The organism is Pseudomonas sp. UBA6323, from assembly GCF_002439135.1.
Classification (GTDB): domain Bacteria; phylum Pseudomonadota; class Gammaproteobacteria; order Pseudomonadales; family Pseudomonadaceae; genus Aquipseudomonas.
In genome coordinates this window covers 1-55,959 of the sequence record NZ_DJSX01000058.1, presented here as the reverse complement: position 1 = coordinate 55,959, position 55,959 = coordinate 1, and the positions used below count along the sequence as shown (strand labels likewise).

Annotated in this window: 59 protein-coding genes and 1 pseudogene (1 of these 60 only partly in view); 14 read left to right on the top strand and 46 right to left on the bottom strand. The window is 62.5% G+C overall.

Translation table 11 applies throughout. The features are described from left to right. The 3 genes from B3P22_RS13500 to B3P22_RS13490 form a co-directional block, all read right to left on the bottom strand. Nucleotides 1-110, bottom strand: the start of a protein-coding gene (locus B3P22_RS13500) for a hypothetical protein (RefSeq protein ID WP_296271321.1). 196 nt of this gene lie to the left of the window's left edge; the window shows 110 of its 306 coding nt (coding positions 1-110); the start codon lies at nucleotides 108-110; its stop codon lies beyond the left edge, outside the window. A gap of 211 nt (nucleotides 111-321) precedes the next feature. Further along, nucleotides 322-951 (bottom strand): isochorismate family cysteine hydrolase YcaC, encoded by a 630-nt coding sequence (gene ycaC / locus B3P22_RS13495; protein WP_183892921.1) that lies wholly within the window; start codon nucleotides 949-951, stop codon nucleotides 322-324. A 316-nt stretch (nucleotides 952-1,267) separates the two neighbouring features. Further along, the gene (locus B3P22_RS13490) at nucleotides 1,268-2,167 is read right to left on the bottom strand and encodes a LysR family transcriptional regulator (RefSeq protein WP_296271320.1); all 900 of its coding nucleotides are present in this window, start codon (nucleotides 2,165-2,167) and stop codon (nucleotides 1,268-1,270) included. A gap of 149 nt (nucleotides 2,168-2,316) precedes the next feature. Here B3P22_RS13490 and B3P22_RS13485 point away from each other — a divergent pair, with 149 nt between their 5' ends. From B3P22_RS13485 to B3P22_RS13465, 5 genes are all read left to right on the top strand, one after another. Next, complete coding sequence (locus B3P22_RS13485; protein ID WP_296271319.1) at nucleotides 2,317-3,333, top strand: alpha/beta hydrolase; 1,017 nt, start codon at nucleotides 2,317-2,319, stop codon at nucleotides 3,331-3,333. Between the two features lie 234 nt (nucleotides 3,334-3,567). After that, nucleotides 3,568-4,113, top strand: a complete 546-nt coding sequence (locus tag B3P22_RS13480; protein WP_275544621.1) for a hypothetical protein — start codon at nucleotides 3,568-3,570, stop codon at nucleotides 4,111-4,113. Nucleotides 4,114-4,295: 182 nt separating this feature from the next. Further along, the gene (locus tag B3P22_RS13475; RefSeq protein ID WP_296271318.1) at nucleotides 4,296-4,670 is read left to right on the top strand and encodes an NUDIX hydrolase; all 375 of its coding nucleotides are present in this window, start codon (nucleotides 4,296-4,298) and stop codon (nucleotides 4,668-4,670) included. Between the two features lie 435 nt (nucleotides 4,671-5,105). Further along, nucleotides 5,106-6,089 (top strand): SDR family oxidoreductase, encoded by a 984-nt coding sequence (locus tag B3P22_RS13470; RefSeq protein WP_296271317.1) that lies wholly within the window; start codon nucleotides 5,106-5,108, stop codon nucleotides 6,087-6,089. 401 nt (nucleotides 6,090-6,490) lie between these two features. Further along, nucleotides 6,491-7,051 (top strand): type 1 glutamine amidotransferase domain-containing protein, encoded by a 561-nt coding sequence (locus tag B3P22_RS13465; RefSeq protein WP_197855896.1) that lies wholly within the window; start codon nucleotides 6,491-6,493, stop codon nucleotides 7,049-7,051. 12 nt (nucleotides 7,052-7,063) lie between these two features. Here the strand turns inward: B3P22_RS13465 and B3P22_RS23925 are convergent. Beyond that, a pseudogene (locus tag B3P22_RS23925) lies at nucleotides 7,064-7,263 on the bottom strand (sensor domain-containing diguanylate cyclase); the annotation flags it as partial. A gap of 332 nt (nucleotides 7,264-7,595) precedes the next feature. Between B3P22_RS23925 and B3P22_RS13455 the strand changes: the two are divergent. Next, a complete protein-coding gene (locus B3P22_RS13455; protein WP_296271316.1) occupies nucleotides 7,596-9,671 on the top strand; it encodes a TonB-dependent receptor in 2,076 nt (691 codons plus the stop codon). Nucleotides 9,672-9,760: 89 nt separating this feature from the next. Here the strand turns inward: B3P22_RS13455 and B3P22_RS13450 are convergent, their stop codons facing one another. After that, nucleotides 9,761-10,900, bottom strand: a complete 1,140-nt coding sequence (locus tag B3P22_RS13450) for a DUF1624 domain-containing protein (RefSeq protein WP_296271315.1) — start codon at nucleotides 10,898-10,900, stop codon at nucleotides 9,761-9,763. A gap of 170 nt (nucleotides 10,901-11,070) precedes the next feature. Between B3P22_RS13450 and B3P22_RS13445 the strand changes: the two genes are divergently transcribed. Then, a complete protein-coding gene (locus B3P22_RS13445; protein ID WP_296271347.1) occupies nucleotides 11,071-12,840 on the top strand; it encodes a S8/S53 family peptidase in 1,770 nt (589 codons plus the stop codon). Nucleotides 12,841-12,852: 12 nt separating this feature from the next. On the opposite strand, the gene B3P22_RS13440 is transcribed toward B3P22_RS13445, so the two are convergent. From B3P22_RS13440 to B3P22_RS13415, 6 genes are all read right to left on the bottom strand, one after another. Then, nucleotides 12,853-13,383: a GNAT family N-acetyltransferase gene (locus tag B3P22_RS13440; RefSeq protein WP_296271314.1), complete on the bottom strand. Its 531-nt coding sequence runs from the start codon at nucleotides 13,381-13,383 to the stop codon at nucleotides 12,853-12,855. A 58-nt stretch (nucleotides 13,384-13,441) separates the two neighbouring features. Then, nucleotides 13,442-14,011: a DUF1285 domain-containing protein gene (locus B3P22_RS13435; protein ID WP_296271313.1), complete on the bottom strand. Its 570-nt coding sequence runs from the start codon at nucleotides 14,009-14,011 to the stop codon at nucleotides 13,442-13,444. A 104-nt stretch (nucleotides 14,012-14,115) separates the two neighbouring features. Continuing rightward, complete coding sequence (locus B3P22_RS13430; RefSeq protein ID WP_296271312.1) at nucleotides 14,116-14,718, bottom strand: DUF4823 domain-containing protein; 603 nt, start codon at nucleotides 14,716-14,718, stop codon at nucleotides 14,116-14,118. Nucleotides 14,719-14,791: 73 nt separating this feature from the next. Beyond that, nucleotides 14,792-15,685, bottom strand: coding sequence for a radical SAM protein (locus B3P22_RS13425; RefSeq protein ID WP_296271311.1), 894 nt, complete (start codon nucleotides 15,683-15,685; stop codon nucleotides 14,792-14,794). 75 nt (nucleotides 15,686-15,760) lie between these two features. After that, complete coding sequence (locus B3P22_RS13420; protein ID WP_296271310.1) at nucleotides 15,761-16,729, bottom strand: GTP 3',8-cyclase MoaA; 969 nt, start codon at nucleotides 16,727-16,729, stop codon at nucleotides 15,761-15,763. A 132-nt stretch (nucleotides 16,730-16,861) separates the two neighbouring features. Next, nucleotides 16,862-17,482: a TetR/AcrR family transcriptional regulator gene (locus B3P22_RS13415; protein ID WP_197855904.1), complete on the bottom strand. Its 621-nt coding sequence runs from the start codon at nucleotides 17,480-17,482 to the stop codon at nucleotides 16,862-16,864. Nucleotides 17,483-17,557: 75 nt separating this feature from the next. On the opposite strand from B3P22_RS13415, the gene B3P22_RS13410 reads away from it, so the two are divergent. Then, nucleotides 17,558-18,691, top strand: coding sequence for an aminotransferase class V-fold PLP-dependent enzyme (locus B3P22_RS13410; protein ID WP_296271309.1), 1,134 nt, complete (start codon nucleotides 17,558-17,560; stop codon nucleotides 18,689-18,691). Between the two features lie 248 nt (nucleotides 18,692-18,939). On the opposite strand, the gene B3P22_RS13405 is transcribed toward B3P22_RS13410, so the two are convergent. The 13 genes from B3P22_RS13405 to B3P22_RS13345 form a co-directional block, all read right to left on the bottom strand. Continuing rightward, nucleotides 18,940-19,722 (bottom strand): TatD family hydrolase, encoded by a 783-nt coding sequence (locus tag B3P22_RS13405; RefSeq protein ID WP_296271308.1) that lies wholly within the window; start codon nucleotides 19,720-19,722, stop codon nucleotides 18,940-18,942. A 108-nt stretch (nucleotides 19,723-19,830) separates the two neighbouring features. Next, complete coding sequence (locus tag B3P22_RS13400; protein WP_003245164.1) at nucleotides 19,831-20,187, bottom strand: PilZ domain-containing protein; 357 nt, start codon at nucleotides 20,185-20,187, stop codon at nucleotides 19,831-19,833. Nucleotides 20,188-20,312: 125 nt separating this feature from the next. Then, nucleotides 20,313-21,305 carry a DNA polymerase III subunit delta' gene (locus B3P22_RS13395; RefSeq protein ID WP_296271307.1) on the bottom strand — a complete coding sequence of 331 codons (993 nt, stop codon included), beginning with the start codon at nucleotides 21,303-21,305 and terminating at the stop codon, nucleotides 20,313-20,315. Beyond that, nucleotides 21,298-21,930: a dTMP kinase gene (gene tmk / locus B3P22_RS13390; protein WP_296271306.1), complete on the bottom strand. Its 633-nt coding sequence runs from the start codon at nucleotides 21,928-21,930 to the stop codon at nucleotides 21,298-21,300. Before tmk ends, B3P22_RS13395 begins: the two co-directional genes overlap by 8 nt. A gap of 9 nt (nucleotides 21,931-21,939) precedes the next feature. Continuing rightward, nucleotides 21,940-22,995, bottom strand: a complete 1,056-nt coding sequence (mltG, locus tag B3P22_RS13385; RefSeq protein WP_296271305.1) for an endolytic transglycosylase MltG — start codon at nucleotides 22,993-22,995, stop codon at nucleotides 21,940-21,942. 3 nt (nucleotides 22,996-22,998) lie between these two features. After that, nucleotides 22,999-23,814, bottom strand: coding sequence for an aminodeoxychorismate lyase (gene pabC / locus B3P22_RS13380; RefSeq protein ID WP_296271304.1), 816 nt, complete (start codon nucleotides 23,812-23,814; stop codon nucleotides 22,999-23,001). After that, nucleotides 23,814-25,058 (bottom strand): beta-ketoacyl-ACP synthase II, encoded by a 1,245-nt coding sequence (gene fabF / locus B3P22_RS13375; protein WP_197855911.1) that lies wholly within the window; start codon nucleotides 25,056-25,058, stop codon nucleotides 23,814-23,816. The genes pabC and fabF overlap by 1 nt, the downstream gene beginning before the upstream one ends. Nucleotides 25,059-25,290: 232 nt before the next feature. Then, complete coding sequence (acpP, locus tag B3P22_RS13370) at nucleotides 25,291-25,527, bottom strand: acyl carrier protein (RefSeq protein WP_003245177.1); 237 nt, start codon at nucleotides 25,525-25,527, stop codon at nucleotides 25,291-25,293. Nucleotides 25,528-25,755: 228 nt separating this feature from the next. After that, entirely contained in the window at nucleotides 25,756-26,499 is a 744-nt protein-coding gene (gene fabG, locus B3P22_RS13365) for a 3-oxoacyl-ACP reductase FabG (RefSeq protein ID WP_013714817.1), read from the bottom strand. A 15-nt stretch (nucleotides 26,500-26,514) separates the two neighbouring features. After that, on the bottom strand, nucleotides 26,515-27,453 hold the full coding sequence (fabD, locus tag B3P22_RS13360) for an ACP S-malonyltransferase (protein WP_296271303.1): 939 nt from the start codon (nucleotides 27,451-27,453) through the stop codon (nucleotides 26,515-26,517). Nucleotides 27,454-27,579: 126 nt separating this feature from the next. Continuing rightward, nucleotides 27,580-28,590: a phosphate acyltransferase PlsX gene (plsX, locus tag B3P22_RS13355; RefSeq protein WP_296271302.1), complete on the bottom strand. Its 1,011-nt coding sequence runs from the start codon at nucleotides 28,588-28,590 to the stop codon at nucleotides 27,580-27,582. 3 nt (nucleotides 28,591-28,593) lie between these two features. Continuing rightward, a complete protein-coding gene (gene rpmF / locus B3P22_RS13350; protein WP_003245185.1) occupies nucleotides 28,594-28,776 on the bottom strand; it encodes a 50S ribosomal protein L32 in 183 nt (60 codons plus the stop codon). A 13-nt stretch (nucleotides 28,777-28,789) separates the two neighbouring features. Then, complete coding sequence (locus tag B3P22_RS13345) at nucleotides 28,790-29,317, bottom strand: YceD family protein (protein WP_003245186.1); 528 nt, start codon at nucleotides 29,315-29,317, stop codon at nucleotides 28,790-28,792. Between the two features lie 119 nt (nucleotides 29,318-29,436). Between B3P22_RS13345 and B3P22_RS13340 the strand changes: the two genes are divergently transcribed. Beyond that, nucleotides 29,437-30,018 carry a Maf family protein gene (locus B3P22_RS13340; protein ID WP_296271301.1) on the top strand — a complete coding sequence of 194 codons (582 nt, stop codon included), beginning with the start codon at nucleotides 29,437-29,439 and terminating at the stop codon, nucleotides 30,016-30,018. Nucleotides 30,019-30,069: 51 nt separating this feature from the next. On the opposite strand, the gene sppA is transcribed toward B3P22_RS13340, so the two are convergent. From sppA to rluC, 3 genes are read right to left on the bottom strand one after another with little or no spacing between them, the layout of a single operon-like run. Further along, nucleotides 30,070-31,047, bottom strand: coding sequence for a signal peptide peptidase SppA (gene sppA / locus B3P22_RS13335; protein ID WP_296271300.1), 978 nt, complete (start codon nucleotides 31,045-31,047; stop codon nucleotides 30,070-30,072). Continuing rightward, on the bottom strand, nucleotides 31,037-31,732 hold the full coding sequence (locus B3P22_RS13330) for an HAD-IA family hydrolase (RefSeq protein ID WP_296271299.1): 696 nt from the start codon (nucleotides 31,730-31,732) through the stop codon (nucleotides 31,037-31,039). The genes sppA and B3P22_RS13330 overlap by 11 nt, the downstream gene beginning before the upstream one ends. Further along, entirely contained in the window at nucleotides 31,725-32,678 is a 954-nt protein-coding gene (rluC, locus tag B3P22_RS13325) for a 23S rRNA pseudouridine(955/2504/2580) synthase RluC (RefSeq protein WP_024307573.1), read from the bottom strand. Before rluC ends, B3P22_RS13330 begins: the two co-directional genes overlap by 8 nt. Before the next feature lie 577 nt (nucleotides 32,679-33,255). Here rluC and rne point away from each other — a divergent pair. Further along, a complete protein-coding gene (gene rne, locus B3P22_RS13320; protein WP_296271298.1) occupies nucleotides 33,256-36,312 on the top strand; it encodes a ribonuclease E in 3,057 nt (1,018 codons plus the stop codon). A gap of 115 nt (nucleotides 36,313-36,427) precedes the next feature. On the opposite strand, the gene murB is transcribed toward rne, so the two are convergent. The 8 genes from murB to B3P22_RS13280 form a co-directional block, all read right to left on the bottom strand. Next, the gene (gene murB / locus B3P22_RS13315; RefSeq protein ID WP_296271297.1) at nucleotides 36,428-37,447 is read right to left on the bottom strand and encodes a UDP-N-acetylmuramate dehydrogenase; all 1,020 of its coding nucleotides are present in this window, start codon (nucleotides 37,445-37,447) and stop codon (nucleotides 36,428-36,430) included. After that, the gene (locus tag B3P22_RS13310) at nucleotides 37,444-37,908 is read right to left on the bottom strand and encodes a low molecular weight protein-tyrosine-phosphatase (protein WP_296271296.1); all 465 of its coding nucleotides are present in this window, start codon (nucleotides 37,906-37,908) and stop codon (nucleotides 37,444-37,446) included. The genes murB and B3P22_RS13310 overlap by 4 nt, the downstream gene beginning before the upstream one ends. Continuing rightward, complete coding sequence (gene kdsB, locus B3P22_RS13305; RefSeq protein WP_296271295.1) at nucleotides 37,908-38,672, bottom strand: 3-deoxy-manno-octulosonate cytidylyltransferase; 765 nt, start codon at nucleotides 38,670-38,672, stop codon at nucleotides 37,908-37,910. The genes B3P22_RS13310 and kdsB overlap by 1 nt, the downstream gene beginning before the upstream one ends. After that, on the bottom strand, nucleotides 38,673-38,858 hold the full coding sequence (locus B3P22_RS13300) for a Trm112 family protein (RefSeq protein ID WP_013714804.1): 186 nt from the start codon (nucleotides 38,856-38,858) through the stop codon (nucleotides 38,673-38,675). Nucleotides 38,859-38,880: 22 nt separating this feature from the next. After that, nucleotides 38,881-39,882, bottom strand: coding sequence for a tetraacyldisaccharide 4'-kinase (gene lpxK / locus B3P22_RS13295; protein ID WP_296271294.1), 1,002 nt, complete (start codon nucleotides 39,880-39,882; stop codon nucleotides 38,881-38,883). After that, nucleotides 39,883-40,311 (bottom strand): ExbD/TolR family protein, encoded by a 429-nt coding sequence (locus B3P22_RS13290; RefSeq protein ID WP_296271293.1) that lies wholly within the window; start codon nucleotides 40,309-40,311, stop codon nucleotides 39,883-39,885. Beyond that, nucleotides 40,308-40,940, bottom strand: coding sequence for a MotA/TolQ/ExbB proton channel family protein (locus B3P22_RS13285; RefSeq protein WP_013714801.1), 633 nt, complete (start codon nucleotides 40,938-40,940; stop codon nucleotides 40,308-40,310). The genes B3P22_RS13290 and B3P22_RS13285 overlap by 4 nt, the downstream gene beginning before the upstream one ends. Before the next feature lie 72 nt (nucleotides 40,941-41,012). Continuing rightward, nucleotides 41,013-43,226 carry a DNA internalization-related competence protein ComEC/Rec2 gene (locus B3P22_RS13280; protein WP_296271346.1) on the bottom strand — a complete coding sequence of 738 codons (2,214 nt, stop codon included), beginning with the start codon at nucleotides 43,224-43,226 and terminating at the stop codon, nucleotides 41,013-41,015. Nucleotides 43,227-43,364: 138 nt separating this feature from the next. On the opposite strand from B3P22_RS13280, the gene B3P22_RS13275 reads away from it, so the two are divergent. Continuing rightward, nucleotides 43,365-43,892, top strand: a complete 528-nt coding sequence (locus B3P22_RS13275; RefSeq protein ID WP_197855924.1) for a DUF2062 domain-containing protein — start codon at nucleotides 43,365-43,367, stop codon at nucleotides 43,890-43,892. Between the two features lie 37 nt (nucleotides 43,893-43,929). Here B3P22_RS13275 and B3P22_RS13270 read toward each other — a convergent pair whose 3' ends face one another. Genes B3P22_RS13270 through B3P22_RS13260 form a run of 3 tightly spaced genes read right to left on the bottom strand, consistent with a single transcriptional unit; the run spans nucleotide 43,930 to nucleotide 47,127 of the window. After that, nucleotides 43,930-45,174: a lipoprotein-releasing ABC transporter permease subunit gene (locus tag B3P22_RS13270; RefSeq protein WP_296271292.1), complete on the bottom strand. Its 1,245-nt coding sequence runs from the start codon at nucleotides 45,172-45,174 to the stop codon at nucleotides 43,930-43,932. Further along, entirely contained in the window at nucleotides 45,174-45,860 is a 687-nt protein-coding gene (gene lolD / locus B3P22_RS13265) for a lipoprotein-releasing ABC transporter ATP-binding protein LolD (protein WP_419096436.1), read from the bottom strand. The genes B3P22_RS13270 and lolD overlap by 1 nt, the downstream gene beginning before the upstream one ends. 19 nt (nucleotides 45,861-45,879) lie before the next feature. Next, nucleotides 45,880-47,127 carry a lipoprotein-releasing ABC transporter permease subunit gene (locus tag B3P22_RS13260; RefSeq protein WP_296271290.1) on the bottom strand — a complete coding sequence of 416 codons (1,248 nt, stop codon included), beginning with the start codon at nucleotides 47,125-47,127 and terminating at the stop codon, nucleotides 45,880-45,882. Nucleotides 47,128-47,419: 292 nt separating this feature from the next. Between B3P22_RS13260 and B3P22_RS13255 the strand changes: the two genes are divergently transcribed. Genes B3P22_RS13255 through B3P22_RS13245 form a run of 3 tightly spaced genes read left to right on the top strand, consistent with a single transcriptional unit; the run spans nucleotide 47,420 to nucleotide 49,030 of the window. Then, nucleotides 47,420-47,986 carry a PilZ domain-containing protein gene (locus tag B3P22_RS13255; RefSeq protein WP_296271289.1) on the top strand — a complete coding sequence of 189 codons (567 nt, stop codon included), beginning with the start codon at nucleotides 47,420-47,422 and terminating at the stop codon, nucleotides 47,984-47,986. 19 nt (nucleotides 47,987-48,005) lie between these two features. Beyond that, nucleotides 48,006-48,314 carry a phosphodiesterase gene (locus B3P22_RS13250; protein WP_296271288.1) on the top strand — a complete coding sequence of 103 codons (309 nt, stop codon included), beginning with the start codon at nucleotides 48,006-48,008 and terminating at the stop codon, nucleotides 48,312-48,314. After that, nucleotides 48,311-49,030 (top strand): glycerophosphodiester phosphodiesterase, encoded by a 720-nt coding sequence (locus B3P22_RS13245; RefSeq protein WP_296271287.1) that lies wholly within the window; start codon nucleotides 48,311-48,313, stop codon nucleotides 49,028-49,030. Before B3P22_RS13250 ends, B3P22_RS13245 begins: the two co-directional genes overlap by 4 nt. Nucleotides 49,031-49,767: 737 nt before the next feature. On the opposite strand, the gene sthA is transcribed toward B3P22_RS13245, so the two are convergent. The 8 genes from sthA to B3P22_RS13205 form a co-directional block, all read right to left on the bottom strand. Beyond that, nucleotides 49,768-51,162 carry a Si-specific NAD(P)(+) transhydrogenase gene (gene sthA / locus B3P22_RS13240; RefSeq protein ID WP_197855931.1) on the bottom strand — a complete coding sequence of 465 codons (1,395 nt, stop codon included), beginning with the start codon at nucleotides 51,160-51,162 and terminating at the stop codon, nucleotides 49,768-49,770. Between the two features lie 96 nt (nucleotides 51,163-51,258). Further along, on the bottom strand, nucleotides 51,259-51,489 hold the full coding sequence (gene nqrM, locus B3P22_RS13235) for a (Na+)-NQR maturation NqrM (protein ID WP_296271286.1): 231 nt from the start codon (nucleotides 51,487-51,489) through the stop codon (nucleotides 51,259-51,261). Continuing rightward, the gene (locus B3P22_RS13230) at nucleotides 51,486-52,409 is read right to left on the bottom strand and encodes an FAD:protein FMN transferase (protein WP_296271285.1); all 924 of its coding nucleotides are present in this window, start codon (nucleotides 52,407-52,409) and stop codon (nucleotides 51,486-51,488) included. The genes nqrM and B3P22_RS13230 overlap by 4 nt, the downstream gene beginning before the upstream one ends. Nucleotides 52,410-52,513: 104 nt before the next feature. Continuing rightward, complete coding sequence (nqrF, locus tag B3P22_RS13225; RefSeq protein WP_024307554.1) at nucleotides 52,514-53,737, bottom strand: NADH:ubiquinone reductase (Na(+)-transporting) subunit F; 1,224 nt, start codon at nucleotides 53,735-53,737, stop codon at nucleotides 52,514-52,516. 15 nt (nucleotides 53,738-53,752) lie between these two features. Next, nucleotides 53,753-54,361: an NADH:ubiquinone reductase (Na(+)-transporting) subunit E gene (gene nqrE / locus B3P22_RS13220; RefSeq protein WP_017677633.1), complete on the bottom strand. Its 609-nt coding sequence runs from the start codon at nucleotides 54,359-54,361 to the stop codon at nucleotides 53,753-53,755. Next, the gene (locus B3P22_RS13215; RefSeq protein WP_177323695.1) at nucleotides 54,361-55,035 is read right to left on the bottom strand and encodes an NADH:ubiquinone reductase (Na(+)-transporting) subunit D; all 675 of its coding nucleotides are present in this window, start codon (nucleotides 55,033-55,035) and stop codon (nucleotides 54,361-54,363) included. Before B3P22_RS13215 ends, nqrE begins: the two co-directional genes overlap by 1 nt. Next, a complete protein-coding gene (locus B3P22_RS13210; RefSeq protein ID WP_024307552.1) occupies nucleotides 55,032-55,820 on the bottom strand; it encodes a Na(+)-translocating NADH-quinone reductase subunit C in 789 nt (262 codons plus the stop codon). Before B3P22_RS13210 ends, B3P22_RS13215 begins: the two co-directional genes overlap by 4 nt. Continuing rightward, nucleotides 55,813-55,959 (bottom strand): RnfABCDGE type electron transport complex subunit D (locus B3P22_RS13205; protein WP_296271345.1); only part of this gene is annotated, 147 nt, incomplete at its 5' end. The genes B3P22_RS13205 and B3P22_RS13210, both read right to left, overlap by 8 nt.

Below are 55,959 nucleotides of genomic sequence, written 5' to 3'. Positions count from 1 at the left end.
CTTGGCGCCGAGCCTCGGCCAGCGTCGGGGCTTCCTGCCGGCGCCTGGGCCAGAGCGGTGGTGGCGAATAGTAAAGTTGCGGTGGCAATGATGCCGGACATGGATTTCATGGGTGCGCTCTCAAGTTGGTGCATGACTCCTGTTTGGGTCACGAAGCCCATGCGCAGGTTCGCCTCGCACGATCAACGGTAGCCAAACCGAGTCGGCGAGCCCTGGCGCCAGCGTTGCGCAGGCGGCGGAGCAAGCAGCGGATCACCGAGGAAAATCCGTACGCAGCAAAACCGGAGCCTTTGCGGGCTCCGGTTCGGTTTCAGGCGAGGATCACTTGCCAGCGGTCAGCGCGTTGTAGCTGGTCATCAGGTTGCGGTAGTCCGGGATGTGGTCGGTGCAGATCTTGGCCAGGCCTTCCACGTCGTTGCGCCAGTCGCGGTGCAGCTCGCAGGCCACGGCGAACCAGTTCATCAGTTGCGCGCCGGCCTGGGTCATACGCTGCCACGCCGAGTCACGGGTGATCTGGTTGAAGGTGCCGGAAGCATCGGTGACCACGAATACGTCGAAGCCTTCTTCGATGGCCGACAGGGCCGGGAACGCTACGCAGACTTCGGTGACCACGCCGGCGATGATCAGTTGCTTCTTACCGGTAGCCTTGATCGCCTTGACGAAGTCTTCGTTGTCCCAGGCGTTGATCTGGCCAGGGCGGGCGATGTACGGCGCATCCGGGAACATTTCCTTCAGCTCGGGAACCAGCGGGCCGTTGGGGCCGGTTTCGAAGCTGGTGGTAAGGATGGTCGGCAGGTTGAAGAACTTGGCCAGATCAGCCAGCGCCAGCACGTTGTTCTTGAACTTGTCCGGCTCGATGTCGCGCACCAGCGAGAGCAGGCCGGCCTGGTGGTCGACCAGCAGTACGACGGCGTTGTCTTTGTCCAGGCGGTTGTAGGTGGCGTTGGTCATGGTGAAGGCCTCGAATTGTTTTCAATGTGCCGGCTGCGCCGGTGAGTGGGTTTTCGTTCAGCAGTGCGTCACTGCATGGAAGAAAGATTAAATTCGAGGACTTTCTTCGACTAGACGGCAAAAATCGCCTCTAGCGTTCCATTTCGTGAACGATCAACAAGAACCCAGCTGCCATGACTTCACCCAAGTGATGGAGCGAGGTGGTTTCATCGCGGCGGCGCGCTGAATAGATCCTGGCCAGGGCTCGGCCCGTGCCCCACTACTACGCATGGGCTTGCGCCATGGGTGCTCCGCCGCGGACCACCGTGAGCACTGCTTATGGCTGGGCCGCCAGGTCGCCCAGCTGCTGCGCGAGAAAATCCAGGAACGCCCGGGTTTTGAGCGGCACACGCCGTGCGGATGGGTACACCGCGTTGATGGAGATGGGGGGCGCCTGCCAGTCGCACATCACCGCGACCAGGCGACCTTCCCGAAGCGCTTTTTCCACGATGAATGTCGGTAGCAGGGCAATGCCCATCCCCGCTTCGGCAGCCTGGGCCAGCAGGTCACCGTTATTGGCATGCAAGGGCCCCGTTACCAGAACGCTCTGCGTCTCTCGACCATTGCTCAGCTGCAGCCTGACGCCGCCCTGCAGATAGCCGTAGTTCAAGCACTGGTGAGCGGCCAGGTCGCGCGGCACCTGGGGCGTGCCATGAGCTTCGAGATAATCCGCTGAGGCGACCAGCACGCGCGGTGCGGGAGCCAGGTGCCGGGCCACGAGCGACGAGTCCGCCAGACTGGCGATGCGGATGGTCACGTCGAAGCCGCCCTTCACCGGATCGACCTGTTCATCACTGAACACCAATTGCAGTTCCACTTTCGGATGCAGCTGGTGGAACTTGGGAATCAATGGTCCCAGCCGGCACAAACCGAACGACATGGGCGCGTTGATCCTCAATACGCCCTGGATTTCAGCCATTCCGCTACGCGCCCGCTGCTCGGCCTCGTCCAGCGAGGCGAGCAACTCGCGGCATGCCTCGTAGTAATCACTGCCGGCTTCGGTCAGGTGCAGGCTGCGGGTGGTACGTAGCAACAATTGCACACCGAGGCTTTCCTCCAGCGCCTGGATCTGCTTGCTGACTTTGGAACGCGGCACCGCCAGCACTCGCGCGGCGGCGGCAAAGCCATTGGCATTGACCGTGGCAACAAAGGTGCGCATGCACTCTATACGATCCAATACTGTCCCCAATTTGGAATCAATGAATCCCTATTCTAGGTAATTGTCCCCGCTCAAGGCCATATCTAAAGTAGCCTCCATACCGCCGATACGGACCGAAAGCCAGGCGGCAACTTTGCACTTCCAACTAAAAACATAAGGATCTTGCTATGAACGCCTTGAAGAACACCCTCACCGCCTTGGCACTCGCCGTTTCCATTGGCAGCGCCTACGCCGCCGAACCGGTCGCCGAGCACCGCACTCAGAATTTCCTGAATGCGCTGAACAGTGGCGGCGGCAAGCCAATCGAGCAGATGAGCCCCAGCGAGGCGCGCGCCGTTCTGACCGGCGCACAGGCGTCGGTCAAGGTAGACCTGTCCGGGACCGAGGTCAGCGAGCGCACCATCACTACCGACGGCCAGACGATCAAACTGACCATCGTGCGCCCGGAAAAACAGGCCGGCGATCTGCCTGTCTTCATGTACTTCCACGGCGGTGGCTGGGTACTGGGCGACTACCCGACCCACGCGCGCCTGATTCGTGACCTGGTAGTTGGCTCGGGCGCAGTGGCGGTCTATGTCGACTACACGCCGTCTCCAGAAGCGCAGTACCCGACGGCCATCAACCAGGCCTACGCAGCGACTCGCTGGGTCGCGGAAAACGGCAAGAGCATCGGTGTCGATGGCAGCCGCCTGGCAGTTGCAGGCAACAGCGTGGGCGGTAACATGGCCGCGGTGGTCAGCCTGATGGCCAAGGAGCGCAAAGCTCCCGCGCTGCGCTTCCAACTGCTGCTGTGGCCGGTGACGGACGCCAACTTCGAGACGGCCTCGTATCGCCAGTACAGTGAGGGACACTTCCTTACCACCGGCATGATGAAGTGGTTCTGGGATAACTACACCACCGATCCCAAGCAACGCGCCGACATCCATGCCTCACCGCTGCGTGCGACCGCCGAACAGTTGAAAGGTCTGCCACCCGCCCTGATTCAGACCGCCGGCCTCGACGTGCTGCGCGACGAAGGCGAAGCCTATGCGCAAAAGCTGGATGCGGCAGGCGTCGATGTAACCGCCGTACGCTACAACGGCATGATTCATGACTACGGGCTGCTCAACCCCTTGCACGACATACCCGAGGTCAAGGCGGCGATGCGCCAGGCTGCCGGCGAATTGAAAGCTCACCTGAACTGACGGGCCGGCAACGTCCCCATCAGCGGCCTCGCCCGCTGATGGGGAGCGACGCAGTATCGACACCGCCAACCCGGCATCGTCTGGGTTGGCGTTTTTTCGCACATTTGACCTCCCCCCAGTCGACCTCCCGCTCGACAAAAACACTGAATGACTGCAGCCCCCGCAGTCTAACGTCCAGTTGCCCAGCTATATCTCGCCACGCGGCGAAGCCCAACCGACAATCGAGCCATGTCGATGAAAACCTCAAGAATCATTACCTCCGACACCCATGACACGCAGCGTGAGAAACAGGCGGAATTGCTGATTTTCGGCACGCCGAAGGAGCGGCTCGATTTCTATCGGCGGGAAATTCAATACGAAACCAGCCTGCTCGCCGGGCGCACAAATTCCTATCTGACGGCGCAGTCGTTTCTGGTGATCGCCTACGCGTCGTCCATGGCCAACCTGAACGAGAACTGGGGTGCGGTGTTCACCCTGGTGGTTCCGGCACTGTTCACCTTGCTGGGCATCATCAGCTCACTGCACGCCTGGCCGGGAATCAGGGCCTCCGCGACGATCATCGAGCACTGGCACTACAAGCAGGAGCAATTGCTGCGCAGCGAGCCCGAGTTCGGCCATGCCTATGACGACTCACCACTGTTCAGCGAACAGGAGGCAAGCCGGGAGAGCACCTACAAGTCATTGCTGTTCTTTCTGCGCTCGCCCTGGCTGTTCATCGTTTTCTGGAGTGTGCTGGGTGCCTTCTCCCTCTGGCTGCAGTTGCCCTCGGCGAATCTGTGAGCGGTTCTTCGCTGCCGCCAATGCAGGGTGAAAATAGACTGAACATAAGCGGCGGTATTTTCTCCATTGTTTAATCGGGCAGCCTGGGAAGGCTGCCTCAACACGATTCACCCGACTCGCCTTCGCAGCTCGCGGGACGACGTGACGTGTGCAGTCACGCAGACAATTTTCGAGAATCACCGATGGGTAAAGCGAACAAGGTACGCGCTACTGTCATTTGCCGACGTGGCGACAAGTTTCTGTTGGTGCGCAAGGCCGAGGCGAAGTGGAACCTGCCCGGTGGCAGGATCGAAGCGAACGAGAGCGCTGACGCCGCCGCGCTGCGCGAACTCGACGAGGAAACCGGGCTGTCCTTCGCCAGCCTCAACTACCTGGCAAGCCATGAGTTCGGCGCGGGCATCCATCACGTCTTTCATCAATCGGTCACCGACACGCAGACGCCACGACCGCAGAACGAGATAGCGGATTGCGGCTGGTTCGCCCTGGAGGAGCTGGGCGAAATGCCGGTCAAGCGTCCGAGCAAGAAGCTGCTACGCCGCTATTACCAAGCGGGCTGAGCCACTGCGAGCGTGCCGGGTGAAGGCCCTGTCGAGGCATCCGAGAACGGCAACAAGACGCGCCAGCGCCGCTGCCTTCATCGGAACCGGCAGGATCACTAGAGGAAACCGGCATGAACCCGACCACTCGGGGCAAGCCAACTCGCATCAACCGCACCGATCAGGATGGCGGGAAGTGAGCGTCTGCTGCTGGCCGTAACGGTGGCTTCAGCGGTCAGCCGTCAAACCAGCGATCAGGAAGTGGTCGAGCTGCTGAAAAGGCTCGCGGGCCGTTCTGCCGCTCATGAGACACACGCTGAGCCATCGGTAAAACAGCATGAACTCCCTCTGATGCGCGCCAGTCCCCTTCTTAGGGGCGACGACATTGCCACAGGACAGATGAAACGCGCAGGCATCAGTCGCCATAAATCGTCCGATTCACGGCAGGAGAGAACGATGACTAAAGCTCGACTGAATGACGCGCTGGTGGTGATCACAGGCGCGTCGAGCGGCATTGGCCGCTGCGCCGCCCATGAGTTCGCCCGACATGGGGCGCGCCTGGTGCTTGCCGCACGCGACGACGAGGCGCTGGCGTGCGTTGTCGATGAATGCCAGCGACTCGGGGCACGCGCCTTGGCCGTGCCCACCGACGTCACCCGCAACGAGGCGATGGAGAACCTGGCCGAACAAGCCGCGGCTTTCGGCAATGGACGCATCGACATCTGGGTGAACAACGCAGGCGTTGGTGCGGTGGGCTGCGTCGAGGACACCCCGCTGGCCGCGCATGAGCAAGTGGTGCAGACCGACCTGCTCGGTTACCTGCGCGGCGCCTACGTGGTGATGCCTTATTTCAAGGCCCAGTCCTCGGGCGTGCTGATCAACACGCTGTCGCTCGGCAGCTGGGTCGCCCAGCCCTACGCAGCAGCCTACTCCGCTGCCAAGTATGGTCTGCGTGGCCTCACCGAGGCGCTGCGTGGCGAGTTGGTGCAATGGCCGGACATCCATGTCTGTGACATCTATCCGGCAGTAATGGACACGCCCGGTTTCCGTGACGGCGGCAACTTTACCGGCCATCAACTCAGCCCGCCGCCACCCCGCTACGATCCACGTCGTGTCGCCGAAGCCATGGTCGAGATGGCACAGGCGCCACGTGCAACCCGGACAGTCGGTAGCGCGGCCACCCTGCTGCGCCTCGGTCACTTTCTGCTACCTGGCTTCGCCCAGATTTCCGGCCTTGTGGTCGGCCGTGCGCTCAAGCGCGGGCAACCCACGCAACGCTCCACTGGCAACCTGTTCCAGCCGCCATCAGGAGAACGGCGGATCGACGGCGGCTGGCGCACCCCAGCTGAGGGCGTAAGGCGGCCCGTCGTGCTGGTGGGTACGGCAGCTATCGTGCTGCTCGGCTGGGGCTTGCTACGTCTGCGTAACGGCTCGCGCTGACCGATCCGGATATCTCATAGCAGGGCGACCGGCAATCTCGTGCCGCGTCCTCACGCGCTCAAAGTTCGCAGCGGCAGGTCACTGCTGCGGACTTGGCTTTGTATCTTGAAAACCTTGGCACGACTGCATGGCTGCAGTCGCGCGAGCAATGCCTGGTTGATCCCGAGGTATGTCCCACCGAGCGTCTCCGGCAACCAGACTTACACGTTGATTCTCGGGCGGCGCGGGTCATGGCACAGGGCGCCACCGGGATCATTCGTGCATGCCTGTCCGCGCAGGCTCGCCATCGAGCAATCAGTTCGAACTTCTGCTGCTAACGCCTTTCAATCCTGATACATGCCGCGTTGACCAACGCAACCACTCACTGCGCCGTATGCGGCGCATCAGCGGAGGTATCGATCATGAGTTCGAATCTGCAAGGCAAGAAGGTACTGTTCATCACCGCCAACACCGGCATCGAGCGCGACGAGTTGCTCAAACCAATGCAGGCACTGAAGGATCAGGGCGCGAGCGTCACCCATGCCAGCGTCAAGGGCGGCGAAGCCGAGACCTGGCTGAAGGACAGCGAGAAGGATGTCAGCGTGCAGTCCGACACCCAGCTCAAGGGGCTAAGCGCCACGGAATACGATCTGCTGGTGATTCCTGGCGGTACGGTGAATGCCGACACCCTGCGCCAGGACGAAGACGCGCAGCGCCTGGTGCAGGAGTTTCGCGATGCCGGCAAGACGGTCGCGGCGATCTGCCACGGCCCCTGGCTGCTGATCGATGCCGGCGTGGTACCAGGCAAGGTGATGACGTCGTATTCCAGCGTGCGCCTGGACCTGGCCAACGCCGGCGCCAGCTGGGTGGACGCCGAAGTGCAGGTGTGTCCGGGGCAGAACTGGACGCTGATCACCTCTCGCAACCCGGACGACATTCCCGCGTTCAACGACGCGATCAGCCACGCACTGCGGGCCGCCTGAGCGAACCTGCAATCAATGCTGCTCGATGCGATTTCGCCCGCCGCGCTTGGCGCAGTACAGGGCGAATCGCTGCGCGACAAGGCGGCCCTGACGCTGGCATCGCCGGCATTGAGCGTTGAGATGCCGACGCTGAAGTAGGTGAAGGTCGACTCGCCGTCCGCTTGCCTGCGCAACTGGAAGACCATGCCGGGAATTTCGTTGGTCAAATCGGTCATCAGCGATGCGAAAGACGCTTGATGTTGATACGCCATTAGCAGGCTGGCGTCTGATCGTTCATAGCACCGCAGCCAGTGTTGACGGGCCTTTGCATAGGCTGCAGGGCAACCGGCCGCTCTAGACAGGGCGCTCATGGACACCAATGCGCAGTCTTCGGGCTGGCCGAACAGCACAAAATTGTTATGATATAACGTCTTTATCGAATGCCTGGTTTTTCAGCACGCCGGTCACAACCGCACAGCTCGCTATGGACCGCCACCCATCCGAGCTGTTGCAGGCCTACGCAACGACCTCCCAACACATAGAAAACGCAACGCTAGGAATACCCATGAAAGCCACTTCGGCCTCACTCGCCGTCATGACCGCATTGGTCACGTCTCAGCTTCACGCAGCCTCATCCGGCAACTCCACCGTTTCGCTCGGCGAGGTCTATGTCACGCCCGAGGCCAGCAGCACGCTGCGCACTGACAGCATTCTGACCTCGGTCGACATCATGGGCAGCGACATGATCGAGGACAAGAACGTGATGAACAGCTGGCAATTGCTGGGACAGATGCCCGGCATCCAGCTCACCGAAACCGGCATGGGTGCCGAGTCCGGCAAGGCCACCTTCCGTGCCTTCAACGGCGAGGGTTATATCAACGGCATCAAGGTGCTGATCGACGGTATTCCAAGCAACGTCAACAGCGGCAACCAGCGCTTCGTCGACATGATCTTTCCGCTGGACATCGACTACATCGAGGTGGTCCGCGGCACCAACGATCCGCGCTACGGCCTGCATAACATCGGCGGCAACATCAACTACGCAACCCGCCAAGGCGGCAACTATGCCGATAGCCGCCTGACCTACGGCAGCTTCAATACCCGTGAGATGCAGTTGGCGATCGGCCATGAAGAAGGCAACTTCGCGCAGAACTACTTGCTGGCCAAACAGGACTCCGACGGTTTCCGTGACCATAGCAACTCCAACAAATACTCACTGGGCGGCAAGTGGTTCCTCAGCAATGACGAACAGACCTTGCGCGTCGGCGCAATCGCCCGCCTGTACCATCACCAGGCGGACGAAGGCGGCTTCTTGACCCGTGAAGAGTTGCGCGCCAGCCGTACCGATTCGCCGGCCAAGAATGGCAACGACCGCAGTGACCGCGACATGAAGCACCTGAGCCTGCACATGGACTGGCAGCTCAACGACGACCTGAACCTGAGCAACAAGCTGTACTACAACAGTTACAACGATGACCGCTCCATCACCTTCACCAGCTACGAACCCGGCAACGGGCCACGTCAGCGCCGCTTCTGGGACGAACAGCAGCGCGGCATGCTGAGCAATCTGACCTGGCGAGCCAACGATCTCCTGACCCTCGATGGCGGCATCAACTATGAAGAGCAGCACAACGCCTACGAGCGTCGGCGCTTTACATTCAACGTTCCCACTGATTTCGATGTCGCCCCGGCGCGCATTCAGAACAACGATCACTACACCCTGCGCAACCTGGGCGGGTATGTTCAAGCCGTCATCCAACCCACCGAGTCACTGAAGGTCATCCCCGCCATACGCGTGGACAAATTCACCGGCAACACCAACATATCCAGTACCAACAACGGCGTCACGACGACGGGCAAAGGTCCGCTTCAGGACTATGGCTGGATCGAGCAGCCCAAGCTCAGCGTGGTCTACAGCGTCAATGACGATATCGATGTCTACGCCAACTGGGGCCGCACTTTCCAGATACTGACCGGTAACGCCAACCCGGGCTACCTCGTCAATGGAGCAGGCAGCTACGACCCGTCGATCAACACCGGCAAGGAAGTGGGGATGAAATTCCGGCCCTTCGCTGGCACCGAAACCCGTATTGCCGTGTGGCAGCAGGATGCCACCGATGAAGTCGCGAACATGCCGGCCATTGACGCCACCGTGGGCCTGGGAGAAACCCGTCGTCGCGGCATCGACATGCAGTTCACCTCTCAACTGAACCAGCAATGGACAGTATGGGGCTCTCACGCCATCCAGGAAGCCAAGGTCGTCAAAGGTCTCGACGGCGACAACAACTCGCTCAAAGGCAAGGAGGTGTTCTCCACCCCGCGCTATATCAGCAACCTGGGGCTGGATTATCGCTACAACGATGACTGGCGCTTCGGCCTGCAGGCCCGCGCGCAGGGCGACTACTACATCGAAGAGAAGAACGAAGCCGGCAAATACGGCGGCTTCGCGGTATTGGACGCCAGTGTCAGCTACCAGTTGAGCGCCTCTACCAGCGTCGATCTGCAGGTCAAGAACCTGACTGACCGCGAATACGAATACGTCTGGTACGACAACGTCTGGTGGGGCCCAGGCCAGGAACAGCCCATGTACTCCCCGGCACCCGGCCGCTCGGCCTACCTGTCGATGAACATAAAGCTGTAATACCGGATTACTCGGCCGCGTAAACCCAACGGGCTCTACGCGCAAAGGAAACGGCCAGGGTTTGACCCTGGCCTTTTTTCATCTGCTGATCAGAAGTACTTCAACCAGCGAATGTCCCGCCGCCGCGCCTTGAGCCTCGCGAACCATTGGGTTGGCGGGAACAGCAACATGGCCAGCACCACTGTCGCGGCCCAGACCCAGGCCATCGAGGCGAAGCCGAAGTAATGCCCCTGGTTTGCACCCCAGACGGCGAACGCGGCGATGTAGAGGAGCTTCAGTACATACAGGTGCAATAGATAAAAGAACATCGGCGCACTGCCGAATACCGCCAGCACGCGTACCACGCGCCCCTCGTTGCGGCGCTCGAAGGCAGCCAGCAGTAGCAGGCCAATACCCAGCGTCAGCGCCAGGAACAGCAGCGACGGCGGGTATTTGGTGATGTTGAGCAGGCTCATCAACGTCTGCAGCCCGCTCTCCCCGACCGCCCAGGGTTTCTCGCCATAGCCGTTGACCAGGCGCAGCGCCACGAACAGCGCCAGCGCGCCGCAACCGCCCCATTGCAGCGCCCGCATGCGCTGCGTTGGCTCGCTCGCTCCGCGGAACCAGGGGCCGATCACATAGCCTAGGGCGATCACACCGATCCACGGCAGCAGCGGATAGGAGGTGCGCAGACGCAGGTTATCGGAGAGCTCGATCCAGCCGCGGTCATGCAGCACCGCCCAGGGGATATGCATGGCTGACTCCACACCGAAGTGCAGCCCGTCGAGCAGGTTGTGCCCGGTCACCAGCAGCAGGCCCAGCACGGCCAGCAATGCGCGCGGCAGCCATAGCAGCAGGGACAGCGCCAGCATGCTCAGGCCGATGGCCCAGATCACCTGCAGGTAGATCACCGTAGGCGGAAATTGGAAGGTCCAGGCGAAGTTGACCAGGGTGAACTCCAGCACCACGAGAAACAGCCCGCGCTTGAACAGAAACGCACTGGTCGCCGCCCGGCTCATCTGTTTTTCCCCGAAGAGAAAGGCCGAAAGCCCGGTTAGCAGGATGAATACCGGCGCGCACAGATGGGCCAGGGTGCGGCTGAAGAACAGTGCCGGCTCGGTGGTGGTCACGTCCATCGGATCACCGACCTGCTGATGCAGGTAGAAGGTTTCGCGAACGTGATCGAGCAGCATGAAGAGGATGACCAAGCCGCGCAGGGCATCGATCGAAAGCAGACGATTGGAGGGCATGGAAGGCTTCGAGTAAGGCGTGAAGGAAACGTAATACTATAACCAATCGAGGCGGCGGTGACGCCACTGTCATGCGTGCTCACAATGACCGCAGCTCACACCCAAGCTGAACGAAGCCTGCCAAACAAAGTCGGAAAAGCACCACATCCGCCACGGAGGCCCATCCCATGTTGCCCACCCGCGCTCTGCTGTCAGCCTTGGTCATGGTCGTGATAAGCCCGCTTGCCGATGCGCAGGAGGCCTTGCGCATCCAGAGTCTGCAACGCTGTGGCGACCTGCTTGGCGGCGAGAAGCAGGAATGGTGCATGCAGGTACGCGGCCTTGGCGAAGCGATACCCGAGCTGCACCTCGGCGACGCCACACTGCCCGCCTCGGCGGTGCAACGCAGTGGCGACACCCTGCGCCTGCAGCTCGACAGCAACGAACATCGCAGCGCGCCGTTGTGGCTGGAAGACGGCTCGCGCGAGAGCAACCCGGTATGGCTGTCATTGCATCGCAGCCATGTGCTGGCCGCCGGCCCGGATGAAGTGGCGAAGAACATGGACGGCCTGACCACCTACGTCGATCTGGTCAGCCTGTTGATCGAGGAGAGCCACGACGGCCTCGATGAGGCCAAGCGTCTGGCGAAGAAATACGATGCCAAGGTGGTCGGTGCCATCCCACCGCTGAACGTCTACCAGCTGCGCCTGCCAGTGAAAGATCTTACCGAGCGCGATGCGCTGGTACTGCGTATCGGCAGCGAAACCAGCGTTGATGCGGTGGTCGTGGAGGAAAGCGCCCCCGAGCGCGGCGAAGAGAGCGAAGCCGCGCGCAAGCCGGCGCATAAACCGAAGAAGAATTCCGAGGAATGGGCCGCCAACCGTTTCATGGATGCGGTGAACTACTACCAGCGGCGCATTCCCGCAGGCGACTCGCCCATCGACGCCGAGCGCATCCGCGTGGGTGTGATCGAGCGTAACGTCGACTTCGACGCGCCTGATTTTGCCGACTACCTGGGCGCCTGCCCGGACGGCGAGCCGCGCACCTGTGTATATGCACGCGACGCCGACAAGCCGGACAATCACGGCAGCACCGTGGCCGGCATTTTGGCCGCGCACTGGGACAAGGGTGGCAACACCGGCTTCCTGCGCGGGATGGACAAGGCCAGCAACGGCTTCGACGTCATAGTCGAGCGCAACTCGGATGCCGGCATCACGGCCAATATCGCCGCGTCGGTCAATCTGGTGGAAGACGGCGTGCGCGTGCTCAACTGGAGCTGGGGTATTCACCGCGTCGGTACGCGCAACGTCGAAGGTGACGAGATCGACTCGCTGGTGCGTTCGGGCATCGCCATGAGCGGCTACGAAGAGTTGCTCGAGGAATTCTTCCTGTGGCTGCGCGAAGAACACCCGGACGTGCTGGTGATCAACTCTGCCGGCAACGGCTCGTCCTATTCCGGCCGGGACGAGTACCGTCTGCCCTCCTCCTTCATCACCGAACAACTGCTGGTGGTCGGCGGGCACCAGCGCAGCAAGAAGGACGAGGTTGAAATCGACGACCCGAGCTACGTGGTCAAACGCAACTCGTCGAACGTCGACATGCGCGTCGACATCACCGCGGCTGCCTGTGCCCAGGCCTCGACCCACGAGGTCGACGCCACCGGCGAGGTGCATTGCGGCACGTCCTACGCCACCCCACTGGTGACCGGCGTGGTCGCTGCGATGCTGTCGATCAACCCGGATCTGCAACCGGAACAGGTACGCATGCTGCTGAGGCGCAGCGCCATGACCATCGGCGGCGAGTACGACTTCGAACCGATGGACGCCGAGGACCTGACCGCGCCCATCCTGCCGTCCGAGCGCAACTATCAGCTGAGCGACAAGGACGTCGGCCGCTCCGCACGGCTGGATATGCAGAAGGCGCTGGACCTGGCGGTACAGAGTCGCGACCGGGTGCGCTGAAGAGCGTGCCGCTCACTCGCTGCAAACGCGCTCGTACAACTCCACCGGCTCGACCTTGCCCTGGCTGCCACACGCGCTGTGCCCCAGCCCCAGGTGGCGAAATCCGGCCTTGAACAACACACGCCCGGACTGCGGATTGCGCGCCAGGTGGCTGGCGTGCAGACGACGCAAGTGCAACTGGCGGAAGGCGAACTCCACCAACGCATTGCAAGCCTCGCTGGCGTAGCCACGGTTCCAGTAAGGCACGCCGATCCAGTAGCCCACCTCGGCCTCGCCGCGGCCGATATCTTTCAGCGCAATGCTGCCGACCAACTGGCCGCTGCCGGACTCGGTGATGATGAAGTTGGCCGCAGCGCCGCTGAGCCACTCCTGGATGCAGCGTTCGATCCACCGCTGCGCCAGTTCTGGCGGATAAGGGTGGGGAATGCTGCTGGTGACATCGGCGATACGGAAGTCACCGGCCAGGCGCTGCACCTGATCGGCATCCTGCAGCTGTGGCGGGCGCAGCTGCAGCCGTTCGGTTTCAATGTGTTGCTGGTCCATTTGCGTTTCCCTCGCTCCCTCAGTTTGCGTCGCGCACACCGCGCCTGGACCAATCGACTCAGGCCGGAGACGGCCCAATGGGATAGAACTGTCCGCAGCTCCAAACGCCCAGCCAGGTTTCTCCGTCGATCTCGCGCTCTACCGCCAGCTCTACCAGTTGGTAGAACACGTTGCGGTGAATCAGCGCCTCGAGGTTACGCCGCACCAGAATGTAGGGCGAGGGTTCGAGTGTCGCAGGATCGGTCTCGACGCGAATCGGGTGCTCGACGCCGGCCACGACTTCGTCCTCGACGTTGGTGGTGAAGCGCAGCACCTGCGCCTCGCCCTCGCCTTCCACCTGCAGGGTCACGGCCACGAACGGGGCATCCTCGACCTGAATGCCGACCTTCTCCACCGGCGTAATCAGGAAGTAGTCGTCGCCGTCGCGGCGGATGATGGTGGAAAACAGCCGCACCATGGGTTTGCGGCCGATGGGCGTGCCCAGGTAATACCAGGTGCCGTCGCGGGCGATACGCATGTCGATATCGCCACAGAAATCGGGATTCCACAGGTGTACGGGTGGCAGGCCCTTGCCTTCGCCCTTGGGGATCTGCGCCAGCAGGTCACCTGCCTTGCCTGGATCGCTCATCGTCTTTCCTCGTCCGTAGTGTCGCGAACTGACGAGGATACACCGTGCCACCTGTCGCGGCTAAAGCCCCTCCCACAAGTTCGGCGCGCCGATTGCCCCTATTCTTAGCGCCCAACGCCGATCAGGCTGCGCGCATAGTCATGCAGCGGCGGGCCGATCAGGTCCTGGGGCTTGGCATCGTAGAACGTCAGGAATCCGCCACGGCTGCGAATCCGCGCCGTGTCTACCAGATAGCGGGTATTGGTCTCGATCAGCATCAACTGGATCGAGGCGCGGTCGGTGCCGAGGCGGTCCACTGCTTCCTGATCCTCCCACTCCTCCATCGTGCCGATGCGGTCATCGCTGTAGGCGAAACGCGCGTACAGCAGGTAGTGCGCGCCGGCACTACGCGCTTCGGCCATGGCTTCATCCAGGCCTGCAGGCTGACGTGCCCGGCGCACCAACGGGAAGTATTCGACGAAGCCCTTGAAAGCTTCCTCGGCCACCACATTGGGCCGCGGATAACCGTGGCCAGGCGGCACGAAATGGCCCTGGGCGATGTAGATGAACGAGTCCTGCTGCAGGCGCCGCGACGCCATGCGCTCGGTGCGGCCGTGGTCGAGAAAACCGGCATCGCGCAGGTGGTACTCGGCGCCACTGGCCAGATCGCTGACCTTCATGCAGCCAGCCAGCCCCAGCAGCGCCACCAGTAGAAGCAGGTTACGCATGAATCAATCCTCCTCGTGCCGGCGACGGAAAACCGGCGAATGAGGCGTAGATGCAGATTTTGCGCCAGCCTTGTTAAAGCCCGCGCTGCCACTCCTGACGCAGGTTCGCCTGCTGCGGTCGCTCGATGGCGCTGCGCACCTGGGCCAAAAGACGCTCCTTGTCGCGCCCCAGGTTGCCCTTGAGCACCAGATAATTGGAGGCATGATCGCTGCGAAACACCGTCTGTTGCAGCTCGAGCCCCTGCAGCAGGCGCTCGACTTCAGTGAACAGCTGCAACTGCGTAAGCGGCTGATAATCGGCGAACTGCTGACGAAAGCGCGCCTCGCCCATGGGGAAACTGACCACCAGTGTAGACAGGTATTCCGGCTGGACCTCATTCATCAGCCGCGCCGAATTGTCCGCATGCTGAGCGCTGAGTGCCTGGCCACCAAGCCCATTGAGAATCATCACCGAACGGGTGATACCGGCTTGGCCGAGCTTTTCCAGGGCACTGAGGCTGGAGGCATAGGTTTCCCCCTTGTTGACCCGCGCCAGCACCTCGTCATCGCCCGACTCGCAGCCGACATAGGCCATCTTCAAGCCGGCATCAGCCAGCTCCCTGAGCTCCTCCACTGATTTCTTGCGCAGATTGCGTGGCAGGCAGTAACTGGAAACCCGGCGGACCTCGGGCATGTGCTCGCGGATGGCTCGCAGGATGGCCAGCAAACGTCGAGTCGGCAGCACCAGGGCATCGCCATCGGCGAGAAACACTCGATTGACGATCAGTTGCTCGCCAGCACGACGAATCTCCTCCAGCACCTGCGCTTCGTCACGGGCACGGAATTTCTTCTGTGGGGCGGTGTACATCTCGCAGAAGGTGCATTGATTCCAGGAGCAGCCATTGGTGACCGGCAGAATCAGCGACTGGGCTTCGCTCGGCGGGCGAAACACCGGTTCGATGTAGTCGATGGGAAAACGGGCAGACATTCGCAGCACTCGCAAAGAGAAAGCCCGCACAGTCTATCCGGCCGTGGTGTGACTGCCGAGCCACACGGCAATGACTCAACCGCCGATGATCTTCATCACCGTCACACCACCGGAGAATGCCAGGTCCTGCTTGTCGCCCAGCGCCTTGATCAGCAGACGCTGCAGCGCCGGCAAGGCCTGGTGGCGCGGCTTGTCCAGCAGGTCGCCGACGAAGTGGCGATTGCTCGACGACAGGCAACCATGCAGCCAGCCGGTGGAGGACAAGCGCAGGCGCGAGCAGGTACGACAGAACGGTACGCTTTCATTGGCAATCACGCCGAAATGCCCGACACCCGGGATGGCGTAGCGCATCGCAGTGGCATCCACAGGGGCACTGGCCTGTGCGTACTGGTGCCGAGTGCCGATCAATTCGAGCAGCTCCGGCAGACCGACGAACTGCTGGTTGAAGGCATTGGATTCACGCGCCAGATGGCCCATGCGCATCAGCTCGATGAAGCGCAGCTCGAAGCCACGCTCCAGACAATAATCCAGCAGCGGCAGCACCTGGTCGAGGTTCTGCCCGCGCAGCGGCACCATGTTGACCTTGATTTTCATCCCGGCTTCACGCGCCGCTTCCATCCCGGCCAGCACGGTAGCCAGGTCGCCACCACGGGCGATGCCGCGGAAAGCCCCGGCATCGAGGGTATCGAGGGAAACGTTCAAGCGGCGGATACCGCATTCGACCAGCAACGGCAATTTGCGCTCGAGCAACTGACCGTTGGTGGTCAGGCTGATGTCGTCGAGGCCGAGCTGGCTGACCTGGCGCAGGAAAGGCTCCAGACGCGTGCTGAGCAGCGGCTCGCCACCGGTGATGCGCAGGCGTTCGATGCCGGCCGCTTCGATCAGGTAGGCAACACCGCGGGCCATGGCGCCAGCGGAGAGTTCGTCCTGAGCGGCGACCAGGCGCTTGCCGTTCGGCACACAGTAGGTGCAGGCGTAGTTGCAGGCGGCGGTCAGGCTGACGCGAAGGTTGCGAAAGCGTCTGCCCTGGCGATCAACGATCATGGCGTACTCCGTGATGGATAACCGGAGTATATCGCCGTAACCGGCCAGGGCGCATGGGCCATCGGCCAGCTGAATGAGCGGGGTCGCATTTGCCGCGGGTGGGTGTCGCCCCGGCAACGAACCCGCCGGGGGTCAGTCGCGCTTGCGCTTGTTGCCCATGCGCACACCGATGTCCATGAGGAACTGGAAGAACCCTTCCTGATCCTCGAGCACATTGCTCCAGAACGGCGAGTGGTAAAGCGCCACGGCACCATGCACCAGCGCCCAGGCGGCGCAGTAATGGAAATATGGCGGCACGTCTTCCAGCTTGCCTTCGGCGATACGGTCCTTGATCAGCTGAGTCAGGCGCTCGAAATTGGACGCACGGATCTTGTGCAGCTGCTCGACCATTTCCGGCACCTGGTTGCCCTTGACCACCTTTTCTTCCAGGCGGTCGAACAGGCGATAGCGCTGCGGATCGCGCATGCGGAATTCGAAGTAGGCACGCGACAGCGCTTCCTTGTCCCGGTCCACATCGGCCGAATGCAGCAGCTCGTTGAGATCGCGCTCGTAGTCGAGCATCAGGCGCAAATAGATTTCCGCCTTGGACTTGAAGTGCTTGTAGATGGTGCCTTTGCCGATACCGACCGCATCAGCGATCATTTCGACGGTGACGCTGTCTTCTCCTTGTTCGAGGAAGAGTTTCAGCGCGGTGTCGAGAATCTCTTGCTCGCGGCGACGGAATTCGCGGACCTTACGGGGTTCTTTCTGCATAAAGGGACTGCGGGGTCAAAAATCGAAGCCGACTATTATGCCCAAATGCGGCCAAATTGCACGGATCATCCGACCATGTACGTGTTTCATGATGAGTTTCCCCTGGAAAATGGACTGCGTTATCTGAACCACGCAGCGGTCGCTCCCTGGCCGAAACGCAGTGCTGAAGCGGTACGGCGGTTCTCGGAAGCGAACATGACCAGCGGCGCGCGTGACTATCCCGACTGGTTGAAACTTGAGCGTAGCCTACGCGAACGCCTCATGCGCCTGCTGAACGCACCCAGCACTGGCGATATCGCACTGGTCAAGAATACCTCCGAAGCGCTCTCCTTCGTGGCCTTCGGCCTGGACTGGCGCGCAGGTGACCAGGTGATCATCAGCGACGAGGAATTTCCCTCCAACCGCATCGTCTGGCTGGCACTGGCGGCTCAGGGCGTGGAGGTGATCGAAGTCAGTCTCAAGGGTGATGACCCGGAAGCAGCACTGCTCGCTGCCTTTACCCCGCGCACTCGCCTACTGTCGGTCAGCGCCGTGCAATTCGCCAGCGGCCTGCGCCTGGATCTGCCGCGCCTCGGTCGCGGCTGCCGCCAGCATGGCGTGTTGTACTGCATCGACGCCATCCAGCAGTTGGGCGCCCTGCCCTTCGACGTGCAGGCCTACGACTGCGACTTCGCCATGGCCGACGGTCACAAATGGATGCTCGGTCCGGAGGGGCTAGGGGTCTTCTATTGCCGCACTGCGGTGCGTGATCAGTTGCAGCTGCACGAATACGGCTGGCACATGCTGGAGCATGCCGGCGACTACACGCGCCAGGACTGGCAACCGGCACGCAGTGCCCGGCGCTTCGAATGCGGCAGCCCGAACATGCTTGGCGCCTTCGCCCTGGAGGCGAGCCTGTCGTTGCTGGAGGAAGTCGGCATGGAGACCGTCGGCGCATTGCTGGCAGAACGGGTGCAGCGCCTGAACGACGACATTCGTGCATTGCCCGGTGCGGTCGTCCATAGCCCACTCGCGCCTGCGCGCCGCGCCGGCATCTTCAACTTCAGCCTGGCGGGCTGGGACAACGCGGCGTTGTACCAGCGCCTGCGCGAGGAACAGGTGATCTGCGTGCAGCGTGGCCCAGGGGTGCGCCTGTCGCCACATTTCTACACCAGCGAGCAGGTGATCGAAGAAACCTTGAGCCTCCTAACCCAGTTGGCAAAAGGGTGAGGACTCAGCAGCGGCCGCGGTATTCCAAATCTGTTTAAAAAACGTTCAATCCGGCCTGGACGCTGGCCACCGATGGCCAATACTGGAATTACTGGTGTGCGGCATCTCCCCCCAAGTGCCCCGCCAGCCAAGGTACCGTGGACCGCGTACCTTGATTTACTCCTAATGGTCTTGACCCGGATTCATCCCCCAGAATCCGGGTTTTTTTTGCCTGGCCTACGACCAGAAGCACGAACCGTAACCCGGCTTCAGGCCACGCTGGCCAGCGGGAACAGGCGTTTGAAGTTGTCCGAGGTCTGCTCGGCCAGCGTCTCGTAACTGACGCCGCGCAGCACCGCCAGGTACTCGGCCACTTCACGCACGTATTGCGGCAGGTTGGGCTTGCCGCGATGCGGCACGGGCGCCAGGTAAGGCGAGTCGGTTTCCACCAGCAGGCGGTCGGCCGGCACTTGGCGGGCAACCTCGCGCAGCGCCTCGGCGTTGCGGAAGGTGACGATGCCGGACAGGGAAATATAGAAACCGATATCCAGCGCCGCCTTGGCCATCTCCCAGTCCTCGGTGAAGCAATGCAGCACACCGGCTTGCGGTAGCGCCGCCTCGCGCAGCAGCGCCAGGGTATCGGCGCGAGCCTCGCGGGTATGCACGATCACCGGCTTGCCAGTGATGCGTGCCGCTTCCAGATGCAAGCGGAAGGACGCCTGCTGCAGCGCGGCAGACTCCGGCTCATAGTGGTAATCCAGGCCGGTTTCACCAATGGCGACCACCTTAGGATGCGCCAGCTCGCCCAGTAACCAGTCCAGCGCCGGCTCCGCGCCAGGCTCGAGATCCAGCGGATGCACGCCCACCGAGCAGTCGACATCGGCGTAGCGCTCAGCCAGGCCCTTGACCGTAGCAGCGTTGTCAGCGCTTACGCCGATGCACAGGAAGTGGCCGACGCCAGCGGTACGCGCTGCCTCCAGGGCAGCATCCAGCGAACCGCCATGGGCAGCGAGGTCGAGACGATCAAGGTGGCAATGGGAGTCGATCAGCACAGCGGGAGAACTCGGGCAAAAGGAAAGCCCGAATTGTAATCGAAAGCGGCAGGTGCCTGGTCGTGGGAGGGGCTTTAGCCGCGACGATTGGAGTTCGCGGCCAAAAAGTTACATCGTATGGGTCGGACGGTCGGATTTCAGCGCGCCGGCCAGATAGGTCTCGATCTTGTTGCGCGCGGTGTTGTCACCGTCGTTGAACTGCACGCCAACACCGGCGGCGCGGTTGCCCTGGGCACCCTTTGGGGTGATCCACACCACCTTGCCGGCTACCGGAATCTTCTCCGGCTCGTCCATCAGGTTGAGCAGCATGAACACTTCATCACCGAGCTTGTAGCTCTTGTTGGTGGGAATGAACAGCCCGCCGTTCTTGATGAAAGGCATGTAGGCCGCGTACAGCACGGACTTGTCCTTGATGGTCAGGGACAGAATACCGTTACGGGGCCCCAGATTGGGTGGCAGGCTCATCAGCACATTCCTGGCGTTTATTGCTTAATGCTTGATTCTAGGGCCTGTTCATACTCCGGCGCAAACCACCGGGTGGCGCGCAGCCAGCAGAATGTGACGCCCTGCCGAATCCGGTCAGCCGAGGTTCAGCTGCGCTGCTGCGCAGGCAGAGCAACCCATTGCCCCAGCAAGGCTTCCAGCAGCAGCACACGGTTGAGGTTGGCCTTGCCGATCACCTTCTGCCTTTGGCCAAGCAGCCACTCCTGAATCGCCAGCACCTTGGCCTGCGGCGTTTTGTCTGCCAGATACTGCACTACCTTGCGCATATCGGCCTGGCCCAGGCCCTCCTCGTCCCTGGTCAGCTGATAACGCAGAATCAGCTGCGCCCAATCGCAGAACCAGTCGAATAGCAGATTTAGCGGCAGTGCGTTCCAGCTTTCCGCCAACTGGCTCGGCGAAACCTGCTGCTTGAGCAGCTTCTTCACACCCTCCACGGCCTGCGCACGCTGCTCGCGCACACCTTGCGCCTGCAGGCGCACGGCCGCCAGTGGCGAACCCGCCGCGAGTGTCAGCAGATCGCGGCGCTCATCGTCTCCCAGCTCAGGCAGCGCCTGGACCAGCCAGGCCAGACTCATCGTCTCGTTCGGCAATGGGCAGGCCTGCTGCACGCAGCGGCTCTTGATGGTCGGCAACAGGCGGCTGGGCTGGTGACTGATAAGCAGCAGCACGGTATTGCCGGACGGTTCCTCCAGACTTTTCAGCAAGGCGTTGGCGGCATTGAGGTTCATCGCCTCGGCCGGCTCCAGCAGCACCACCTTGCGTCCACCGAGCTGAGCGGTCTGCACGACGAAATCGACCAGCTCACGCACCTGATCGACCTTGATCGGCTTTTCTGCCTCCTCGGGTTCGAGGACAAAATTGTCCGGATGGGTACCGGCGGCCAGCAAGTGACAGGATTTGCAGCTGCCGCAGGCGTCCAGGCCGCTCGGGCTCTGGCAGAGAAGATACGCCATCAGGCGCTCGGCCAGCGCGCGCTTACCGATCCCGGCCGGGCCATGCAGCAGGTAGGCATGGGCATGCCGGCTACGGCCGGCCAGTTGTTGCCAGAGTGATTGCTGCCAGGGATAGACCTCAGCCACGGCAGGCCTCCAACAGGCTCGGCAGCAAGGCGTCGATATCGGCCTGCACCTGCGCCAGAGTCTGTCCGGCGTCCAGCACGCGATAGCGCTGCGGCGCCTGCGCGACGCGCTGCAGGTAGGCCTGCCGTACGGCCTCGAAGAAACCACGGCCTTCCTGCTCGAAGCGATCCAGACGCCCGCGAGCCGCGGCGCGCGCCAGACCGATCTCAACCGGCAGATCGAAAATCAGCGTCAGGTCGGGACGCAGCTCGGCTTGGACGAACTGCTCCAGCTGCGCAATGCGCTCGATCGACAGTCCGCGCCCGCCGCCCTGATAGGCATAGGTGGCGTCGGTAAAGCGGTCGCACAGCACCACGCTGCCCCTGGCCAAGGCCGGGCGAATGACCTGTTGCAGGTGCTGGGCACGGGCAGCGAATACCAGCAGCAGCTCGGTATCGGCCGCCATCGGTTCGTCGCTGGGTTCCAGCAGCAGCTCGCGAATCCGCTCGGCAAGCGGCGTGCCGCCGGGTTCGCGGGTCAACAGTACGTCGATGCCCCGCTCGCGCAGGCGCTCGGCCAGATACTCGCGATTGGTGCTTTTGCCAGCGCCTTCCGGGCCTTCCAGGGTAATAAACAGACCGGTCACGGATTGCCCTTATTCAGTTTCGGCCGCCGCGCGGGGCGCGGGGCTGGAGCGATAGTCGGCGCGACGCTTGAGCTGATATTCGCGCACGGCGCGATTGTGCTCGGCCAGGGTGTTGGAGAACACGTGGCTGCCATCGCCTCGCGCGACGAAATACAGGGTGGTGCCATCGAGCGGGTTGAGCGCGGCATTGATCGCCTCGCGGCCGACCATGGCGATCGGCGTCGGCGGCATGCCGTCGATGGTGTAGGTGTTATAGGGGGTCGGCGTGCGCAGGTCTGCACGGGTGATACGACCGTTGTAGCGCTCGCCCATGCCGTAGATCACCGTAGGGTCGGTCTGCAGACGCATGCCCATGCGCAGACGGCGGACGAACACGCCGGCAATTTCGCCGCGTTCTTCGGGCACACCGGTTTCCTTCTCGATCATCGAGGCCATGATCAGTGCGTCATAGGGCTCGCGGTAGGGCAAACCCTCGGCACGCTGCTGCCACTCTTCGGCCAGTACGGCTTCAAGGCGAGCATTGGCCTGCTTGAGCAGGTCTTCGTCGCTCATGCCGCGCACGTAGCGATAGGTATCGGGAAAGAAGCGCCCTTCGGGGTTCTGCCCGGCCAGGCCCAGACGCTCCATCAACTGGGCATCGCTGAGATCGGCCAGGCGCTGCTGCAGGCGCTCCTGACGCCCCAGGGCGGCACGCACCTGGCGGAAGTTCCAGCCTTCAACCAGGGTCAGGCTGTACTGCACCACTTCGCCGCGCTGCCACAGGCCGAGCATGTCCCGCGCGCTGTGCTCGGGCAGCAGTCGGTATTCGCCGCTGTGCATGGCCGGAGCACGCAGATTGAAACGCCAGTAAAGGCGCAGCCAGAGCGCGTTGTCGATCACACCCTCGGCTTCCAGACGGTTGAGCAGGCCGCTCGGGGTGGCGCCGGATGGCACCTCCAGGAGCATTTCTTCAGTCAGATGCAGAGGCTGTTCCAGCGCTCTGTGCTGCTGCCAGGCGGCACCGACAACCAGCAGCGCAGCCAGCAACACGCCGCACTCGAGCAGCACCAAGATCTTGCGTAGCACCAGTTATTTACTCAGTAGGTCGCAGACGATGGCCTGCAGTTTACGGGTGAGCGGCCCGACCGACCAGTGTCGCTCTTGCAGCGCCCGTACAGGCCAGATGCCGTAAAGGCTGTTGCAGAGAAAGACTTCATCGGCACTCAGCAGTTCTTCGAAGGAAATATCGCGTAACTCGATGGCCAGTCCGAGCATTTGCGCCTGCTGCAGGAGCTCTGCGCGCATCACCCCGGCCACGCCGCAGCGCGACAGATCGGCCGTCACCAGCCCGCCTTCGATGACCAGAAACAGGTTGCTGTAAACGCCTTCGATGACCCGGCCATTGCTGTCGCGCATCAGACCTTCGGCGCACTCGGCGTCCTGCCACTCGGCTCGCGCCAGCACCTGCTCCAGACGATTGAGATGCTTGAGCCCGGCCAGCAACGGCTGCTCGGCCAGGCGCGTCTCGCAGGGGAACAGACGCACGCCCTGCTCGGCATGCACAGCGGGATACTGCGGCAGCGGCGCCGCCTGCAGGACGCGCAGCGGCTGACAGGGTTGTGGCGGCGCATAACCGCGCTGCCCCTCGCCACGGGTGACGACGAGCTTGGCAACGCCCTCGCCCAGTTGCCCGGCAAAGGCCTGCAACTCGCTTTCCATCTGCGGCAGATCGAGAGGAATGGACAGACGCCGACAGCTATCGGCCAGGCGCGCCATATGTCGCGCCAGCAACGGGATACGCCCGCCACGCACGGCGATGGTCTCGAACAGACCATCGCCGTAAGCCAGGCCACGATCGCGAACCGACAACTGCTCGCCGGGCGCGCCGTTGACCCAGCCCTGCATCAGCCGTGGTACCGACGGAACAGCAGCGAGCCGTTGGTGCCGCCGAAGCCGAAGGAGTTCGACAGGGCGATTTCGATCGGCATGGCCTTGGCCTGGTGCGCGACGAAGTCCAGGTCGCAGCCTTCGTCCGGCTCGTCCAGGTTGATGGTCGGCGGCGCGACCTGGTCGCGGATCGCCAGCACGCTGAAGATCGCCTCGACCGCGCCGGCAGCGCCGAGCAGGTGACCGGTCATCGACTTGGTCGAGCTGACCGCCAGCTTGTAGGCGTGATCGCCGAACACGTTTTTCACCGCAGCGGCTTCGGCGATGTCGCCAGCCGGAGTCGAAGTGCCGTGCGCATTGATGTACTGCACCTGGTCGGCGTTGATGCCAGCATCGCGCAGGGCTGCAGCCATGCAGCGCGCTGCACCGGCGCCATCCTCGGGTGGCGAGGTCATGTGGAAGGCATCGCCGCTCATGCCGAAACCGATCAGCTCGGCATAGATGGTGGCGCCACGCGCCTTGGCGTGTTCCAGCTCTTCCAGCACCAAGGCGCCGGAGCCGTCGGACAGGACGAAACCGTCACGGCCCTTGTCCCAGGGACGGCTGGCCTTGGTCGGCTCGTCGTTGCGAGTCGACAGCGCACGCGCCGCGCCGAAACCGCCCATGCCCAGGCCGCAGGCCGCCATCTCGGCGCCGCCGGCTACCATGACGTCAGCTTCGCCATAGGCGATATTGCGTGCGGCCATGCCGATGCAATGGGTGCCAGTGGTGCACGCCGTGGCGATGGCGTAGTTCGGCCCCTGCAGGCCCAAGTGGATCGACAGGAAGCCGGAAATCATGTTGATGATCGAGCCCGGCACGAAGAACGGCGAAATGCGCCGCGGCCCCTGCTCGTGCAGCGATTTGCAGTTGTTCTCGATATTGGTCAGGCCGCCGATACCGGAGCCCATGGCCACACCGATACGCTCGCGATTGGCGTCGGTGATTTCCAGCCCAGAATCACGCACGGCCTGGAAGCAGGCAGCGAGACCGTACTGGATGAACAGGTCGAGCTTGCGCGCCTCCTTGGCGGACAGGTACTCCTCGACGTTGAAGCCCTTGAGCGACCCGCCAAAACGGGTGGAGTAGGCCGACAGGTCCATATGCTCGATCAGACCGATGCCACTGCGCCCGGCCAAAATGCCCTGCCAGCTGCTCGGCACATCGTTACCCAGCGGCGACAGCATGCCCATACCGGTAACCACGACGCGTCTACGCGACACAGCAATCTCCTCTTGTTCTACTCAGGCGCCACATGCGCCTTGCACGTAAATAAAGGCCATGTCCACGTCATGCTGCTTTTGTAGGAGAGGATTTAACCGCGAAATCGCGAATAAATTCGCTCCAACAGAAGCCGGATCAGGGCATAACAGGTAACTTCGACATAGCCTAAAGAAAAGCCGCACGCCTGATTAGGGCAGTGCGGCTTTTCTCGGCCAGAAAGCTGACTGTGACTTATTGCGCGTGGGCAGTCACGTAGTCGATGGCTTCCTGAACGGTGGTGATCTTCTCAGCTTGCTCGTCCGGGATCTCGGTCTCGAATTCTTCCTCGAGAGCCATCACCAGCTCAACGGTGTCAAGAGAGTCGGCACCCAGGTCTTCAACGAAGGAAGCGCTGTTGGTTACTTCCTCTTCCTTGACGCCAAGTTGCTCAGCAACGATTTTCTTGACGCGTTCTTCGATGGTGCTCATACCTTGTTTTCACTCCTATTGGACAAATCCAGGCAGCTGGTAGCGGCCAAGTGTATAGAAAGGGTTTTTAGCATTTCAAGCTGAATGCCGGGGAGCCCCCAGGAACACTTCAACGATCTGTCTATAAACCTGTTGCAGCTTTATAACGGATTTTAGACAGCCACTATGACAGTTTTCTGATGGCTCGCGTCACATTCGAGAGCCTCCGGACATTCGGAGGCGCCCTTTTTAGCTCATGTACATACCGCCGTTCACCGGAATAGTAGCCCCAGTGACGTAACCTGCGCCATCGGAAGCCAGGAAACCGACGACCTTGGCGATCTCTTCGGCCTGACCCAGACGGCCCAGTGGAATCTGCGTCAGCAGCGCGTCGCGCTGCGCTTCCGGCAGCTCGCGGGTCATGTCGGTATCGATGAAACCGGGAGCGACCGAGTTGACGGTAATGCCGCGCGAACCGACTTCACGCGCCAGGGCGCGGCTGAAACCTTCCAGACCGGCCTTGGCGGCAGCGTAGTTGGCTTGCCCGGCGTTGCCCATGGCGCCGACCACGGAACCGATGTTGATGATCCGGCCGAAGCGAGCCTTGGTCATGCCGCGCAGCACGCCCTTGGACAGGCGGTAGAGGCTGTTCAGGTTGGTGTCGATGACGTCGAACCACTCGTCGTCTTTCATGCGCAGCATCAGGTTGTCGCGGGTGATACCGGCGTTGTTGACCAGAATCGCTGGCGCACCGAACTGCTCGGCAATGGCGCCCAGCACGGCCTCGACGGACTCGGCACTGGTCACGTTCAGTTCCATGCCGGTACCGCTGATGCCGTGTTCTTTCAGCGTGGCAGCGATGCGCTCGGCACCGGATGCCGAAGTGGCAGTGCCGATGACGATGGCGCCCTGACGGCCCAGCTCCAGGGCAATTGCCTGGCCGATACCACGGCTGGCGCCAGTGACCAGCGCGACCTTACCTTGCAGACTCATGTTCGTTCTCCTTTCTCAAGCCAACGCAGCACGAGCAGCGGCGAAAGCGTCGGGGGTATCCAGATTGTGGGTGTTGATGCCTTTGACGCAGCGCTTGTTCAGGCCGCTGAGCACCTTGCCGGGGCCGCACTCGACCAGATCGGTTACGCCCTGCTCGGACAGACGCACCATGGATTCGACCCAGCGAACCGGGCTGTACAGCTGCGCCAGCAGGTCGGCCTTCAGGGTGGCCAGGTCGGACACCACGGCGGCGCTGACGTTCTGCACCAGCGGGATCTGCGGCGCCTGCCAGTTCAGCGCCTCGACCGATTCGGCGAAACGCTCGGCAGCCGGTTTCATCAGCGCGCAGTGCGACGGCACGCTGACCGGCAGCGCCATGGCGCGCTTGGCACCACGCGCCTTGCACGCCTCGATGGCACGCTCGACAGCAGCCGCGCTACCGGCGATCACCACCTGACCCGGGGCATTGAAGTTCACCGCACTGACCACATCGCCCTGCGCCGCTTCGGCACAGGCAGCCAGCACGTCGGCATCTTCCAGACCAAGGATGGCGGCCATGCCGCCCTGCCCGGCCGGAACGGCCTGCTGCATCAGTTGACCGCGGCGCTCCACCAGCTTCACGGCGTCGGCGAAGCCGATGCTGTCCGCGGCGACCAGCGCGGAGTACTCACCCAGGCTGTGACCGGCGACGAACGCCGGCTTGGCGCCACCCTCGGCCAGCCACAGACGCCACAGGGCGACGGAGGCGGTGAGGATGGCAGGCTGGGTCTTGTCGGTCTGATTCAGTTGCTCTTCCGGACCCTGCTGGGTCAGTGCCCAGAGGTCGTAGCCGAGCGCTTCGGAAGCCTCGCCGAAAGTATCGAGCACCAGCTTCTGCTGGGCACCGTGATCGGCGAGCATGGCCAGGGCTTGCGAACCCTGACCGGGAAAGACGAATGCGAGGGATGCAGACATGAATAAGTCCCTTGAGTCGAAAAACCAGCGCCAGGCGAGCCTGGCGCAGCAAACTGACAGTTGGATGACAGGCCGGGTACCGCGGTCACATTCCGCCGCCGGTCACACCCTGAAAACGCGACGAGTCTACAGCAACAGGTCCTCAAGTCGACCATGCAGTCGCTGCGGCAAATTTTCCTGCACCTCACGCAGCGCACAGCGGATGGCGCTCTGAAAGCTCTCCTGACCGGCGGCACCGTGACTCTTGACCACGATGCCCTGCAGACCGAGAAAGCTCGCGCCATTGTGCCGAGCGGGAGCCAGGTCGGCCTTGAGGCGGCGCAGCAGCGGCATCGCCAAAGCACCGACCGCCTGAGCGAACAGCCCCTCATTGAACAGCGTCTCGACCCGGCCAGTGATCATCTTCGCCAGGCCTTCGCTGGACTTGAGCAGGATGTTGCCGCCAAAGCCGTCGCACACCACGACATCGGCTTCGCCACGGTACACCCCGTCGCCTTCGATGTAGCCGACGAAGTTCAGCCCATGGGCCTGCTGCAGCAGGCTGGCGGCCAGCTTGACCTGCTGATTACCCTTGATGTCCTCGGTGCCGACATTGAGCAAGGCGACCCGAGGCCGACTGATGCCCAGCGTTTCCGCGGCGACGGCGCCCATGATCGCGAACTGATAGAGGTGCTCGGCACTGCAGTCGACATTGGCGCCCAGATCCAGCAGGTAACAATGACCACGCTCGGTCGGAATCGGGCTGACCATGGCCGGCCGGTCGATACCTGGCAGTGTCTTGAGCACATAACGCGAAAGAGCCATCAGCGCACCGGTATTACCGGCACTGACGCAAGCATGCGCCTGACGCCGACGCACCAGCTCCAGCGCCACGCGCATCGAGGCATCGGGCTTGCCGCGCAGAGCCTGAGCCGGACGTTCGTCCATGGCGATCACTTCACTGGCGTGATGAACCTGCAGGCGCGAGCGATCGACACCGGACTGGCGAGCGAGCTGTTCTTCGATAAGGGGAGCTTGGCCGACGAGGGCCAGGTGTAGCGAGGGGAATTCGGCCAGTGCAGAAATGCAGGCCGGAACAATGCAGTGGGGACCGAAGTCCCCACCCATTGCATCAATCGCGATGATCGAGGCGGACAAGGATTACTCGTCAGCGCCCTTGTCGATCACTTTGCGACCGCGGTACACGCCTTCCGGAGAAACGTGGTGGCGCAGGTGAACTTCACCGGTGCTCTTCTCTACGGACAGGGTGCTGGCCTCGAGAGCGTCGTGCGAACGACGCATGTCGCGGGCGGAACGGGATTTTTTGTTCTGCTGAACAGCCATAACTCATTAACTCCTAAACGTTTGGGTCACGCTTTAACTGCGCCAATACACTGAACGGGTTGGACCGCGATACCTCGTCCTCGCCCGGCTCGGGCTCATCGAGACCGTCCGGCTGCTGGCAATCACCTGGGGCATGAGCAGGAACGATCGGCAGGGCGAGAAGCAATTCATCCTCGACCAGACCGAGCAGCTCCAGCGGCTCCTCGCCCACTTCCAGCACGTCGTAGCCCTTCGGCAAGGACTGAGTGTTCGCTCCAACCCGAACCACCGCGTATTCACATTCGCTGCGGATGGGTAGCGCGACCAGCTCCAGACAACGCTGGCAGACCATTTTGACCTCAACCTCGAGCTCACTGCGGATCACCACAGTTTTCTGCTCGTCACGCCCGAAATGAAATTTCGCCTGCACCGTGCCAGCCGTATCGGCAAGCGGGTCGCAGAGACGCGGCAGGCTGGCCAGTTCGAGCTGCCCTTCTAGGGTAGCTTCGCGGTCGGCGAGCTTGCGCGGATCAACGTGAGGTGGAATCGGCCCATTCAACATAGGCGCAGCATTCTAGGGATGCACCCTGCCCATGTCAAAGGAAATTCAGCCTGTCGCCGAATAGCAACGATCAGTAGAATTTCCCGCCCGCCTGTAGACGTATATAAAAGGAAGAGAACATGCCCGCGCTGCTGCTCGCCTCCAGCTCACCCTATCGCCGCGAGCTGCTCGAACGCCTGCAACTGCCCTTCACCTGGCAGTCGCCCAGCATCGACGAAAGCCGACGAGAGGGCGAGGCAGCCATCGACCTGGTCAAGCGCCTGGCCGAAGAAAAGGCCCGCACCCTCGCCACCGACCACCCCGACCACCTGATCATCGGCTCTGACCAGGTCGCCGTGCTCGGCAGCGGCGAAATACTCGGTAAACCCCACGACCTACCCAGAGCCCAGCAACAACTGCGCGCCGCCAGCGGCAGCAGTGCCACCTTTCTGACCGGCCTGGCATTGCTCAATACCTGTACCGGCAGGTGCCAGGTGGACTGCGTGCCCTTCACCGTACATTTCCGCCCGCTCAGCGACGAGCAGATTCTGCGCTACCTGCAACGCGAGCAGCCATTCGACTGCGCCGGCAGCTTCAAGTCCGAAGGACTGGGTATCAGCCTGTTCCGCAGCACCGAGGGCGAGGACGCCACCAGTCTGATCGGCCTGCCACTGATTCGCCTGGTGGACATGCTGCTGAGCGAGGGAATCGAAGTCCCTTGAGTCACCCACAAAAAGAAGAAGGGCCCGCCAAGCGGGCCTTCCTTTTAACTGTCAGCGCAGCGTCGGCCCCTGGAAGCCCATCCACAACGCGATGCGATCGGCCACACTGGTACCCAGACGCTTGGCGAAACGATCGAACGGTGTATCACGCTGGGTGAAATCGACCATCTCCTTCTCGCCGATCACCTCTCGCGCCACGTAGCTGGCGCTACCCAGCGCATCGACCAACCCAAGCTGCAGCGCCTGCTCGCCGGACCAGACCAGCCCGGAGAACAGCTCGGGATGCTCGTCAGCCTTGAGACGATCACCACGCCCCTTCTTCACACTGTCGATGAACTGACGATGAGTGGTATCGAGCACGGCTTTCCAGAAGCGGGTTTCCTCTTCCTTCTGCGGCTGGAACGGATCGAGGAATGCCTTGTGCTCACCCGAGGTGTAGACGCGACGCTCGACCCCGAGCTTCTCCATGGTCTCGACGAAACCAAAACTGGCCGCAGTGACTCCGATGGAACCGACCAGACTGGCCTTGTCGGCATAGATCTCATCGGCCGCACTGGCGATGTAGTAGGCACCGGAAGCGCCCAGGTCACTGATGACGGCATAAACCTTGGTCTGCGGATACTCGCCGCGCAGACGACGAATTTCGTCATAGATATAACCGGACTGCACCGGACTGCCACCCGGGCTGTTGATGCGCAGGATCACACCCTTGGTATTGGTATCCTCGAAAGCCGCACGCAGGCTACCCACGACCTTGTCGGCACTGGCCTCCTCGCGATCGGCGATCATGCCGCGAATTTCGATCAGCGCCGTATGAGCAGTAGTGGTCGAGGCCGATTTCAGATCGAGCGCCGGCAACACCAGCGCCAGTGCGCCGAACAGATAGATAAAGGTCAGTAGCTTGAAAAAAATGCCCCAGCGACGCGACCGACGCTGCTCCTGAACGCTGGACAACAGCGCTTTTTCCAGCAATTTCCAGCTCTTGGCATCCTCGCCCGACGAAGACGATGACTTCCACTCATCCGACATGCTCACTCACCTCTGCAGAACGCTGCGCGCGATGACCATCCAGCCATGTACGCAGCTCATTGAATTCGTTGATCGCCAGGCGCGGCGAGCATTCGCGCAACAGTGACAGCGGCTGCGCACCAAAACCCACCGCTACCGCATCCATCCCGGCATTGCGCGCCATTAAGAGATCGAAGGTCGAATCCCCGACCATCAGCGCACGCCCAGGCTGCACCCGGCAATGCGCAAGAATCTCGTGCAGCATCAGCGGGTCCGGCTTGCTCGCCGTCTCATCGGCACAGCGGGTGATATCGAAATAATCCAGCCAACCCTTATCGGCCAGCACCCGATGCAGCCCCCTGCGCCCCTTCCCGGTTGCGACCGCCAATTGATAACCCTGATCGCGAAAAGCTTCGAGCGACTCGCTCACACCCTCGAACAACGGTGACGGCTCGGTTTCCAGCGCCAGATACTGCTCACTGTAGGCACTGCGGATGGCTTCGATACGCAACGGCTCGTCGAGTTCCAGATAAAGGGTGCGAATCGCCACCCCCAACTCCAAACCAATGATGCCGCGCACCGCGACATCGGAGCAGCGCGGCACACCCACCACATCGGCAGCGCGGTGCATGGCCTCGACGATACGGCCAATGGAATCGACCAGCGTGCCATCCCAATCGAAGATCAGCAGTTGGTAATCAGGCACTCAACCGCTCCAGGGTCTTGGCCCACATTTCATCCACTGGCGCTTCGAGCTTCAGCACCCCACCTTCAGGCAACGGCACATGCAGCTCGTAGGCATGCAGGAACAGGCGCTTGCCGCCCAGTTCGCGAATCTCGCGGGTGAAGTCGTCATCACCGTACTTGGAGTCGCCAGCGATGGAGTGCCCGGCATGCTTGGCATGCACACGAATCTGGTGGGTGCGACCGGTCACCGGCTTGGCCTCGACCAGCGTGGCGAAATCGCCGAAACGGCGCAGCACGCGGAACAGCGTCAGCGCCTCCTTGCCCTCGCCATCGACCTCGACCATGCGCTCACCGGAGCGCAGGTTGCTCTTCTGCAGCGGCGCATTGACCTGCTTCTTGGCGGTCGCCCAGTGACCGCGCACCAGCGCCATATAGCGCTTGTCGACGCCATCGCCACGCAGTTGCTCATGCAGGTGACGCAACATACTGCGCTTCTTAGCGATCATCAGAAGACCGGATGTGTCGCGGTCCAGACGATGCACCAGCTCCAGATCCTTGGCATCGGGGCGCAGTTGACGGAAGGCCTCGATCACCCCGTAGTTCAAACCACTGCCACCGTGTACGGCGATACCGGCCGGCTTGTTCAGCACGATCAGCGCCTTGTCCTCGTAGACGATGGCCGCCTCGAGACGCTCAAGCAGCCCCTGCGCCAGCGGCTCGGGCTCATCGCGCTCAGCAAGGCGCAGCGGCGGCACACGCACCACGTCACCAGCCTGGAGTTTGTATTCGGGCTTGATCCGCCCCTTGTTCACGCGCACTTCGCCCTTGCGCAGGATGCGATAGATCAGGGTTTTAGGCACGCCCTTGAGCTGCGCCCGGAGGAAGTTGTCGATGCGTTGGCCGGCAAGTTCCGGTGCAACCTCGATCAGCTGGACGCCGGAGGTTGGAGAGGCAGGAGTAGTCATCGCGCAATCATAACAATTTTTTATGGAATTGAAGCACTTAATCATTGCTGCTATAGTCGCGAACGCCGCCAAAAGCGGCCTGGCTTGCGGATGATCGCCAAACTTGCCATCCCCTGCCCGCGCAAACCTTACTTGGACGTGAGGCCGTCCCACGGATTCTTCAGGTTAGAAAGGCCGCAAAAGGCCACGAAGACTTCGGAAATAAAGCCTTGAGTATGATGCGCGATTCGCCCGCAGGGCGGTCGCGGTAAATGACAACCGCTGCGGAATCCGCGCGCGGCACCCGATTTTCAGCGATACGTGTAGGGTGGAGATGTACAACTGTCGGACTGCGTAGCACATCGCTTGATCAAAGACGCCTCATCTCGTCCGCTACCGCCAGTTGATTCCTCTTCCTGACTGAGTGCTTCTGTCACCACAGCAAGCAGGAGACGTCCGTCGTGACCGCGGCCTGATATGGCTGGCCGTCGCTAGACAGTGGAACGATTTACGACCGTTTCTGACGCGCCTGACACCGACCCTGAGAGTCGTGTGTGCCTAACGTGGCTTCCGGTAGCCCGGAACCCATTGGTACCACATGAAAAGAATGCTCATTAACGCAACTCAGCCCGAAGAGTTGCGTGTTGCCCTGGTAGATGGCCAAAAACTCTACGATCTGGACATCGAGTCCGGCGCCCGCGAACAGAAGAAGGCCAACATCTACAAAGGCCGTATCACCCGCGTTGAACCCAGCCTTGAAGCCGCCTTCGTTGATTTCGGTTCCGAACGCCACGGCTTCCTCCCCCTCAAAGAAATCTCCCGCGAATACTTCTCCAAAGCCCCTGAAGGCGGCCGCGTCAATATCAAGGACGTGCTCAAGGAAGGCCAGGAAGTCATCGTCCAGGTCGAGAAGGAAGAACGCGGCAACAAGGGCGCAGCCCTGACCACCTTCATCAGCCTGGCCGGTCGTTACCTGGTGCTGATGCCGAACAACCCGCGCGCCGGTGGCATCAGCCGCCGCATCGAAGGCGAAGAGCGCAACGAACTGCGCGAAGCGCTGAACGGCCTCAACGCTCCGGCCGATATGGGCCTGATCGTCCGCACCGCCGGCCTCGGTCGCTCCAGCGAAGAAATGCAGTGGGACCTCGACTACCTGCTGCAACTGTGGAGCGCGATCAAGGAAGCCTCCACCAGCCGCCCTGCCCCGTTCCTGATCTACCAGGAATCCAATGTCATCATCCGCGCCATCCGCGACTACCTGCGCCAGGACATCGGCGAAGTGCTGGTCGACAGCGTCGAAGCCCAGGAAGAAGCCCTGAGCTTCATCCAGCAGGTGATGCCGCAGTACGCCAGCAAGATCAAACTGTACGAAGACAGCGTGCCGCTGTTCAACCGCTTCCAGATCGAAAGCCAGATCGAAACCGCCTTCCAGCGCGAAGTGAAACTGCCGTCCGGCGGCTCCATCGTCATCGACCCGACCGAAGCCCTGGTTTCCATCGACATCAACTCGGCGCGCGCCACCAAGGGCAGCGACATTGAGGAAACCGCCCTGCAGACCAACCTGGAGGCGGCCGAGGAAATCGCTCGCCAACTGCGTCTGCGTGACATCGGCGGCCTGATCGTCATCGACTTCATCGACATGACCCCGGCCAAGAACCAGCGCGCCGTTGAAGAGAAGGTTCGTGAAGCCCTGGAAGCCGACCGCGCCCGTGTTCAGGTTGGTCGCATCTCGCGCTTCGGCCTGCTGGAAATGTCCCGTCAGCGCCTACGTCCGTCCCTGGGCGAGACCAGCGGCATCGTCTGCCCGCGCTGCAACGGTCAAGGCATCATCCGCGACGTCGAATCCCTGTCGCTGGCCATCCTGCGCCTGATCGAAGAAGAAGCGCTGAAGGACCGCACCGCCGAAGTTCGTGCCCAGGTGCCGATCCCGGTCGCCGCCTTCCTGCTCAACGAGAAGCGCAACTCGATCACCAAGATCGAACTGCGCACCCGTGCGCGCATCGTGATCCTGCCGAACGATCACCTGGAAACCCCGCACTTCGAAGTGCAGCGCCTGCGTGACGACAGCCCGGAAGCGCTGAGCGGCCAGACCAGCTACGAAATCGCCGCCACCGCAGAAAACGAAGAAGCTGCCGCTCACCCGGCCGCCGCCACGCGCACCCTGGTTCGCCAGGAAGCCGCGATCAAGGCCGCCCCGCGCAGCAGCGCTCCGGTCGCCGCCGAGCCGCAACCGGCTCCACTGGCTCCGACCAAGGCACCTGAGCCGAGCCTGTTCAAAGGCCTGGTGAAGTCCCTGGTCAGCCTGTTTGCCGGCAAGGAAGAAGAAGCTCAGCCAGCCGTGGCCGAGAAAAAGAGCAGCGAGCGCCCGCCGCGCGAAGAACGCCGCAACGGTCGTCAGCAGAGCCGCAACCGTGGCGGTCGCCGCGATGACGAGCGCAAGTCCCGCGAAGAGCGCGCCCCGCGCGAAGAGCGCCAGACTCGCGAGCCACGCGAAGAACGCCAGCCGCGTGAAGAGCGTCAGCCGCGTGAAGAACGTGCCCCGCGCGAGCCGCGTGAAGGCCAGGAGAACCGCCGCGAGCGCAAGCCACGCGAAGAGCGTGCTCCGCGTGAAGAGCGCGTGCGCGAGCTGCGTGAGCCGCTGGACGCCGCCGGTAACGAGCAACGCGAAGAGCGCGCCGAGCGTCAGCCCCGTGGCGAGCGCCAGGAGCGTCAACGCCCGCCGCGCGAAGAGCGTCAGCCGCGTGCCGAGCAGGCCGAGGCTCTGCAGGACGAAGCCCTGCCAAACGAAGAACAGCTGCAGGATGACGAGCAGGACAACAACGACGGTGAACGTCCGCGTCGCCGTTCCCGTGGTCAGCGTCGCCGCAGCAACCGTCGCGAGCGTCAGCGTGATGCCGATGGCAACCTGATCGAAAGCGCCGAGAACAGCGAAGCCGCAGGCAACGAAGCTCAAGCCGCCGCTCCAGCTGCCGTAGCGACTGCTGCCGCCGTGGTCGCAGAAAGCGTCGACAGCAGCGAAGCCGTTGCCAGCGAAGCTCCGATCAGCGAAGTCCCGGCCGTTGCAGCACCGACTGCCCAGGCTGAAGAGGTCCCTGCCGCTCAAGCGGTCGAGGCGCAAGCCGAGGCTAGCGTAAGCGAAGTGATCGAAACCGCTCCGGTCGTAGAGAAGCAAGCTGAAGCAGCCCCGGCCGCAGTCGCAACCCCTGCTGCCGTTGAAGTGCCACTCGCCGAGCCGGCCACTCAAGCTGAGCCGACGGTCGAAGTCGCCCAGGAGCCTGCTCCGGCGCCGGTCGAGCAAGCGCCTGCTGCCGCACCGGTTCCGGCAAATGCCACTGGCCGTGCACCGAACGATCCGCGTGAAGTGCGTCGTCGTCAGCGTGAAGCCGAGCGCCTGGCTCGCGAAGCTGCCCAGGCCGCTGCTGCAGCCCCGGCTGTAGAGGCTGCTCCGGTAGTCGAAGCCGCTCCGGCCGCTGAAGCGAGCCCCCTGGCAGAAACCGAAGCCACTGCAGTCGAAACCGCTCCTGCGGTCGAGCCAGTCGCCGAAGCCGAAGCCACTCCTATCGTCCGCGAGCAAAACGTGAGCGAAGCGGTAGAGCAAGCGCAGCCGGAAGAAGAGACGCCAGCCGACAAGGAAGAGGTCAAGCCTCAGGCTTGATCCTCCTGCGGTAACTAAAAAGGGGATGCCTAGGCATCCCCTTTTTCATGTCCGTCACTGATAGCCCGGATGCAATCCGGGAATGGCGGTCGTCGGATCACGTCCGCCCCGCAGATCAAAGCACGTTCGGTTCGATTTCCAGCGTAACGCCGAAACGCTGCAAGATATCGCTCTGGATGCGCTGCGCCAGCTGCAGCAGCTGCGCACCGGTCGCTTGGCCGTAGTTGACCAGCACCAACGCCTGCAGGCGGTGAACGCCGGCATCACCCTCGCGTACCCCCTTCCACCCTGCCCGCTCGATCAGCCAGCCGGCTGCCAGCTTCACCAGGCCATCGCCCGCCGGATAGCTGACCAGGTCAGCATGCTCGGCGCGGATGTGCTCGGCCAGCTCGAACGACACCACCGGATTCTTGAAGAAACTGCCGGCATTACCCAGCTCGACGGGATTCGGCAGCTTTTCGCTGCGAATGGAACAGATAGCCTGGCTGACGTCGCTGGCGGTCGGCGCTTCCACCCCCATCTCGGCGAGGCGCTGGCGCACCGGACCGTAATCCAGTCGCAGCGAAGCCAGGCGGCTCAAGCGAAAGCGCACTCGCAGGATCAACCAACGTCCGGCTTCACGCTTGAACAGGCTGTCGCGATAGGCGAAGGCGCACTCCTCTAGCGCGAAATCGCGCAGCTCACCGGTATGCCGATCCAGTGCGGTCAGGCCGGCGAACAGGTCCTTGATCTCCACGCCATAGGCACCGATGTTCTGCATCGGCGCCGCGCCGACGGTGCCGGGGATCAGGCTGAGGTTTTCCAGGCCGCTCAGGCCCTGCGCCAGACTCCACTGCACGAAGGGATGCCAGGGTTCACCGGCTTCCGCCTCTACCAGTACCTGATCGCCATCCTCTTCGAGAATGCGAATACCACGGCTGGCCATGCGTAGCACCAGCGCCTCGACATCGCGAGTCAGCAACAGGTTGCTGCCACCGCCGATCACCAGCAGCGGCAAGCTCTGCTGCCCAGCCAGACGCAGCGCCTCGCGCACATCGTCATCGTTGTAGGCTTCGGCGAAACGCCGTGCACACACGTCGACACCAAAGCTGTTGAAGGCCTTGAGCGAAACGTCGCTCTGCAGATTCAGGCTCACAGGCGCCCCTTGATTTCGCTCAGCAGCGCATCGCTGGCCTGCTCGATCAGGTCCAGCACCTGCTCGAAGCCCTCTTCGCCGCCGTAGTACGGGTCGGGCACCTCATCCAGTGCCAGGTCATAGCGACGCAGGTACAGATCCAGATCGGCGCGGGCATCGGCTGGGCGCAGCGCCTTGAGGTTGAGCAAGTTGCTCTGATCCATGGCCAGGATCAGGTCGAAGCGCTGGAAATCGGCGGCTTCCACCTGACGCGCACGCTGCGCGGACAGGTCATAACCACGGCTCAGGGCAGCCTGACGCGTGCGGCTGTCCGGCGTTTTGCCGGCATGCCAGTCGCCGGTGCCGGCGGAATCCACCTGCACGCGATCCTCCAGCCCCGCCGCGCGCAGCTTGTGGCGAAACACGCCTTCAGCCGTGGGCGAACGGCAGATGTTGCCCAGACAAACGAACAGGACCTTCATCAGGCACCCAGCAGGCGGCGCACCCGCTCCAGGTCTTCGGCGGTATCCACGCCAGCAGCCGGCGCTTCGAGCGCATCGGCAACATGGATGCGCACACCGTTATACAGCGCACGCAATTGCTCCAGGCACTCGGTATCTTCCAGCCAGCATGGCCCCCAGGCCACGAAGTCATGCAGGAAGCCCGCGCGGTAGGCGTAGATGCCGATATGACGGCGGTAAGGCACGCCTTGCGGCAGCACATCACGGCTCTTGGCGAAGGCATCGCGCGCCCAGGCCAGCGGCGCACGACTGAAGGTCAGAGCCAGGCCATTCTTGTCGGCGACCACCTTGACCACATTGGGGTTAAACAGCGCGGTAACATCTTCGATGGGCTCGGCCAGGGTGGCAATGCCTGCCTGCGGATTGGCCGCCAGGTTGGCCGCCACCTGATCGATGATCATCGGCGGAATCAGTGGTTCGTCGCCTTGCACGTTGACCACGATGGCATCGGCCGGCAGACCAAGCTGGGTGGCCACTTCGGCCAAGCGGTCGGTGCCGGAGTTGTGATCCTCGCGGGTCAGCAGCACCTCGGCACCGAACGCCTGACAGGCGTCGACGATGCGCGCATCGTCGGTGGCGATTACAACGCGGCCAGCCGAACTCTTCTTCGCCTGCTCCCAAACGCGCTGCACCATGGGCTTGCCGGCAATATCCTGCAGTGGCTTGCCGGGCAGACGGGTGGAGGCGTAACGGGCGGGAATGACAACGGTGAAGGCTGCACTCATTTACTTGTCCAGGCGCTCGTCGGTGTTCAGGGTGCGTGCTTCGCTTTCCAGCATCACCGGGATGCCATCGCGGATCGGGTAGGCCACGCCGGCGCCCTTGCTGATCAGTTCGGTCTTGTCTTCGGAAAGCTGCAGCGGGCCCTTGCAGATCGGGCAGGCGAGAATGTCGAGCAGTTTAAGGTCCATGGCGCAGTCCTTGATGGGGTCATCAAGACCCCGGTATGAGGCGAGCCAGCTCCTTGTCCAACCAATCGACGAAAGCCGGCGTGGGCACGGCGTCGACGGCCAGGTACCACCAGTCGGCGGCGGCGAAGGCCCGGCATTTCACCGCATCCTTTTCCGTCATCAGCAGCGGCAGCGCCGGCTCGAAACTGAGCTGCGCGGCGTCGTACTGGGCATGGTCGGCAAAGGAGTGCGGAACCGGCCGCCAGTTTAGCGCTTCGAGGGTATTGAAGAAACGTTGCGGGTTGCCGATGCCGGCGACCGCATGCACGGGCTGGCCTGAGGGAAAATGATCCAGCCCTACCCGCTCGCCAGTGACCAGGTTGACCAGTGCGGTGGGGTGTAAGCCAAAGGCGTAGCCGTCGCTGCGGTCGACTTCGGCGCCGTTGAACAGCACCGCATCCACCTCACGTAGACGCTCGGCCGGCTCACGCAGCGGCCCGGCGGGCAGGCAGCGGCGATTGCCCAGGCCGCGCGCGGCATCGATCAGCACCAGCTCCAGGTCGCGCGCCAGACGGTAGTGCTGCAGGCCGTCGTCGCAGAGGATCAGATCCAATGGCTCCTCGGCCAGCAGTGCACGCACCGCGCGGCTGCGGTCCGGATCGATCATCAGCGGCACGCCCGTGCGCTGGACGATCAGCAGCGGCTCGTCACCGACCTGGCTCGCGGGCTGCTCGGCACGCACGCGCCACGGCAGGCTCGGCGGCGTAGCGCCATAGCCGCGACTGACCACGCCGACCTTGAGGCCACGCGCCCGGCAGTGTTCGATCAGAAAGAGGATCAGCGGCGTCTTGCCGGTGCCGCCGACGGTGATGTTGCCCACCACCAGCACCGGCACCGGCGCGCGGTAGATTTCGCCCTCGCCGGCCAGGAAACGCGCACGCTTGCCCTGTACCACGCGGCGATACAGCCACTCCAGCGGGCGCAGCAGCGCCAGCGCCGGGTGGCCGCGATACCAGGCCTCGAGCAGGCGATCGGCAGCGCTCACTTAGGGAGTATCCTGTGCTTCCACCGTGGTGATGCGCAGGTGCGAGAAGCCCAGCTTGCCAGCGGCGTCCATGGCGGTGATCACCGCCTGATGCGGCGTCTTGCCGTCGGCACTGATGATCAGCGGCAGGCTGTTGTCGCCCTCGGACTCCTTCTGCAGCGCAGCCATGAGATTGCTCAGGTTGCTCTCCAGCAGCGCCTTGCCATTGATCGAGTAGGCACCATCGGCACCGATCAGCACCTCGACCTGCTTCAGCTCGGTCTGCTCCGGCGGCGTGCCGCTGGCCGCCTCGGGCAGGTCGACTTTCAGCTGGGTCTCACGGGTGAAGGTGGTGGTGACCACGAAGAACAGCAGCAGGATGAATACCACGTCGATCAACGAGGCCAGGTTGATCTCGACGTTCTCCCGCGGTTTACGCCGGAATTTCACGCCTTGCCCTCGCCCAGGTCGACGTCGCGATCACCCTGGACCATTTCCACCAGCTTGATCGCTTCCTGCTCCATGCCCACCACCAGCTCGTCGACGCGGCGCTGCAGGTAGCGATGGAAGAACAGTGCCGGAATCGCCACCATCAGACCAGCTGCTGTGGTGATCAGGGCCTTGGAGATACCACCGGCGAGCATCGGCGCATTGGCCATGCCCGAGCCCATGAAGGAGCTGAAGATCTCGATCATACCCAGCACGGTGCCAAGCAGGCCGAGCAGCGGTGCGATGCCGGCGATGGTACCGAGGGCGTTGAGGTAGCGCTCCAGATCATGGATGACGCGCGCGGCAGCCTCCTCGATGCACTCTTTCATGATCTCGCGACCATGCTTGGAGTTGGCCAGGCCGGCGGCGAGAATCTGCCCCAGCGGCGAATCCTCACGCAGCTCCTTGAGCTTCTGGTTGTTGAGTTTCTTGTCCTTGATCCAGCGCCATACCTGGGCCAGCAGATTGGCCGGGGTGACGCGGGCGGGCCGCAGGGTCCACAGACGCTCGGCAACGATACCGGCAGCAGCGATGGAACAGAGAATGATCGGCAGCATCATCCAGCCGCCAGCTTTGACCAGTTCCCACACGGTAGAGAATCCCCCTCGAAAAAGTGGCGCCACTCTAGCACAGGGGGCAACGCCCGCCGACCGCCGCCGTTCTCATTTTTCCCGCCAGAAACGTGCCTCGCGTCGCAATGCCTGCGCTGCGCCATGCTCACCCAGGCGCAGATGCAGCGCGCCATCGAGCGCGGTGTCATGCACCTGAACGCCCGCTGCCCGATAACGCTCCAGCACCTGCGGGTGTGGATGGCCAAAGGCATTGTGGCGGCTGCGGGTAATCAGCACATGCTGCGCCGCGACCGAGTCGATGAACGCCTGGCTGGACGAGGTGCGACTGCCATGATGAGGGGCCAGCAGCCACTGCGAAGCCAGGGGAAAGTCGGCCTGCATCAGCGCCCGCTCGGCCTGTACGTCGATATCGCCGGTCAACAGCAGGCGTTCGCCCGCAGCCTCGATCTGCAATACACAGGACAGCTGGTTGCCGGAGCTGGCGCGGTCCCACTGCCACAGCCTGAAGGTCACCTCGTTCCATCGCCAGCTTTGTCCTGACTCGCACGCTTCGGCGCCGAGCGCATCGGCCAGCCTTTGCGGCTCACCACTGATCACCCTCGATACAGGCATCCCGACCTTGATCGCGGCCGCGCCGCCGGCATGATCGTTGTCCGCATGGCTGAGCAGCATCAGATCGAGATGCCTGAGGTTCAGCGCCCGCAACGAGGGCAGGACGATTCGCTCACCGGTATCGAAATCACCGAAGCGCGGCCCGGCGTCATACAGCAGAGCGTGCTCTCGGGTACGCACCAGCACCGCCAGCCCCTGCCCCACATCCAGCACCCAGATGTCGGCGCGACCATCATCCAGATGCGGCGCTGGCAGCAGCAATGCGGGCAACAACAGCGCAAGACCGGGCAGACGCAGCGGCACTCCGGCCGGCAAAAGGAGCAGCAGAGCACCGGCTGCCGCCAGCAACCATGCCCACAGCGGCAGAACGCTCGGCAGCCAGGCGGGTAGCCAGCCGGCGATGATGCCGAGCAACTCGAACAGCAGGTGCAGCGCACCACCGGCCAGCCACAACAGCCCTTCGCCCAGCACCGGTATAGGCACCAGCAAGGTGCCCAGCAAGGCCAGAGGCACGACTACCAACCCGACCCAGGGCACGGCGATCAGATTGGCCAACGGCCCGCTGCTGCTGACCGGCAGGCCGAGGACCAACATCATCGGCAACAGGCCGATGGCCATGGTCCATTGCGCACGCGTGAGCCCGCGCCACCAACCCCAGACGCCGAGCCGACCGCCAAACACCAGAGCCAGAATCGCCACCGCCGAAAACGACAACCAGAAACCCGGCTGCAAGGACGCCAGCGGCTCCAGCAGCAGAACCACGATCAAGGCCAGCAACAATGGCCACCACGCGCCCAGATGGCGAAAGCGCATGCGCCACAGCAGCACCAACGCGACCATCACGCAGGCCCTGCGCACCGGCACCTCAAAGCCCGCCAGCAAGCCATAGGTCAAGGCCCCGCCCAGGGCCAGCGCACAGGCGCAAGGTAACCATGGCCAGCGCGCCGGCCATGCGCCGAGCTTCGCCAGCAAGGCCACCAAACCGTAGAGAAAGCCGGCCAGCAGTCCGATGTGCTGCCCGGAAATGACCATCAGGTGCACCGTGCCGGTGTGTTGCAACAGGCGCCAATCTTCGCTGCTCAAGCCAGAACCGTCGCCCAGAACCAAAGCGGCGATGGCGCCTTCGCGCTCAACAGCTGGCGCCGCCAACAAGCGTTGGCGCAGGCTGTCGCGCCAACTACCCAGGCCCGAAGCTGGAGCAAGGCGCTGACCGGACTTGATCGTGCCCGTGGCGCCGATACGCTGCGCCAGCAACCAGGCTTCGTAGTCGAAGCTCTGCGGATTGACCAGGCCATGCGGCCGCTTCAGGTTGACTGCCAGACGCCAGCGCTCGCCGCCCTGCACCGTCGGCCCGCCATACCAGGCCACCCGCAACCTTGTTGGCAGCTCGGCGCGACGCGATTGCGCATCCTCCAGCAGGAAGCGCACCACACCATCGGATACCTCGGGCAATCCGACCACCCGTCCTTCCAGCCATAGCGTGCGGCCGTCGAGCTCCGGGGCGAGGCGATCGTCCAGCGCCCACTGTGCTGAATTGCAGGCCCACGCCAACCCCAACAGAAAGAACCCCATTGGGTAGAAACGCGAGAGCAATAAAGCCAGGCCGGCACAGGCTGCAACCAGCAACAGCCAGCCTGGCGGCAGGCTCGGCAGAAAGCGCAAGCTGAGCAGCCCCAAGGCCAGCGCCAACATCCCTGTTCGCATCCTTCCTCCCTGCTCATCGAGCTGCAGCAAACGCGTCCGGCGCTCACCTTCGGTCACAATATGAAAACGCTGGCCGAGCTGAATCCGTGCATAATATCGGCGCTTTTGCCTGCCCAGAGACTCTTCATGCCGCGTCGTTTATTCAAGCGCTACATGCCCACCCCCGACAGCATCAAGGGTAACAAGTCCCTGCGCTTTCTCGGCAAGCTGATTCATGATCCCAATCTCTGGCACCTGAACCGTCACTCCGTAGCGCGCGGCATGGCCATCGGCCTGTTCTGGGCGATGATCCCCATGCCGATGCAGATGCTGGCGGCGGCCGCCGTCGCCATTCCGCTGCGCGCCAACCTGCCGATCTCCATCGGCCTGGTCTGGCTGACCAACCCCATCACCATGCCGCCGATCTTCTACTGCACCTACAAACTCGGTGCATGGATCATGCAGACACCGCCGGTGCGCATGCCGCAAACCCTGAGCCTGGAATGGATCACGGCCGAGGTCGCCATCTTGTGGAAGCCGCTGTACCTCGGCTCCTTCATCTCCGGTCTGGTGCTCGCCGCATTGGCCTATGTGCTGACCATGCTCTACTGGCGCTGGTGGGTCCAGCGCAGTTGGCGCAAGCGTCAGGAAAAACGCCGCCAACAGCGCCCCTGAAAAGAAAAAGCCGTCGAATGCGACGGCTTTTTTATGCTTACTCGTAACGTAGCGCTTCGGCCGGTTGTACCTGCGCCGCCCGCCAGGATGGGTAGAGCGTGGCGAGGAAGCTCAGGATCAATGCCGCCGAGCAGATCAGCGCCACATCCAGCCACTGCAGGTCCGATGGCAGGCTGCTGATGAAGTACACGTCGGAGCTCAGCACCTGCTGTCCGGCGAAGGATTCCAGCCAGGCCACCAGCGCACTGACATTCAGCGCCGCCAGCACGCCAAGTACCGTGCCGATCAGGGTGCCGACCAGGCCGATCACCGAGCCCTGCACCATAAAGATGGCCATGATCTGCCGTGGCGTAGCGCCCAGGGTGCGCAGGATGGCGATATCGCCGCCCTTGTCGGCGACCACCATGATCAGGGTGGCGATGATATTGAAGGCGGCGACTGCGACGATCAGCAGCAGAAGCAGGCCGATCATGGTCTTCTCCATCTTCATCGCGCTGAACAGGCTGCCCTGAGTGTGGGTCCAGTCATCGGCGCGGTAATCGGCGCCCAGCTCGGCCAGCAGCGCCTTGGACACCTGCGGCGCCTGGTAGAGATCCTTCAGCGCCAGGCGGATGCCCGGCACGGTGCCCTCCGGCAGGCGCTGCATGGCTGCGGCATCGGCGACGTTGATCAGTGCCAGCGAGCTGTCCAGCTCGGCACCAACCTTGAACACCGCCGCCACGTTCAGGCGCTGCATGCGCGGCGTGACACCACCAGGAGCGTTGCTCAGCTCGGGAATGATCAGCGTCAGCTTGTCGCCGACCTGCAGGCCGAAGCGCCGAGCAGTGATATCACCGATCACCACGCCGAACTCACCGGGCTGCAGATTATTCAGGCTGCCCTGACGGATATGCTCGGGCAGGATCGACACCTTGCCCTCCTCCGCCGGATCGATGCCGTGGATCTGGATCGGCTGCATCAGCCCGCGATGCGAAAGCATGCCCTCCAGCTCGGCATAAGGCGCGGCCGCCTGCACCTGCGGATTGGCCTTGGCCTTTTCCGCCAGGGCGCGCCAGTCGGCAACCGGCTCGGCGCCATAGACCATGGCGTGCGGCACCATACCGAGAATCCGTGAGCTCATTTCCTTCTGGAAGCCGTTCATCACCGACAGCACCACGATCATCGCCAGCACACCGAGCGCCAGGCCAATCATCGAAGTCAGCGAAATGAAGGAGATGAAGTGATTGCGGCGCTTGGCCCGTGTGTAGCGAGCGCCGATGAAGATACTCAGCGGACGAAACATCAGAGGGTCACCAGCTTGCCGTCCTGCAGGCTGAGCACGCGGTCCATCTGCCGCGCCAGCTGCATGTCGTGAGTCACCACCAGGAATGCGGTATTGGAGTCACGGCTGAGCTCGCGCATCAGCTCCTGAATGCCTTCGGCGGTGTGCTGGTCGAGGTTGCCGGTCGGCTCGTCGAGCAGCACCAGCCCAGGGCGATTGACCAGGGCGCGGGCGATGGCCACACGCTGCCTCTCGCCACCGGACAGCTCTGACGGCTTGTGATGGAGGCGATGCCCCAGCCCCACGCGCTCCAGCAATGCAGTCGCGCGCTGGCGCGCTTCGGCGATCGAAGTCTTGCCGATCAGCAGCGGCATGCAGGCATTCTCCAGCGCAGTAAATTCAGCCAGCAGGTGATGGAACTGATAGACGAAACCCAACGCCCGGTTACGCAGCAGGCCGCGGGCGGTCTCGCTCAGTGCCGACAGTTGCTCACCGGCCAGCCAGACACTGCCCTCGCTGGGTGTATCCAGGCCGCCAAGCATGTTCAGCAGGGTGCTCTTGCCGGAACCGGAGCTGCCGACGATGGCCACCCGCTCGCCGGGGAAGAGTTCCAGTTCGAGCCCATCGAGCACGACCACCGATTCGGGGCCCTCGTCGTAACGCTTGCTCAGGTTGCGGCAGCTGAGCACGGCATTGTGCTGTTTCATGGCGTTCTGGTTCATGGGTTCACTCATAGCGCAGGGCCTCGGCGGGCTGGGTGCGCGCGGCGCGCCAGGCCGGATACAGGGTAGCGAAGAAGCTCAGCAGCAGCGCCGCGGTACAAACCATCACCACGTCGGCGCTCTGCAGTTGCGAAGGCAGGTAATCGATGAAATAGACATCGGCATTGAGAAACTTGATGCCCAACAGGCGCTCGATGCCGGCGATCAGACTACTGACGTTGAGCGCCGCGAGAATCCCCAGCACGGCGCCGATGAAAGTACCGACAACGCCGATCACGGTACCCTGCACCATGAAGATGGCCATGATCTGCCGCGGCGTGGCACCAAGGGTACGCAGGATGGCGATATCGCCCTTCTTGTCGGTCACCACCATCACCAGAGTGGAGATGATGTTGAAGGCTGCCACCGCGACGATCAGCAACAGCAGCAGACCGATCATGGTCTTCTCCATGCGGATGGCCTGGTACAGGTTGCCGTGGGTACGAGTCCAGTCGCGGGCGTAGAAGTCGCCGTCGAGAGTCTGGGCGATTTCCCAGGCACTGCGCGGCGCCTGGAACAGGTCGTCGAATTTCAGGCGCAGGCCCTGCACCTGATCCGGCTTCCAGCGCTGCAGGCGCGCCAGATCACTGATGTTGGCCAGCGCCAGGGCACCATCGATCTCGCCAGCGCCGACGTGAAAGATACCGGTGACGGTGAAGCGTTTCAGGCGCGGGAACATGCCGGCCGGGGTCACGGTGACTTCGGGGGCGACGAAGGTGACCTTGTCACCGAGCTTGAGGCCCAGCTTGGCCGCTGCCTTATCACCAATGACCATGGCGAAATCACCTGGCTGCAGGCTGTCGAGACTGCCCTGCTGGAAGAAGTCATTGATGATCGAGACCTTGCGCTCCTGCTCGGGATCGATGGCATTGATCAGTACCTTCTGCACCTTGCCGTCGTGCGTCAGCAAGCCCTGCATCTGGGTGAAAGGTGCCAGCGCCTCGACACGCGGATGGCGCTCGACCTGACGCGCCAGTGCCGGCCAGTCACTGACCGGGGTCGGCGACTCGACCGTGGCGTGAGGAATCATCCCCAGCACACGGGTGCGCATCTCGTGATCGAAACCATTCATGACCGACAGCACCAGGATCATCACCATCACCCCCAGGGTGAGGCCGAGCATGGACGTCAGGGAAATGAAGGAAACGAAGTGGTTGCGGCGCTTGGCCCGCGTGTAGCGCGTGCCGATGAATACGAACAGAGGTCTGAACATGTCGGAGAGATTCGGGGGAAAGAAAAACGTCCATGTGGCGGGGCCAGGTCAGCGGCCTTACACTCAGAAGCAACTCGAAGTCGGCTGCGTAACGGGCCTGCTGCGTTAAAAACACTTGGAAAGCCACTTATGGCTATCACACATCAGTGTGACCCCGAAGGAGCGAGCGAAGCGAGAATTGCTCGTTTACCATTCGTAACCGGCGCTTGCCCAGCGATGTTCGCCCGGCTCGCATACCGTTCGCGAAGCCTTCAACAGGCTCTTCGACCACCATTGCTTTCATGGGTTCGCCATGTCGACTAACGATGTAGATGATCGCCGCGAATACTACCGTATCGAGGATACGATCGCACTGGAATTCAGCCTGCTGTCAGGGGCCGAAGCCCAGGCCAGCGACGTACTTCACGACCCGTCGCCGCTGTTCAATCTGCTCAGCGATCTGCACCTGATGGACTTCGAGTCGCAACATCTGCTGCGCCACATCAGCGAGCGTGATCGCACCCTGGCCAACTACCTGAAAGTGATCAACAAGCGCATCGACCTGCTTGGTCAGGCGGTCGCGCAGAGCCTGTTGCGCGACATTGGAGCCCCGCGCCAGGTATCGCTGTCCGAGGGCGGTATCAGCTTCATGGACGCCCAGGCCGTGGCACCGGGCAGCCACCTGGCGATCAAGATGGTATTGATGCCACAAGCACTCGGTCTGATGCTGCGCGCCCAGGTGGTGCACTGCAGCGCACGCAGCGACGGCCAGTACGATATCGGCACCGAGTTCGAAGCGTTGACCGACGCACAGCGCCAGTTGCTGGCCCGGCATATCCTGCAGAGACAGGCCCTGGAACGTCGCCAGGCCCGCGAATGAACGCCGCAAAGGATCCGCCATGTACCGCATCGCACTGCTACTCGCCCTTCTCGCCCCTACCTCTTCCTTCGCCGACACCCTGACCATTCCGTTGGGCAACCAGGGTGCGGATATCGATGCCCGCAACCTGCCCCAGAAAGGCGAGTCGAAACGCTCGGTACTCGAGCGCTTCGGCCTGGCCGATGAAGAACACAAGCCGGTCGGCCAGCCGCCGATCACCCGCTGGGACTACCGCGAGTTCAGCGTTTATTTCGAATACGATCATGTGATCAACAGCGTGCGCCACCATCAGCCGCACCACCTCGACACCGTCAAGGAGCAACAGTGACTCTCATCTACGGCCATCGCGGCGCCAAGGGCGAAGCCCCGGAAAATACCCTCGCCAGCTTCCAGCGCTGCCTGGAGCATGGCGTCAATCGCTGCGAGCTGGATCTGCACCTGTCACGCGACGGCGAGTTGATGGTGATTCACGATCCAACCCTGAAGCGCACCACCGGCGTGCGCGGCAAGGTGGTCGAACATGATGCCGCCGATCTGATCAAATATGACGCGCGCAAGGGCGGCCCGGGCTGGGTGCGCCCCTGCCCCATTCCGCGCCTGCAGAATCTGTTCGAGCAGTGTCAGTTCGAGCACTGGCAACTGGAAGTGAAAAGCGCCTCGAAAGTGCGTGCCGCACGCACCGTACTGGCCATCGCCGAGCTGGTCGAGCGCTTCGGCCTGCGCGATCGGATCACCATCACCTCCAGCTCACGCGAAGTGCTCAAGGCCGCGCGCGAGCTGACTCCACAACTGCAACTGGGCCTGGTCGCCGAGTACGCCTGGCTCGATCCGCTGAAAGTGGCGGCGCACTATGAGTGCCACCTGCTGGCGCTGAACTGGACCCTATGCACTCCGGAGCGCCTGCTCAAGGCGCAGAAACAGGGACTGCATGTGTCGGTCTGGACGGTCAACGAACCGGCGCTGATGCGCCGCCTGGCCGACTTTGGCGCCGACAGCATCATCACCGACTTCCCAGGCATAGCGGTGCAGACGTTACGCGGCTGAGACTCATCGCCCTCTCCCCCGGCCCCTCTCCCGCAAGCGGGAGAGGGGAGCAAGCCAGAGCAGCTCGCGCGACGTTCGGATGCAATTCGAGGGATGCAGAGAGAGCATTCCCGGATTGCATCCGGGCTACGAACTGGCGGTGCGCACGGCACACCCTATGGGCTGAGGCGTTTAGCCTCTGTAGGAGCGGATTTATCCGCGATATGCAGCCAACACCGAGCACACCAGCATCGCGAATAAATTCGCTCCTACACCAGAAGTCATGTAGCCCGGATGACATGGCGCGAAGGCCCCGGATTGCATCCGGGCTACGAACTGGCGGTGCAGACGCTGCGCGGATGAAACTTGTAGGGTGCACCATGCGCACATAGCGTCGCTCGAACAGGCGGGGCCAAGCGGTGCGCACGGCACACCCTAAGGGCTGAGGCGATTACCCTTGTAGGAGCGGATTTATCCGCGATATGCAGCCAACACCGAGCGCACCAGCATCGCGATAAATTCGCTCCTACACCACAAGCCATGTACCCCGGATGCAATCCGGGTGCGTCTTCGCGCCTGTACCCGAATGGCATCCGGGCAGCGAACACAACGCCCAACAACGAAAAAACCGGCCAATGGCCGGTTTTGTCGTTGCTGCCGCCTGAGACGCTAGAAGCTCTCCCGATTCGGCCAGCGCCACTCGGAAGCCGCTACCCAGCCTGTCTCCCCGACCGGCTCAGGCCGCCGGCCGGAGCCGCTCAAAAAAGCCGGTTGAGGCCGTCGAACGCGGCAACCCGATAGGCCTCGGCCATGGTCGGGTAGTTGAAGGTGGTGTTGATGAAGTACTTGATGCTGTTGGCTTCACCCTTCTGGTTCATGATCGCCTGACCGATGTGAACGATCTCCGAAGCCTGATAGCCGAAGCAGTGCACACCCAGCACTTCCAGGGTTTCGCGGTGGAAGAGAATCTTCAGCATGCCCACCGGTTCGACCGAGATCTGCGCACGGGCCATGCCCTTGAAGAAGGCCTTGCCAACTTCGTAAGGCACCTTGGCCTGGGTCAACTCTCGCTCGGTCTTGCCGATCGAGCTGATCTCCGGAATGGTGTAAATGCCGGTCGGCACGTCATCGACGAAACGCCAGCTGCCGTTGTCGACGATGCTGCCGGCAGCCGATCGCCCCTGGTCGGAGGCGGCGCTGGCCAGGCTCGGCCAACCGATCACGTCACCGGCGGCGTAGATGTTGCTGACCTCGGTGCGGTAGTGCTCGTCGACCTGAATCTGGCCACGGCTGTTGACCGCGATGCCGATGTTCTCCAGGCCCAGCTGATCGGTGTTGCCGGTACGGCCGTTACACCACAGCAGCGCATCGGCCTTGATCTTCTTGCCCGACTTCAGGTGCAGGACCACACCGTTTTCCACACCTTCGATGCGCTCGTACTCTTCGTTGTGACGAATCAGCACATTGTTGTTGCGCAGGTGATAGGAGAGCGCATCGGAGATCTCTGAATCAAGGAAGCTGAGCAGTTGATCGCGGTTGTCGATCAGGTCGACCAGCACACCCAGGCCACTGAAGATCGAGGCGTACTCGCAGCCGATGACCCCGGCTCCGTAGATGATCAGACGGCGCGGCGTGTGGCCGAGGCTGAGAATGGTGTCGCTGTCGTAGATGCGTGGGTGAGTGAAGTCGACATCGGCCGGGCGGTAGGGGCGCGAACCCGTAGCGACGACGACCTGCTTGGCCACCAGTTTCTCCACCACGCCATTGAGGCAGACCACTTCCACCGTTTGCTCGTCGGCGAAGCTGGCGGTACCGAAGTAGGTGTCGATGCGGTTGCGCGCGTAGTAGCCGGTGCGCGAGGTGACCTGCTTGGCGATCACCTTCTCCGCACTCTTGAGCACATCGGGGAACGAGAACCAGCGCGGCTCGCCGATCTGGCGGAACATCGGGTTGGTGTTGAACTGCATGATCTGCCGCACCGAGTGGCGCAGCGCCTTGGACGGAATGGTACCCAGGTGGGTGCAGTTGCCGCCGACCAGCGGACGGTTGTCCACCACGGCCACCTTGCGCCCGGCCTTGGCCGCGTTCATCGCCGCGCCCTCGCCCGCCGGGCCTGAGCCAAGCACCACCACATCGTAGTTGTAGACCGCCATGTTTACTCCTTCAGATCAGGCCGGAGCGCTTGTGGCGCACCCTCGGCAGGGCTGGCAGCGGATAATAGCCACCAGCTATCAAAGCTACCAGCCGACTTAGCGCTTGCTCGCGTCGTAAGCCAGGTCGGTGTTCGGCGCATCGCTCTTGTCGCGATTGACCTCTTCGCATTTCTCGCGGCTACCGCCGCAGATCGAGCACTCTTTCTCGATACCCAGATTGGCATTACCACCGCAGGAACCGGCGATGGGTTTGCGCCCCATGATCACGCCGACGGCCATCATGCCGACGACCAGAATCATGGCCAGAAATACAACCAGAAACGTCATTGCTCATCTCCTGCAGCGAATAGCTGCTCGAATGCGGCCGTGCCCTGTGTGACGAAGCCCTCACCCTCACGCGTCACGAAAAACGCCGCGATACCGTTGCGCTCGGCGAAGGCCATGCCGGCATCCGGCCCAAGCACCATCAATAGGGTAGACAAGCCATCGGCGCGCAAGGTCGATGGATCTGCCACCGTCACTGCCGCCAGCTTGTGGTTGACCGGTTTACCCGTCAGCGGATCGAGCGTGTGCGAGTAGCGCTGGCCGTTCTCTTCGAAATAATTACGGTAGTCGCCCGAAGTGGAAATACCGTAACCATCGAGCAGAAGGATGCGTTGAGCGACACGTTGGTCGTCGCGCGGCGCCTCCAGGCCAATGCGCCAGTGGCTACCATCGGGCTTGAAGCCGGCCGCCTTGAGCTCGCCGGTGGCCTCGACCAGGTAACTGGTAACACCCAGCTCACCCAGACGCGCCACGATCAGATCGACGGCATAGCCAGCGGCGATGCTGTTGAAGTCGACCTGAACATCGACGTCCTTGCACAGCTGCTCGCCCTCGATCTTCAGGTGCTGCTGACCAACGCGTTGGCGCACCTCGGCCAGGCGCTCGGCATCCGGTACCGCCTCGCCCTGCCCCTTGGGCCCGAAGCCCCAGAGGTCGAGCAAGGGTTCGAGGGTCAGGTCGAAGTGACCCTGGCTCTCTTCGTGCAGGCGATTACCGGCGCGCACCAGGTCGAGCACGCCCTTGGGCATGGCCTGGCAGGTACCGGCCGGCGCACGGTTGAACTGCTCGATCAGTGAATCGTCGCGATAGGTGGACATCTGCAGATCGATCTCGGCGAGGATCGCCTCGGTCGCAGCCTTGAGTTCGGCTTGCGGTGCGACACCTTCACTGCGGACGTATTTGATCGAATAGGTGCTGCCCATGGTCGGGCCGCCGAACTCTTCGATCCGCTCTGAATGCAAGCAGCCCGTTAGGGCTGCCGCCAGGGCGACAGCGATAACGGGCTGGAGTACAGCAGACCTCATGCTTAGCCGCCGAAGTCGTCGAGGAGAATGTTCTCCGGTTCGACGCCCAGGTCGGTGAGCATCTTGATCACGGCGGCGTTCATCATGGGTGGGCCGCACATGTAGAACTCGCAATCTTCCGGAGCCGGGTGGTCCTTCAGGTAGTTCTCGTACAGCACGTTGTGGATGAAGCCGGTGAGCCCGGTCCAGTTGTCTTCCGGCTGCGGATCGGACAGCGCCAGGTGCCACTGGAAGTTCGGGTTTTCCGCGGCCAGCTGATCGTACTCTTCGTTGTAGAACGACTCACGCATGGAACGCGCACCGTACCAGAAGCTGATCTTGCGCTTGGACTTCAGGCGCTTGAGCTGGTCGAAGATGTGCGAACGCATCGGCGCCATGCCGGCACCACCACCGATGAAGACCATCTCGGCGTCGGTGTCCTTGGCGAAGAACTCACCGAACGGCCCGTACACGGTGATCTTGTCGCCCGGCTTGAGGCTGAACACGTAGGACGACATCTTGCCCGGCGGCAGATCGTCCTTGCCGGGGGGCGGCGAGGCGATACGGATGTTGAACTTCACCAGACCGCGCTCTTCCGGGTAGTTGGCCATGGAATAGGCACGGATCACGGTCTCGTCGACCTTGGACACGTACTTCCACTGGTTGAACTTGTCCCAGTCGCCGCGATACTCCTCCTGAATGTCGAAGTCCTTGTAGTACACGGTGTGCGGAGGGCACTCCAGCTGCACGTAACCACCGGCGCGGAAGTCGACGTTCTCGCCTTCCGGCAGCTTCAGCGTCAGCTCCTTGATGAAGGTGGCGACGTTGGGGTTGGACTGGACGGTGCACTCCCACTTCTTGACGCCGAAGACCTCTTCCGGGACTTCGATCTTCATGTCCTGCTTGACCGGGGTCTGGCAGGACAGGCGCCAGCCTTCGCGGGCCTCGCGCTTGGTGAAGTGCGACTCTTCGGTGGAGAGCATCTCGCCCCCGCCGCTTTCGACGATGCACTTGCACTGGGCGCAGGTACCGCCGCCGCCGCAGGCGGAGGACAGGAAGATGTTGTTGTCGGCCAGGGTCTGCAGCAGCTTGCCGCCAGCCGGTACCACGATGGTTTTTTCGCCGTTGATCTCGATGCTCACGTCACCGCTGGACACCAGCTTGGCGCGCGCCGCGAGGATGATCAGCACCAGCGCGAGAACGATGGCGGTGAACATGCCGATGGCGAGGAAGATTTCGTAATTCATCTGTTCATCCTTTCCTTACAGCTGCACGCCGGAGAAGGACATGAAGCCCAGCGACATCAGACCGATGGTGATGAAGGTGATGCCCAGACCCTGCAGGCCAGCCGGTACGTCGCTGTACTTGAGCTTCTCGCGAATACCCGCCAGCGCGGCGATGGCCAGTGCCCAGGACACACCCGCGCCGATACCGTAAACGGTGCTTTCGGCCAGGTTGTAATCACGCTCGACCATGAACAGCGAACCACCCATGATGGCGCAGTTCACGGTGATCAGCGGCAGAAACACACCCAGGGCGTTGTACAGCGACGGCACGTACTTATCGAGGGTCATCTCGAGGATCTGCACCAGGGCCGCGATCACGCCGATGAAGGTCAGCAGGCCGAGGAACGACAGATCCACCTCAGGCAAGCCGGCCCAGGCCAGAGCGCCATCCTTGAGGATGTTGGTGTAGATCAGGTTGTTCACCGGCATGGTGATACCCAGCACCACGACCACGGCGATACCGAGACCGATGGCGGTTTCCACCTTCTTGGAGATGGCGATGAAGGTACACATGCCGAGGAAGAACGCCAGCGCCATGTTCTCGACGAACACCGCACGGACGAACAGGCTGATGTAATGTTCCATTAATAGGCCTCCTTGCTGGATACGTGAGGCGCCATCTTGTAGGCATTCTTCTCGATCTGATCCTTCTTCCAGCTACGGATGCCCCAGATGAACAGGCCGATCAGGAAGAAGGCCGAAGGCGGCAGCAGCAGCATGCCGTTGGGCTGGTACCAGCCACCGTCGTTGACCACCGAGAAAATCTCGTAGCCCATCAGCTTGCCCGCGCCAAACAGTTCGCGGATCACGCCCAGGGCGATCAGCATGGCGCTGTAACCCAGACCGTTACCGATACCGTCGAAGAACGACAACACCGGCGGGTTCTGCATGGCGAACGCTTCGGCACGGCCCATCACGATACAGTTGGTGATGATCAGACCGACGAATACCGACAGCTGCTTGGACAGACTGAAGGCATAGGCCTTGAGCACCTGATCGACCACGATTACCAGCGAGGCGATGATCACCATCTGCACGATCATGCGGATCGAGCCGGGGATCTGGCTGCGGATCATGGAAATGAACAGGTTGGAGAAACCTGTCACCAGCGTCAGCGCGGCGGACATCACCAACGCGGTCTGCAGGTTCGAGGTTACCGCCAGGGCCGAGCAGATCCCGAGGATCTGCAGACCGATGGGATTGTTGTTGAAGATCGGGTTAAGCAGGACTTCTTTAATAGTCGGCTGCGACATGATCAAGCCTCCCCTGCACGCAGGTTAGCGATAAACGGACCGAAGCCGTTCTGGCCGAGCCAGAACTTCAGCAGGTTGTCCACACCGACGCTGGTCAGGGTGGCGCCCGCCAGGCCATCGACCTGGTGAGTGGCTCGCGGGCTCTGCGGGTCGACACCGCCCTTGACGATCTGTACGGCCAGCTTGCCGTTATCGTCGAACAGGGTCTTGCCGGGCCACTGGCCTTTCCATTTCGGATTATCCACTTCGCCGCCGAGACCCGGGGTCTCGCCATGCTGGTAGAAGCCCATACCGACCACGGTATTCAGGTCACCTTTCACCGCGATGAAGCCGTGCAGGGTCGACCACAGACCGTAACCGCGCACCGGCAGGATCAGCGTTTCAACTTCGCCATCCTTCTCCACCATGTAAACGGTGGTGTAGCGCTCCTGGCGCTTGATCCCGGCGATGTCCTCGCTGCCCTTGAGCGCGGTGGAGGTCTTCGGATCCTTCGAGGCCTTGAGCGGGTCGAAGGTGATCGGATCGAACGCATCGGAGAACTTGCCGCTCTCCAGGTCCACCAGCTTGGCGGTGATGGTGCTGTCGAACACTTGCTTGACCTTGGCACTGGACATGCCGGCCTCACCCAGACCGGCAATGGCCAGGATGCTGCGCTGCTTGTCCAGCAGACGGTTTTCTACCTGAGTCGGCTTCAGTGCGATGGCAGCGCCGGCGACGAACACCGAGCACACCAGACACACCAGCACGGCCACCGTCAGCGTGCGAACGGTGGATTCTTTTTGACTAGACATTGCGTGCCAGCCTCCGCTTGATATTGGCCTGAACGACGAAGTGGTCGATCAGCGGTGCAAACAGGTTGGCGAACAGGATCGCCAGCATCATGCCCTCGGGGAAGGCCGGGTTGACCACACGAATCAGTACGACCATCCC

Coding starts and splice junctions, on each gene's coding strand:
- acpP (WP_003245177.1), bottom strand. CDS start 25,527: ATGAGCACCATCGAAGAACGCGTCAAGAAAATCGTTGCTGAGCAACTT.
- rpmF (WP_003245185.1), bottom strand. CDS start 28,776: ATGGCTGTTCAGCAGAACAAAAAATCCCGTTCCGCCCGCGACATGCGT.
- pabC (WP_296271304.1), bottom strand. CDS start 23,814: ATGCAGGGCTGGGTCAACGGCGCGCCCGGCGAGCAGTTGTCGGTTCGC.
- B3P22_RS13410 (WP_296271309.1), top strand. CDS start 17,558: ATGTACGTGTTTCATGATGAGTTTCCCCTGGAAAATGGACTGCGTTAT.
- lolD (WP_419096436.1), bottom strand. CDS start 45,860: ATGAAACAGCACAATGCCGTGCTCAGCTGCCGCAACCTGAGCAAGCGT.
- B3P22_RS13415 (WP_197855904.1), bottom strand. CDS start 17,482: ATGCAGAAAGAACCCCGTAAGGTCCGCGAATTCCGTCGCCGCGAGCAA.
- B3P22_RS13280 (WP_296271346.1), bottom strand. CDS start 43,226: ATGTTGGCGCTGGCCTTGGGGCTGCTCAGCTTGCGCTTTCTGCCGAGC.
- nqrE (WP_017677633.1), bottom strand. CDS start 54,361: ATGGAACATTACATCAGCCTGTTCGTCCGTGCGGTGTTCGTCGAGAAC.
- B3P22_RS13270 (WP_296271292.1), bottom strand. CDS start 45,174: ATGTTTCGTCCGCTGAGTATCTTCATCGGCGCTCGCTACACACGGGCC.
- B3P22_RS13260 (WP_296271290.1), bottom strand. CDS start 47,127: ATGTTCAGACCTCTGTTCGTATTCATCGGCACGCGCTACACGCGGGCC.
- B3P22_RS13400 (WP_003245164.1), bottom strand. CDS start 20,187: ATGAGCCTGCCACCCAATCTGGGGCCCCGTAACGGTATTCTGTCCCTG.
- B3P22_RS13435 (WP_296271313.1), bottom strand. CDS start 14,011: ATGAGCGATCCAGGCAAGGCAGGTGACCTGCTGGCGCAGATCCCCAAG.
- B3P22_RS13310 (WP_296271296.1), bottom strand. CDS start 37,908: ATGAAGGTCCTGTTCGTTTGTCTGGGCAACATCTGCCGTTCGCCCACG.
- B3P22_RS13230 (WP_296271285.1), bottom strand. CDS start 52,409: ATGGGCAGCACCTATTCGATCAAATACGTCCGCAGTGAAGGTGTCGCA.
- rne (WP_296271298.1), top strand. CDS start 33,256: ATGAAAAGAATGCTCATTAACGCAACTCAGCCCGAAGAGTTGCGTGTT.
- B3P22_RS13210 (WP_024307552.1), bottom strand. CDS start 55,820: ATGTCTAGTCAAAAAGAATCCACCGTTCGCACGCTGACGGTGGCCGTG.
- B3P22_RS13440 (WP_296271314.1), bottom strand. CDS start 13,383: ATGGACCAGCAACACATTGAAACCGAACGGCTGCAGCTGCGCCCGCCA.
- ycaC (WP_183892921.1), bottom strand. CDS start 951: ATGACCAACGCCACCTACAACCGCCTGGACAAAGACAACGCCGTCGTA.
- B3P22_RS13470 (WP_296271317.1), top strand. CDS start 5,106: ATGACTAAAGCTCGACTGAATGACGCGCTGGTGGTGATCACAGGCGCG.
- B3P22_RS13455 (WP_296271316.1), top strand. CDS start 7,596: ATGAAAGCCACTTCGGCCTCACTCGCCGTCATGACCGCATTGGTCACG.
- B3P22_RS13250 (WP_296271288.1), top strand. CDS start 48,006: ATGTACCGCATCGCACTGCTACTCGCCCTTCTCGCCCCTACCTCTTCC.
- B3P22_RS13475 (WP_296271318.1), top strand. CDS start 4,296: ATGGGTAAAGCGAACAAGGTACGCGCTACTGTCATTTGCCGACGTGGC.
- B3P22_RS13485 (WP_296271319.1), top strand. CDS start 2,317: ATGAACGCCTTGAAGAACACCCTCACCGCCTTGGCACTCGCCGTTTCC.
- B3P22_RS13450 (WP_296271315.1), bottom strand. CDS start 10,900: ATGCCCTCCAATCGTCTGCTTTCGATCGATGCCCTGCGCGGCTTGGTC.
- nqrM (WP_296271286.1), bottom strand. CDS start 51,489: ATGACGTTTCTGGTTGTATTTCTGGCCATGATTCTGGTCGTCGGCATG.
- fabG (WP_013714817.1), bottom strand. CDS start 26,499: ATGAGTCTGCAAGGTAAGGTCGCGCTGGTCACTGGCGCCAGCCGTGGT.
- kdsB (WP_296271295.1), bottom strand. CDS start 38,672: ATGAGTGCAGCCTTCACCGTTGTCATTCCCGCCCGTTACGCCTCCACC.
- B3P22_RS13425 (WP_296271311.1), bottom strand. CDS start 15,685: ATGTCTGCCCGTTTTCCCATCGACTACATCGAACCGGTGTTTCGCCCG.
- B3P22_RS13480 (WP_275544621.1), top strand. CDS start 3,568: ATGAAAACCTCAAGAATCATTACCTCCGACACCCATGACACGCAGCGT.
- B3P22_RS13420 (WP_296271310.1), bottom strand. CDS start 16,729: ATGATCGTTGATCGCCAGGGCAGACGCTTTCGCAACCTTCGCGTCAGC.
- B3P22_RS13300 (WP_013714804.1), bottom strand. CDS start 38,858: ATGGACCTTAAACTGCTCGACATTCTCGCCTGCCCGATCTGCAAGGGC.
- nqrF (WP_024307554.1), bottom strand. CDS start 53,737: ATGAATTACGAAATCTTCCTCGCCATCGGCATGTTCACCGCCATCGTT.
- B3P22_RS13275 (WP_197855924.1), top strand. CDS start 43,365: ATGCCGCGTCGTTTATTCAAGCGCTACATGCCCACCCCCGACAGCATC.
- sthA (WP_197855931.1), bottom strand. CDS start 51,162: ATGGCGGTCTACAACTACGATGTGGTGGTGCTTGGCTCAGGCCCGGCG.
- B3P22_RS13430 (WP_296271312.1), bottom strand. CDS start 14,718: ATGCGTAACCTGCTTCTACTGGTGGCGCTGCTGGGGCTGGCTGGCTGC.
- fabD (WP_296271303.1), bottom strand. CDS start 27,453: ATGTCTGCATCCCTCGCATTCGTCTTTCCCGGTCAGGGTTCGCAAGCC.
- B3P22_RS13345 (WP_003245186.1), bottom strand. CDS start 29,317: ATGTTGAATGGGCCGATTCCACCTCACGTTGATCCGCGCAAGCTCGCC.
- sppA (WP_296271300.1), bottom strand. CDS start 31,047: ATGTCGGATGAGTGGAAGTCATCGTCTTCGTCGGGCGAGGATGCCAAG.
- B3P22_RS13340 (WP_296271301.1), top strand. CDS start 29,437: ATGCCCGCGCTGCTGCTCGCCTCCAGCTCACCCTATCGCCGCGAGCTG.
- B3P22_RS13255 (WP_296271289.1), top strand. CDS start 47,420: ATGTCGACTAACGATGTAGATGATCGCCGCGAATACTACCGTATCGAG.
- rluC (WP_024307573.1), bottom strand. CDS start 32,678: ATGACTACTCCTGCCTCTCCAACCTCCGGCGTCCAGCTGATCGAGGTT.
- B3P22_RS13465 (WP_197855896.1), top strand. CDS start 6,491: ATGAGTTCGAATCTGCAAGGCAAGAAGGTACTGTTCATCACCGCCAAC.